The following is a 57,671-nucleotide window of genomic DNA, read 5'->3' as shown; positions in this document are numbered from 1 at the left end:
AGGCCACAGTCGCGGAGTCGGGCTGGCTGTCGGTGTAGGTGAGGACGTTTCCGGCCACGCTGGTGCGCAGCACGTTGTTGGCGTACACGTCATAGCCGGTGACGCCGACGTTGTCCGTCGAGGCGTTCCAGGTCAGCTTGATCTGGCCCGACGCCGGCTGCGTGTAGGCCAGGCCCGCCGGCGCGGTGGGCGCCTGGGTGTCACCCGTCGTCGGTCCGTAGAGCTCGAACTCGGAGAGCTGGGCGGCGGGCCAGGCGGTGTTGGCGGTGATGTTCAACCGCACGTACCGGGTGTTGATCGCGTTGAAGTCGATCGTCACCGTGTTGCCGGCGGACGGATTGAAGACATAACCCTGGGAAGCGGCGATGTCGGTGAAGGACGAGCCGTTGGTGCTGCCCTGGACCGACAGCGTCTGGGTCCTGGTCTCCCACCCGGTCGGCAGCTTCAGCACCAGCTTGTTCACGCCGACCGTGGCGCCCAGGTCGGCCTGGATCCACTGCGGGAAGGCGTTGTTGGCGCTCTCCCAGTAGCTGGCCTGGTTGCTGTCGTTGGCGTTGCCCGCCACGTAGGGGGAGTTGGAGCTGCTCGCCGTGATGGTCTTGGAGATGGCGAGGTTGTCGGTCGGGGCCGCCGCCTCGGAGACCTGCAGTTCGGAGATCTGAGCGGCCGGCTTGGCGGTGTTGGCCGTGACGGCGACCCGGACGAAGCGGCTGTTCGTCGCCGGGAACTTGATCTTCACGGCGTTGCCGGAGCCGGGGGCGAAGACGTACTTGGCGGAGCCGACGATCGTCTCGTAGCTCGTGCCGTCGGCGCTGCCCTGCACTGCGAGCGTCTGGGTACGGCTCGACCAGCCCGCCGGGACCTTCAGGGTGACCTGGTCGATGGTCCTGCTGCGCCCCAGGTCGATCTGGGCCCACTGCGGGAGGGCGCTGCCGCTGCCCTCCCAGTACGTGGACTGGTCGCCGTCGTTGAGGTTTCCGGCCGTTCTGCCGCCGCTGGAGGTGCTGGCCGAGGCCGTCTTGCCCGCCGCCGCGTCGGGGGCGGCTTCGGCCGCCGCGGCCCGGAGAACCGGCCCGCCGAGAAGCATCAGACTGGCCGCGAGCGAGCCCGCGATCAGCTTGGGTATCCGCTTCGATCTCACTGCGTTCCTCTATCTCTCGTCCGGAGTGCCAGGAGTGGGGGCGAGTGAGGCCACGGCCACGGTCTCGCCGTCGAAGTTGCGGAGAACGGTGAGGAATGAACATCACTCTGCAATTAATTTGCATTGAGTTAGCAGAGTGTTACAGACGTGCTACAGCCACGTCTACGCCCCCGCAAGATCGGCTTGTGGGTGTCCGGAACGGAGCGGTCCGGCACTGTTCAGTGGGGGAGTTGAGGGATGATCCTGGGATGGAGTGCCGCACTCCGCACGTTGCGAGCTGCAAGTGGGACTAATTTGCAGGTCTCTTCACATATCTTGCTCATCCTGCGATGTCTATTGCACCCATGTTTCGTCGTGGCTACGATCTGCCGCTGACCGGTCAACGGCGCGCAACCGTGCAGAACGGGAGGAGTCCACATGGGGATCTCACGCCGGGTGTTCATCGGATCGGTGACGGCGGGAGTCGCCCTCGGCGCCCTGCCTGCCACCGGGACGCTCGGGGCGGCGGCCGTTGCCCCGAGCTCTCCCGGAGATGTGGTCGGCAAGATCACCGTCGGCTATCAGGGCTGGTTCGCCGCCCCCGGCGACGGGGCCCCGATCAACGGCTGGTGGCACTGGAGCCAGAACTGGTCACAGCCGCCGTCGCCGTCCAACAACGCGATCAGGGCGTGGCCCGACATGCGGGACTACACGGGCGCGTACCGGACCGGCTACGGGAATCTCGGCAACGGGCAGCCCGCCCGGTCGGCTCCGGCCTGCTGGGACTGGACGAGGACGGAACGGCCTGCTCGGCGGATTACTATCTGCGACTCACGGCCGACGGCGGCAGAATGCTCAAGGGGCAGCTCGCGCTGACCCCGGTCCGCCCGACCGCTCCGACCACCGGCGGCGGCCCCCCGCCCGGCAACGTCAACCTCGCGCTGCACAAGGCGACGTCGGAGAGCAGCCACACGCAGGGCTACGGCTCGGGCAACGCCGTCGACGGTGACGCCAACAGCTACTGGGAGAGCGCCAACAACGCGTTCCCCCAATGGCTCCAGGTCGACCTGGGTTCAACGACCGGGGCCAGACGAGTCGTTCTCAGCGTGCCGCCGGCCACCGCGTGGGGGACACGAACCCAGACGCTCTCCGTCCTGGGCAGCACCAACGGCTCCGACTTCGCCGTGCTGGCCGGTCCGGCCGGCTACACGTTCAACCCGGCCACCGGCAACAGCGCCACCATCATCTTCCCGGCCACCGCCACAGCCCGGTACCTACGGCTCTCCTTCACCGCCAACACCGGGTGGCCGGCCGGGCAGGTCGCCGAATTCCAGGTCTACGCGTCCTGACAGCCGAAGCGGCGGGCCGGTCGGAAGCCGGCCCGCCGGAGTGCGTCGTCAGGCGAAGACTCCGTCGATCCAGTTCTGCCAGGCGGCTTCGGTTCCCTTCACGCCCGGTTCGGTGTCGGCGTCCTGGCCGGTGCCGAACCGGTGCACCACGACGCCGATCGTTCCGCCGAAGGCGTTCCTGCCGAAGAAGCGGTAGAGCGAGTCGGCCGTCCGCAGGCCGATGAAGTACTGGTTCCGATAGTCGATCACCGCGTCGACCGCGTCCGGGCCGGGCAGTCCGACCCGTACCTTCGTGCCCGCCGCCGCGTCGTCGGGCAGCCCCAGCGCTCGGCCGAGCACGGTGAACGCGTCCGGCGCGCCGGATGCCGCCGGGCCTTCGACCGCGGCGTAGGACGGGGTCAGGCCGGGGAAGTGCTCCAGGTACTGGCGCAGTGTGTGCAGGTAGAAGTCGGTGTGCTTGCTCGCGCCGTCGTACTGGTTGTCCCAGTCGTCCACGAGGATGCCGCTGTGCACATAGCGCACCCAGGCGCGGCCGCCCTCACGCGGTTCGATGACATGGTCCACCTGATTGAACGTCTGGTTCTCCGCGCCCTCCGGGCTCTCCACCCGGCCGGTGAGCCGGTGCGGCGGATCCCAGGCGGTCACGGTTCCGCCGAACGGGGCCGCGCCGCCCTCGCGGTGCTCGTACTCCATCGGCCACAGCCAGCCGGCCGTGCCCTCGGTGATCGCTTCCCAGACCTGCTCGGGCGTCGCCTGGACCTCGAACTCCCGGACGATCTCGAATTCCTTCGGCATGGTGTGACTCCTTATGCGGGTTCGTCGGTGGGGGGTTCTGCGGGGGACACGGCCGCGGAGCGCTCCTCCGCGGCCGGCAGTGACTCGGCCGGGCCGGCCACCGGCATCTTGACCGTGGGGTGGACGGCGACGACGACACGGTGGTCCCGGCCGCCCGCCGCCGACGCGTCGTGGTACTTCAGGACCAGCGCGCCGACGCCGGCCGCCAGTTCCTCGATGAACGCCGCCCGGTCGGCGGCGGAGGCGAAGCGCACCTCGCCGTCCAGGGCGAACGTGGCGAGCGGCCGGCCGGCCCTGGCCGCACCGGTGAGCAGCGTGCCGACATCGCGCACCAGGCGCGCGGCGACCGCGAGCAGCCAGCGCGCGGAGAGCTGATCGCGGGAGCGGCTCGGATCGGGCTGCACCGCGGCCAGCGCGAGCGGGGAGATGACGTACGACGCTGCCGTCGCCCGCATCAGCCGCTCCGTCACATTGCCCTTCTTGCGCTCACCGACCAGCTCGACCAGGCCGTGCCGCTCCAACTCCTTGAGGTGGTAGTTCACCTTCTGCCGGGGCAGGCCGACCCGGGCGGCCAGCATCGTCGCCGAGGCGGGCTCCATCAGCTCGGCGAGGAGCCGGGCCCGGATCGGCGCAAGCGAGACCTCGGCGGCTGCCGGGTCCTCGATCACTGTCACGTCCAACATGGATCCACCATCTCACCGACAAATAATTTTGTCCAGACGTATCTTCTTGTCGGCGAGGCCCATAACTCATAGGACTGGATTCCCCGACTGCTAGCGTCGCTGGTTATGGAACTGCGCCAACTGGAATACCTCGTGACGGTCACCGAAGAGGCGAGCTTCACCAAGGCTGCGGCCAAGCTGCATGTGGCGCAGCCCGGGGTGAGCGCCCAGATCCGCCAGCTGGAACGGGAGCTGGGCCAGGACCTGCTGGACCGCTCCGGGCGCACGGTCCGGCCCACCGAGGTGGGCGCCGCGGTGCTGCCGTACGCGCGGGCGGCGCTCGCCGCGGTCGCCGGAGCCCGGCAGGCCGTCGAGGAGCTGACCGGCCTGGTCCGCGGGCATGTCGCCGTCGGCACCGTGACCTCGCTCGGAACCGGCGTCGACCTGGCCGGGCTGCTCGCCGACTTCCACCACAGCCACCCGGCGGTGGAGATAAGCCTGATCGAGGACACCTCGGACAACCTGCTCCAGGCGCTGCTGGCCGGCCGGCTCGATGTGGCGGTCGTCAGCCTGGCGGGAGAGCCCCCGCAGGGAATCGGGGTGCAGGTCGTCGTGGACGAGCCGTTCGTCGTCGCCGTCGCCCCCGGCGATCCGCTGGCGACCCGGACCTCCATCACGCTCGACGCCCTCGCCGGCCGCCCCCTGATGTGCCTGCCACGGGGCACCGGGCTGCGCACCGTCGTCGACCTCGCCTGCGCCGCCGCAGGCTTCCGGCCGCACATCGCCTTCGAGGCCGGGGATCCCACGGTCCTCGCGCAGCTAGCCGCCAGGGGGCTGGGGGCGGCGATCCTGCCCGAGTCCCTCGCCCGTTCCTATCCGGGTGAGCTCCATGCGGTGAACCTCACCCGCCCGAAGCTGCGCGGGCGCCTGGCGCTCGCCTGGCGCACCGAGGGCCCGGCCGGCCCGGCGGCTCGCGCCCTGGTCCGGCAGGCGCGAGCCACGCTGCCGGAGCGGACGGAGAGCGCTCCGGCCTGACTCGGGCTGGGCCCGGCTCGGCGCGCCCGGGTCCCGTCTGAGCCCCGTCGCGCACCGCCCCTGCGGACGCAGAGTGCTCGCGGACCGGAGGCGGCGTGGCCACCCCCGTCTATGCAACTTGTTGCATAATCGGCTCGACTCGTCTAGAACTTGCGCTACGAGTTCGCGCGAGGAGGCCCCCTGATGAGCGACTACCCCCACCTGCTGAGCCCTCTTGACCTGGGCTTCACCACCCTGCCCAACCGGGTGCTGATGGGTTCGATGCACGTCGGTCTGGAGGAGGCGCCCCGCGGCTTCGAGCGGATGGCCGAGTTCTACGCCACCCGCGCCCGTGGCGGAGTCGGGCTCATGGTCACCGGCGGGATCGCCCCGAACGACGCGGGGCGCCCGTACGAGGGCGGCGCGAAGCTGACCACGGAGGCCGAGGCCGAGCAGCACAGGGCGGTCACCGAGGCCGTGCACCGCGAGGGTGCGAAGATCGCGATGCAGATCCTGCACTTCGGCCGCTACGCGCACCACGCCGACCTCGTCGCGCCCAGCGCCCTCCAGGCGCCCATCAGCCGCTTCACCCCGCACGCGCTGACCGAGGACGAGGTCGAGCAGACCGTCGGGGACTTCGTACGGGCGGCCGGGCTGGCGCAGCTCGCCGGGTACGACGGCGTCGAGATCATGGGATCCGAGGGATACCTGATCAACGAGTTCATCGCGGCGCCCACCAACCAGCGGCAGGACCGCTGGGGCGGCGAGTACCGGAACCGGATCCGCTTCCCGGTCGAGATCGTGCGCCGGGTCCGCGAGCGGGTCGGGCCGGACTTCATCCTCATCTACCGGCTGTCGATGCTCGACCTCATACCGGGCGGATCCACCCTGGCGGAAGTGATCACCCTCGCCCAGGAGATCGAAGCGGCCGGCGCGACCATCATCAACACCGGGATCGGCTGGCACGAAGCACGGATCCCGACCATCGCGACCTCCGTACCGCGCGGCGCCTTCACCTGGGTGACGAAGAAGGTCATGGGCTCCGTGGGCATCCCCCTGGTGACCAGCAACCGGATCAACACCCCCGAACTGGCCGAGCAGTTGCTCGCCGAGGGCTGCGCGGACATGGTGTCGCTGGCCCGCCCGCTGCTGGCCGACCCCGACTTCGTCGCCAAGACCCGGCGCGGGCAGTCCGCCACCATCAACACCTGCATCGGGTGCAACCAGGCCTGCCTGGACCACACGTTCAGCGGGAAGATCACGTCCTGCCTGGTCAACCCCCGTGCCTGCAACGAGACCGAGCTGATCCTGCAGCCCACCCGGCGCCGCAAGAGAGTCGGCGTGGTCGGCGCGGGGCCGGCCGGACTCGCCTTCGCGGTGTCGGCGGCCGAGCGCGGGCACGCGGTCACCCTCTTCGACGGCGCGACCGAGATCGGCGGGCAGCTCAACATCGCCCGCAAGGTCCCGGGCAAGGAGGAGTTCAACGAGACGCTGCGCTACTACCGCGAGCAGCTCGAGATCCACGGCGTCGACGTCCGGCTGAAGACCACCGTCACCGTCGACACCCTCACCGCCGAAGGGTTCGACGAGATCGTGCTCGCCACCGGCGTCGTCCCCCGCACACCGGACATCGAGGGGATCGGCCACCCGAGCGTCCTCAGCTATCTGGATGTGCTGCGCGACGGGGCGCACGTGGGACAGTCCGTCGCGATCCTCGGCGCCGGCGGTATCGGCTTCGACGTGGCGGAGTTTCTCAGCGACGGGGGCGACTCGGCGAGCCTCGACCCCGAGGCGTTCTTCCGGCAGTGGGGAATCGACCCCGGCTACGAGTCGCGGGGCGGGGTGCAGAAGCCACAGCGGGGCACCTCGCCGCGCACCCTGCACCTGCTGCAGCGAAAGGAGAGCAAGGTCGGCGCGGGGCTGGGCAAGACGACCGGCTGGATCCACCGCACCGAACTGCGGCACCGCGGCGTCACGATGGTCGCCGGCGCGACCTACCACCGCATCGACGACGCCGGCCTCCATGTGACGGTCGACGGCCGGCGCGAGGTCCTCGGCGTCGACACCGTCGTGCTCTGCACCGGCCAGGAGCCGCGCCGTGACCTGTACGAGGCGCTGCGCGACGCCGGGCACTCGGCGCACCTCATCGGCGGCGCCGACGTCGCAGCCGAACTCGACGCGAAGCGCGCCATCCGCCAGGGCACCGAGCTGGCGGCGGCGCTCTGACGTCGGGGATCTGAGGCCGGGGGGTCTGAGGCCGGGGATCCGAGGCCGGGGCCGCGCGGCCGGTACGGCGCCGGCCCGGCGGCGCCGATCCTAGGATGCCTCCAGTACGTCCATCGTCCGGCCGGGATGCCCCGGCCGGACGACCGGGTCCCAGAGAGGTGCCGTCAGACCATGTCGTTGCCGCACGCCATCCTCACCGCCCTGCTGGAGAAGCCGTCCTCGGGGCTGGAGCTGACGCGCCGGTTCGACCGCTCGATCGGCTTCTTCTGGTCCGCCACCCACCAGCAGATCTACCGCGAGCTGGGAAAACTGGAAAAGGCCGGCCTCATCCACGCGCTGGCCCAGTCACCGTCCCGGGGCCAGAAGCGCGAGTACGAGGTGCTGCCCGCGGGCCGCACGGAGCTGACCGCCTGGGTGGCCACGAGCCAGGACCCCAAGCCGATCCGCGACGCCCTCCTGCTGCGCCTGCGCGCGGCGGCGGTCGTCGGCCGGGACGGCCTCGAACCCGAGTTGGAACGCCATCTCGCAGCCCACCGGCAGCAGTTGGCCGAGTACACGGCGATCGAGGAACGCGACTTCGCCGGCGAGGACCCCGGCGGCGAGGACCGGCTGCGCCATCTCGTGCTGCGGGCCGGGATCGGCCTGGAGACCTTCTGGATCGAGTGGCTGACCGAGTCCCTGGCGGAGTTCCGCCGACCGGACGCCGCGGACGAGGTCGACCCGGGCTGACGCCGCGTCTCAACGATCCGGGCCGGCGCCGCGAGGTCACAGGATCGAGCCGGCGCCGCGACGGGGACCTCGGACAGCGATCTCAAGCGGGGTGGATGTCGCCGAGCTTCCAGCTGTGGTCGAAGTACGGCTCCAGGGGGCCGTAGAAGCGGAAGTAGCAGAACCAGTGGCCGCCCGGCACGGTCTGCACCCAGTTGGATTCCCTGCCGGCCGGCGCCTCGGGACCGAAGTGGAGGTCGACCGATCCGTCGTCGTTGTACTCGACCTCGGGGTCCCGCGATCCGCGGTCGCCGCGCTCCTGCGGATTGTCGATCAGACAACGGGTGCCGGCGGAGTAGACCGTCACCGACCAGAACAGCTTCGCGGGCGGGTCCGCCGGCACGCGCAGGACGTACTGCCGGGCGCCGTCCAGCCAGCGGCCGTTCGCGTCGGTGTAGGCGCCCAGGTAGGCCTGTCCGAGCCCGGGGGTCCGGCTCTTCATCGCCGCCGAGAAGCTGACCGCCTCGTAGAACCAGGCCGTCCGCTCCAGCAGCTGGTCGTAGCCGGATCCGCGCTGGTCGGAGCGGTCGAGCTGGAGGACGAGGTCCCACTGCCGGTCGGGCCAGTAGCGGGAGCCCGGGAACCGTTTGGCGAACGCGTTCGCCTGCGCCATCAACTCGCCGGACGCTGCCGCCTCGGTGAGGATGCGCGTCATGCGCTCGTCCGGGGTGAAGAGCTTCTCCTGCTCGATGCCGAGCTGGCGGAGCATGGCGAGGAAGAAGCGGTCGCGCTCGTCGACGATCTCGGACTGGTAGATCTCGTGCAGCCGCTCCCAGTACTCCAGCCCCTTCGGCTGGGCCCCGGACCACTGCCGGCCGCCGGGCGAGAGCACCCGGGTGGGCGGGGGAGCGTCGCGGTGCGCGTAGGGGTAGAGCTCGACGGCGTCCACCAGCTTCTGGGCCTGGGCCGCGTCGGCTCCCAGTGTGCGGAAGCCGAACATCACGTTCATGCCGGTCGCGGTGAGGACGTGGTAGCCGTCGACGTCGTCCGGTGTCTCGTGCCCCGGGGGGACGATGAGGTAGCGGCCGCCCTCGCCCTTGTCGGGGCCCATCTCACCCATCGCGCCGATCTCGCGCTGCCAGAAGTCGGACACACCGCCGGCCACGGGCCCGGCCGGCACAACCACCACCAGGGGTCCCGTGACACCGAGGTCGACGAAGCCGAGGATGTACGGGGTGGTGGCATTGGCGGTGATCAGGCCCAACCGGTCGCGGTAGCTCTCGTAGTGGACCAGATCGCCGGGACCCGCCCCGAACTCGTCGGTGTGCACCCGCTGCCACTGCGCGTACGAGACCAGGGGCAGCGCCCACAGATACGCCTGGGTGGCCATCTGATAGTCGAGCTCGTCGAAAACGGTCGCGAGATCTTCGCGGCGGGGCAGCTCGCCGTCCATGACCACGGAACCGAGCCGTCCTGGGTGGGCCGCCGGCGTGTCCATGGACCGAGCGTAGGCGCGGGACCCGCAGGTCGCAGCCGGAGCCGGCGCCCGCCCCCGGGCCGCGGGGCCCGGTCCCACAGGGGTGTGACCGGGCCCGGCGGGCCGTCAGAAGCCCGCGGTGCGGGTCGCGGCGGCCTGGAATGCGGTGCCGGGCGATGTGGTGGGTCGGGATGCGGTGCCGCCGGCGGGGGTGGACGGGCAGAATTCCGCCAGGACCGGGGGGACCGGGCTGTCGACCCAGTCGGCGTTGACGTTGGAGGACAGGCTGTGCCGGCCGTCGCGGGTGGTGACGGCGGACGAGGAGGAACCGAAGATCCCGCCGTCATGGCCCCAGACGGTCACCCCGCAGGGCAGCGTTACGGACATCATGGCCAGGCCGTAGCGGAGATCGGGAGTGTCCGGGCCCGTCGACACCGTGGTGAGCATCTCGTCGAGCTGGTGGGCGGGGAGCAGCCGGCCGCGCAGCAGCGCGCTGAAGAAGCGGTTCAGATCAGTGGTGGTGGAGATCATCTCGCCCGCCGACCCGGCGATCGACGGGTTGAACTCGGTGACGTCGTACAGCCGGGTGGGAGTCCCGGCGAAGAGCGTGGAGTAGGCGCGGCCGTGGCGTCCGGGGATCGTGGGCGAGGTGCCGGGCACGCTGGTCGAGCGCAGTCCGAGCGGCCGCAGGATCCGCCGTTCGATCTCCTGCGCGTAGGAATGGCCGGTCACCTTCTGCACCACCATGCCGGCGAGGATGTAGTTGGTGTTGGAGTAGCTCCAGGACGTGCCCGGTGCGAAGTTCGGCGGATGGGCCACCGCGACCGCGACGAGCTGCCGCGGCAGATAGGTGTCGTAGCGGTGCTCGAGGAATCCCTGACCGGCCAGCCTGGCCTGGATCGCGGGGTCTTCCGTGTAGTTGAAGACGCCGCTGGTGTGATTCAGCACCTGGCGGAGCGTGATGTGCCGGCCGTCGTTGCCGTTTCCCTGGACCACGCCCGGCAGCAGATGGTCGATCGTGTCGTCCAGGCTCACCCTCCGCTCGGCCTCCAGTTGCAGCAGCACCGTCGCGACGAACGACTTGGTGATGCTGCCTATCCGGAACTCGTCACCGGGCCGGAACGGACGGCCGGACGCCAGATCCGCGGTGCCCGCCGCCCCGAACCAGGAGTCACGGCCCACCTGCGCCTGGGCCTGTACCCCAGGAGCGCCCGCAGCGACGGTGCCGTCGAGGGCGGCCTGAGTGGCGGAATGGGTGCCGGTACGGGGTGCGGCGGAGGGGGCGGCCGTGGCGGCGGTCGCGGGCCCGGCCAACAACGTCGCGCCCACCGCGAGCGCGGCCGTCAGGCCCAGTACGCCCCGGCCGAGGTGCAGTTTCGACATGGAGTTCCTCTCCATCGGTACGGAATCCCTTGCTGTGCGCGGCTTGTGTGCCGCGTGAGGCAGGACGCCGACCAAGGCTCCAGTCGTTGACACGCGCTGATCGCGACCGGCAGTATTCGGCCAACCGGTTTGGCGGGGACGTTCCGGCGCGCGGTCCGCGGGATTAATGCGTGCCTGCGCCGTGACGTGTATCCGCAGCACGGGTTGCGGGCCAGACGTCGTATTTACGCGCACGGTCTCGCTACCGTTGTTCCACAGGCCCGGCAGGCCGCCACCCCCGTGCGAACCTGCCGGGCCTGCTGCTGTCCCGCGGCGTACCGCCCTCAGTGCGGAACGGGCCCGGATCCCTGCCGGTACCGCCGGATGCCGGCGATCAGACCAGGTGGAGATCGACGAAGCACCAGCTCCAGCTCTCGCCCGGCTCGAAGCTCCGCATCACCGGATGCCCGGTCTCCTCGAAATGGCCCGTGGCGTGCCGGTACGGCGAGGAGTCGCAGCAGCCGACATGGCCGCAGACGAGACACAGCCTGAGCTGCACCGGATGGCTGCCCACAGCCAGGCATTCGGGACATGTGTCGGTCAGCGGAGCCGGCTCGGGGCGCGGCAGGTCGGGAACATGCGGGCACTCGCTCATGATTGCCAGGTTAGATCGGGTGCACGGCAATCGGAGAACGAGAACCAGATGGGAACGGGCCGAAGCTGATGGATGTCATGCCATTGCTGATGTTGATCGCGGGCAGTGCCGCGATCGCGGGCGCGGCCCGCCGCACGCCGGTGCCCGCGCCACTGCTGCTGGTCGCCGCCGGGCTGATCGCGTCGTACGTGCCGGGCATGCCCGACTACACCCTCGACCCGGAGATCGTGCTGCCCCTGCTGCTGCCCCCGCTGCTGCACACCGCCGCCCTCGACAGCTCCTATCTCGACCTGCGGGCCAACGCTCGGCCGGTCGCGCTGCTCTCCGTCGGCTATGTGCTGTTCGCGACGATCGCCGTCGGATACATCGCCTATCTGGTGGTGCCCGACCTGCCGCTGACCGCCGCCCTGGTGCTGGGCGCCGTGATCGCCCCGCCGGACGCGGTCGCCGCCACCGCCATCGCGCGCCGTCTCAAGCTGCCCAACCGGATCACCACGATCCTGCAGGGCGAGTCGCTGGTGAACGACGCGACCGCGATCACCGCGTACAAGGTCGCACTCGCCGCCGTCGTGGGGGAGGGGGCCACCTGGGGCGAGGGCATCAGGGAGTTCGCCGTCGCCGCGGCGGGCGGCGTCGTCGTGGGCCTCATCCTCATGGTGCCGCTGCACTGGCTCCGCACCCACCTGCGGGAACCGCTGCTCCAGAACACCCTGTCGCTGCTCATCCCGTTCGTGGCCTACGCCGCGGCCGAACGCGTCGGGGCGTCCGGCGTGCTCGCCGTCGTGGTCGTCGGGCTCTACCTCGGACACCGTTCCTGGCAGGTCGACTTCGCGACCAGGCTCCAGGAAGCGGCGGTGTGGAAGATGGTCGGCTTCATCCTGGAGTCGACGGTCTTCGCCCTCATCGGGCTGCAGTTGCGCGTGGTGCTCGGCGGACTCGGCGAATACGGGGTGGGTGAGGCCATCTGGTACGCCTTCGCGGTCTTCGTCGTGGTGGTGGCCGCCCGCTTCGCGTGGGTCTTCCCCGCGACCTTCCTGCCCCGCATCTCCTCCCGCATCCGGGAGCGCGAACCCGACACGAACTGGACCGGACCCGCCATCGTCGGCTGGGCCGGTATGCGCGGCGTGGTCTCACTCGCCATCGCCTTCTCGATCCCGCTGACCCTGGACAACGGCGACGCGTTCCCCGCCCGCAACCTGGTGCTCTTCCTGACCTTCACCACGGTGATCGCCACCCTCGTCGTACAGGGCCTCACGCTGCCGCCGCTGATCCGCTGGCTGAAGATCCCGGCCCGCGACGTGCGCGCCGAGACGCTCGCCGAGGCGCAGGCGCAGAGCGAGGCGTCGACCGCCGCGGAACGGCTGCTCACCGAACTCCTCGACGACGGGCGCAACGACCTGCCGCAGCCGCTCGCCGACCGGCTGCGCACCGTCATGGACCGGCGGCGCAACGCCGTGTGGGAGCGGCTGGGGCAGGTCAACGAGACCACCGGGGAGTCCGCGGACGACACCTACCGCAGGCTCGCCCGACGGATGATCGGGGCCGAACGCGAGGTGTTCGTGGAACTGCGCGACGCCCGGCGCATCGACGACGAGATGCTCCGGACGCTGCTGCGCCGACTGGACCTGGAGGAGGCCGCGGCCTACCGCGAGGAGACAGGGTGACGGCGGCGGACGGTCGGCGCCGCGCGGTCAGCGCCGTGCGCGCGAGTCGCCGAAGAAGATCCGGTAGATGATCAGCAGGACCAGCGAACCGCCGATGGCCGCACCCCACGTGGCCAGGTCGAAGAACTGGTGCCCGACGGGCCGGTCGAGGAGGCGGGCGGAGAGCCAGCCACCGACGAACGCCCCCGCGATGCCGATCAGCGTGGTGATGATGATGCCGCCGGGATCACGTCCGGGCAGCAGGACCTTGGCGATGACCCCGGCGATGAGTCCGAGGACGATCCAGGCGAGAATGCCCATGGTGCGTGCCTTCCTTTCGACGTACTCCGTCCGCGGGGCGTGCCCGCGGTCTCTCCCCGCACTGTGAGGGACGCAGCCCCCGTGCGAGGGGTTCCCGGGTGTGTCACCTCGGACAACGTCCCCCTGATGCGTTCCGCCTTCCCCGAACACCGGGCACCATGTTCGGGTGTTCATACGGAGACGGAACCCCATCGCGCAACCCGCGCCCAGCGACCCGGTATTGGCCTATGCCCTCAGGGATTTGGCATGGTATGCGCGCACTCGCGACGACGCCCGCAAATGGCACTGGGTCACGGAACTGAGCGCGCTGCTGGCGGGCGCCGCCACCGTCGTCGCGGCCGGTATCCAGGCGCCCGCCGCCGTCACGGCGACTTTGGCGGGATTCGCCGTCTTCATCGGCGGGTTCCGTCAGGTCTTCAACCACACGGAGCGCTACGTGCTCGCCGCGGAGTCCTGGATGCGCCTGCGCCCGGCCGTCGAGCGGTACCGCTTGCTGCCGGAGGACGAACGGGACGCCGACGCCCGCCGGCTGCTGGTGGAAGCGGTCGAGACGGTCTCCGCCGCGGAGATCCAGAGCTGGGCCGCCGAGCGGCGTGGAACGCGGGCGGGTTCGGATACGGGCCCGGGAATCGTGTGAGGGCGGGCGGCGTGATCCGGCCTGCCAGGGCCGTGGTTGACGTGCGGGAGAGGCGCTGAAAGGCCCTCGTGGGACGGCCTCGCGCCGGTGTTAGAGTCGGCCCCGGCCGATGGGGGCGCAGTGACGGAGGAAGCCGGCGAAAGCCGTGCGGGGGAGCGGGATCCGGCCGGGTTGGCCCGGCTGGTGGCGGGCGCGCAGCGGGGCGACCGGCTGGCGATGGACGAGTTGCTGACCGTCCTCGCCCCGTATGTGGGCCGGATCTGCGGCCCGGTGGCGCTGGAGGACGGGGACGACGCCGCGCAGGAGGCGCTGATCGCGGTCTTCCGCCACATCCGGCAACTGAAGGAGCCCGCGGCGCTCTTCGGCTGGGTGCGGGTGATCGCGGTCCGCGAGGCGGTCCGCCTCGCCAGGCAGCGGCAGCGAACGGTGCCGGCGGAACTGTCCGAGCTGCCCGCGCCGGGCGATCCGGAACTTGCCCAGGACATCGGGGACGTGCTGCGGAACCTCTCGCCGGAGCACCGTGCCGTACTGATGCTCCGTCATGTCGAGGGACTGGACGAGCAGGAGGTGGCGCGGGTGCTCGCGGTCCCGCTGGGGACCGTCAGATCCCGGCTGTTCCGCGCCAGGAAGTCATTCCGCGGCGCCTGGGGCGGCGCCGGGAAGTGACCGCGCGTCGATCCGTTGCTGCAGCCGGGCCATCAGGGCGGCGCCGCGGGCCCGCGCTCCGGGCCGGCGCAGCCACTGGAGGGCGGCGCCGACCGGGGAGCGGTAGGCGCTGAAGAAGGCGAACCGGGTGCCCGTTCCCTCGGGCACCGCGGCCATGCCGCCGGCCAGCAGCCGGCTCTGCATCAGACACCAGCCGGGCCGCAGGACGACCTCGAAACGCTCCCGGTGGCCCAGCAGGCTCACGGCGCGGGCGGAGAGCCGGTCGTCATCGGCCGGCCGGCCCGCGTCCCGTTCGACGGTGAACGAGCGCAGGCCGGGGATGATGTGCGGCAGTTCGGCCTTGAGATCGGCGGCCACCCCCCACACCTGATCCAGTGGGGCGTCGAAGTGGTGCTCGACGTACAGAGCGTGCTTCGACGCCCCCGCGACGACCCTTAGCCGTCGCAGCGGATCGAGACCGGCCTGCGGCCAGTCATCGTCATCGCTCATTGGGCATCGCTCATCGGGCATCGCTCATCGGATCGGCTCCCCTTCGCACTGTCTGCCGGGAGAGCGTCGCATCAACTCGGCTCGCGAACAAACGCCCGGCCGGTCAGCTCGCGAACAGCCGCCTCGCCGCCGCCACGACCAGCTCCGGCCGCTCGTGCTGCGGACAGTGCCCGACGCCCGGCAGCACCTCGACTGCCAGCGCGTCCGCGAAGAGCTCACCGCCCGCCAGGAGCCCTGGCGGGATGACGACATCGCGCTCGCCCGCCAGGATCACGGTCGGGACCGTCAGCCGCAGCGAGTGGAACTCCCTCTTGCGCAGTGCCGCGATGTCGTGCCTCACGAACGCGCGGTGGATGCCCTCACCGGCCGGCGCGCTGTGCGGTTGCCGGGCGGCGGTGGCGAACTCGTCGATCTCGCCCTCGCGCCAGGCCGCGCGGTCGGCCACCGCGCGCCGCAACAGGTACCGGGTGAAAGCCGGCCAGTGCCGCAGGACCTGGCGGCCCAGCGGCGGCCACTCCAGCAGTACGGTGTACCAGAACCGCCAGGCGTGGCGGAGGGTGTTCCGGCGGGTGGGCCAGAGGTGGACCATGTTCAGCGCGAGGAAGTGGCTGAAGCGCTCGGGCCACCGGGCGCACGCGAGGAAGCCCGCCCACGCGCCCCAGTCGTGGGCGAGCAGCCGCACCCGCTCCAGCCCGAGCGCGTCCAGCACCGCGACGAGGTCCGCCGCCCGCCGGTCCGTGCCGTAGCCGCCGGGCGAGGCCTGCGACCAGCCGAAGCCGGGCATGTCCAGGCAGATCAGCCGGTACTCGCCGGCCAGTCCCGGAAGGACGTGCCGCCAGGTGTACCAGTGCTCCGGGAAGCCGTGGACGAGCAGGACGGGCGGAGCGCCTGGGTCGCCGGCCTCGGCGTAGTGCAACTGGACGCCGTCCACCGTCACATGGTGGTGGCGCACCCCCGGCACGGGCGGGTAGGGCCGGGTCGTCTGCTGTGGTGCTTCCGCTGCCCGTGGCGCGCGGTTTCCGGGTGTTCTCTGGACCGGCATGGGACCGCCTTCCGTGTGTGTCCCTTGTCTCTGTGCCGGTAGAGAGGACGGCGGTGCTCCGTGCAATCCCCGGCCCGCCCGGATTTCGGTGTGCGGTGGGTCACATGCGGGCCGAGGGACGTCGCGTCGCTCTTGAGCACCGCGCTGCTGTTGCCGTCGACGACCTCGGCGTAGGCCAGTGCGTTGGCGTGGTGCAGATACCTGTTGGTGAAGCCGGGCGTGGTGACCCGCAGGGACTGGTACTGGCCGACGGGGAGGACGACCGGTGGCGGCGGGTTGAGGGAGGCGTTGATCAGGGCCTGGTTGGCGGCCTTCACCCGGGCCGCGTCGACCTTCACGACCTGGCGGTCGTAGGTGAGCAGGCCGTTGACCTCGTTCTCGACATCGGTGTCCGACGTAGTTGTTAGAGAGCGGCGCCACCCCGGTCGGACCGGAACCGCGAAGGTCCGGTCGGACGGGGGTGGCGCGGACGGGGGTGCCTCTGCCGGGGAGGGGTACGTGGCGGTGCGTCGAGGACATCCGGGGGGTACGCGGTGCGGCCCGGTCAGGTGTACCGCACCGCGTACCGGTCTACGGCCGGCCCAGGTTCCACGTCAGGGCCGGGCGGGCCCGCTCCGCCAGCCCGTGGGCCTGGTCCGCCCACCAGACGCCGGCCGCCGGGTCGGTGATGCCGTACTCCGGATCGGTGGTTCCCGAAGTGCCGCGTGTGCAACTGCCGTCGGACTCCCCGGGGACCTTGATCCACAGAAACGCGTCGAGCAGCGGGACTCCGGTGTCGGCGGTAGGCCGGGTGCCCAGCCCGCGTCCCGGAGGATTGCACCAGGTCTGCGGGTCGCTGTAGTCGGCGGTCGGGGTCCACGGGCCCTGGCCGTTGCGGCTGCTGTCGATCACGAAGTGTGGGAGCACGGCCCCCGCGGGCACATGGCTCGCGTACCAGGCGTCCGCGTCGGCGGCCGGCCAGTACTGGTTCGGGCAGTCGCCGCCCGTCGCGCCGGGAACGTTGCGCAGGTACCAGGTGCACTGCGCGACCTGGGTGCCGTAGCGGATCAGATCCGCGTCGGTCTGGTAGTTGGAGACGTCCAGGAAGAAGCCCTGCGCCTGAGCGACGCCCCCTTCGACCAGCAACTCGGCCATCACGCCGACGTTCTGCCAGGCGCTGTGCCCGGCGTCGAGATAGACGACCGCGCCGGGCTGCCGCTCCAGTCGTTGCACGGCGCCACGGATCTCGGCGATCCGGTCCGCCTGCTGGGCGGCGGTGCCGCCGCAGTAGGCCGGGCTCAGCGCCAGACCGTCCGGCTCCAGGACGACGACAGTGCGGTGGCTGCCGATGCCGCGGGCGAGAGCGTCGATCCACGCTGTGTACTCGGCGGAGTTCGACGCGCCGCCCGCCGAATACTGGGAGCAGTCGCGGCCCGGCACGTTGTAGGCCACCGCCACCGGCACCTGGTGCTGCAACGCGGCTCTGGCCTGGAGCTTCGCCATGTCCGCGGTGGTCTGCTGGGGTGTGCTCGTGCCGTTGAACCACTGCGCGACCGGCCAGGAGGCCAGCTTCGCCATGGACAGGGCCCCGGCGTAGTCGTGCGCCTTGAGGTCGGCCACCGCCTGGTGCGCCGCCTTGCTGTCGAGGTCGGTGTAGAAGCGGGTGGCGGTTGGGAGCGAGTGGTCGGTGGTCGTGGCGCTAGCGCCTGCGGCCGGGGTGGACAGGGCGCAGAGCGCGGTCGCGGTGGCGGCTGCTGTCGCGATGAGGAACGTGGCCCGGTGACGGATATATGGGAGCGCTCCCATATGTGTTCGATTCATCTTGCCCACTTCTCTTCGATTCGCATCAGGAATTTTCGTTCAAGAGATGAACGCGGTTCGGCATCTTGACGCCGTCTGCGGGCGTCGCTTCTATGGCGCGGGGTCATGGTGGTCGTTCGTGGCTATGAAAACTGAAGGAATCGTGCCGCAGATCCCCTCGCCTGGCCAGCCCCTTGACGCGCATTGCGGAGGTGAAGTTCCGAGAAAAGTGGAAGCGCTCCCACGAATGAAGGACCAGAGCCGCACCGCCAGCGCCGCACGACCAGCCCGCACGACCAGCCCGCACCACCAGAGCCGCACCACCAGAGCTGAACCGTCAGAGAGGAACAGGGACGTGCTCCATCTCTTGCGCCGACTTCGCACGGCCGGCACTGCCGTCGCCGTCATGGCCGCGCTGCTCATCCCGCTCGCCGGGACCCAGAGCGCCCAGGCCACCGACAACGCCTCACCCGCCCGTATCCAGTCCGCCACGGCCGCCGTCGGAGCGGGCTACTGGCACACCAGCGGACGGCAGATCCTGGACGCCGACAACCAGCCGGTCCGGATCGCCGGGGTGAACTGGTTCGGGTTCGAGACCGCCAACTACGTCGCCCACGGCCTCTGGTCGCGCGACTACAAGAGCATGATCGACCAGATGAAGACGCTGGGCTACAACACCATCCGGCTGCCCTACAGCGACGACATCTTCAAAGGCACCGTCCCGAGCGGTATCAACACCTCCGGTGGCATGAACGCCGATCTCCCGGGCCTGACCTCGCTCCAGGTGATGGACAAGATCGTCAACTACGCCGGGACGATCGGCCTCAAGGTCATCCTCGACCGGCACCGTCCCGACTCCAGCGCCCAGTCGGCCCTCTGGTACACCGGCGCGGTCCCCGAATCCACTTGGATCGCCGACCTCACCGCCCTGGCGACCCGCTACAAGGGCAACCCCGCAGTCATCGGCATCGACCTGCACAACGAGCCGCACGACCCCGCCTGTTGGGGGTGTGGCGACTCCTCCGTCGACTGGCGGCTGGCGGCCGAGCGCGGCGGCAACGCGGTGCTGGCGGCCAACCCGTCCCTCCTCGTCTTCGTCGAGGGCATCCAGACCTACAACGGCAGTTCGTACTGGTGGGGCGGCAACCTGCAGGGCGCCGGCCAGTACCCGGTCCGGCTGAACGTCGCCAACCGGCTCGTGTACTCCGCGCACGACTACGCGACCAGTGTCGCCTCCCAGCCCTGGTTCACCGACCCCTCGTTCCCCAACAACATGGCGGGCATCTGGAACAAGAACTGGGGCTACCTCTTCCAGCAGAACTCCGCCCCGGTCTGGCTGGGGGAGTTCGGCACCACCCTGCAGGCCTCCGTGGACCAGACGTGGCTCAGGACGCTCGTGCAGTACCTGCGCCCCACCGCCCAGTACGGAGCCGACGCCTTCCAGTGGACGTTCTGGTCCTGGAACCCCAACTCCGGTGACACCGGCGGGATACTCAACGACGACTGGACGACCGTCAACACCGCCAAGGACGCCTATCTGAGCACCATCAAGGCGCCCGCCTTCGGCTCAGGCGGCGGGGGCGGCGACACCCAGCCACCGACCGCGCCCTCGAACGTCTCGGTCACCGGAACCACCAGTACCACCGCCTCCCTGGCCTGGAGCGCCGCCACCGACAACGTGAGCGTCACCGGCTACGACGTCTACCGCGGCGCCGCGCTGACGGGCAGCAGCACCGGGACCACCTTCACCGACACCGGTCTGACCCCGTCGACCGCGTACGCCTACACCGTCAAGGCCCATGACGCGGCGGGCAACGCCTCGCCCGCCTCCGGCGCCGTCACCGCCACCACGGCCTCCGGCGGAGGCGGCGGTTCGGGCTGCGCGGCGGCCTGGCATGTCGACAGCCAGTGGAACCCGGGCTTCAACGCCACCGTCACCGTCACCAACTCCGGGACCGTACCCACCAGATCCTGGACCGTCACCTGGACCTGGCCCAACGGGCAGCATGTGTCGAGCTTCTGGAGCGCGACCGTCCAGCAGTCCGGTGCGGGGGTGAGCGCCGTGAACCTCGCGTACAACGGCGTGATCGCTCCCAGCGCGTCGACCACCTTCGGGATCCAGGGCACCTGGAGTGGCACCAACACCGCACCTGTCCTGACCTGCACCGCGTCCTGACCGGCCCCGTGGGGCGGCGCACCGCCGCCCCACGGCACCGCAGGGGCTCAGCGCAGGTGGGTGAAGTGGAATTCGGTGCGACTGCGGAAGACCGTGCCGGGGCGCAGAACGGTGCTGGGGAAGGAGGGCCGGTTCGGCGAGTCGGGGAAGTGCTGGGTCTCCAGGCAGACGGCGCCGTGCCGCTGATGGCGGTTGCCGTCGGCGTCGGAGAGCGAACCGTCGAGGTGGTTGGACGTGTAGACCTGGAGGCCGGGCTCGGTCGTCAGGACCTTGAGCTCCCGGCCCGATGCGGGGTCGTGCAGCACAGCGGCCGAGCGCAGGCCGTCGGGACCGTCCGGCGGGCGCAGCACCCAGCAGTGGTCGTACCCGTCCGTGGCCTTCAGCTGGGGATCGGGGGCGGCCAGGCCGTCGCCCAGCCGGCGCGGTGAGGTGAAGTCGAAGGGCGTGCCCGCCACTTCCCGGGCCTCCCCGAGCGGGATCGCGTCGGCCGACACCGGCAGGTAGCTGTCCGCGCCGACGCTCAGCCAGTGGTCCAGCACGGCGCCGGGTACGGTCCCCGCCGCCCGCTCGGCCCCCGGTCCCGCGAGGTTGAAGTAGGCGTGATGGGTGAGGTTGACGACGGTCGGCCGGTCGGTGACGGCTTCGAAGGTGACGGAGAGCGTGCCCCGGTCGTCGAGTGCGTAGGTCGCCGTCACCGTCAGCTCGCCGGGGAAGCCCATGTCGCCGTCGGGGCTGCGCAGCGTCAGCCGGACGGCGGCGCTGCCGGGGACAGGTTCCGCCTGCCACACCCGGCGGTTGAAGCCGTCGGGGCCGCCGTGCAGGGCATGCCCGTGCTCGTTGGCCGGTACGTGGTGCTCCTGCCCGTCGAGGGTGAAGCGGCCGCCCGCGATGCGGTTGGCGTAACGCCCCACCAGAGCGCCGACATAGGGGTTGGGCCCGGTGTAGCTCGCCAAATCCGGCAGCGCCAGAACGACGGAACGGCTGTGGCCGGCGCGGTCCGGGACCCTGAGGGCGTGCAGGATGCCCCCGTAGGTGAGGACCTCGGCGGTGACTCCGGCCGTGGACCGCAGCGTCCAGCGGTCCACGGCCCGGCCGTCCGGGGTGACGCCGAAGGGTTCACGGTGCGCTGCAGGTCGGGGCATTGTCAGTCCTCGGGAAGGGTGCGGTGTCGGGACGGGCACGCGGCATGCGATGCCCGGAATGGTGGCCTCGGATCAGCCGGGCCGGCGGGCGGTGGACTCCCTGGCCACCAGCGTGTAGCCGGGCTGGATCCGCTCCGGCACCAGATCGGGGGCGCCCGCGAGGCGGGCCACCACGCGCTCGACCGCGAGCCGGGCGATGGCCTGCTTGTCGGGGGAGACCGTGGTGAGGGCGATGGTCGAGAACCGGCCCTCCTCGATGTCGTCGAAGCCGACCACGGCGACATCGTCCGGCACCCGCAGCCCGCGGTCGGTCAGGGCGCGCATCGCGCCGATCGCGATCAGGTCGTTGTAGGCGAAGACGGCGTCGGGCCGCTCCCCGCGGTCCAGCAGGGCGTTCATGGCGGCGGCGCCGTCGACCCGGCCGTAGCCGTCGGTCGCGGCCACCAGCGAGTCGTCGCAGGGCAGCCCGGCTGCGGTCAGCTCCTCGCGCCAGCCGCGCAGCCGCAGGTGGGCGGGTTGCCGGGCGCTCTCCCTGCGGGCACCGAGGAACGCGACCCGCCGGTGTCCGAGCCCGGTGAGGTGGCGTACGGCGGTACGCGCGGCGGAGACGTTGTCGATCGCGATCTGGTCGTAGGGCGCGTCGTACTCGCGCTCGCCGAGCAGCACCAGCGGGGCGTCGTCGGTCCTACCGAGCAGGTCGGCGGCCTCCAGCTCGATGGGGCTGAGGATGAGGCCGTCGATGACATGGGCGCGGAAGCCCTGGGAGACCAGGATCTCCTTCTGCCGTTCGCCCGCGGTGTGGTCGAGCAGGACGGTGTAGTCGTGCCGGGCGGCGGCGTCGACGACGGCGCCCGCGAGTTCGGCGAAGTACGGGTTGCCGAGCTCGGGGACGGCGAGCGCGATGATCCCGGTGCGGCCCTTGCGCAGATGGCGGGCGGTCAGGTTGGGGCGGTAGCCGAGCTCGTCGATGGCCCGCTGCACCTTCGCGCGCATTCCAGGGGTGACGTGCGGGTAGTTGTTGACCACGTTCGAGACGGTCTTGATGGAAACGCCCGCCAGCTGCGCGACGTCCTTGAGGCTGGCGCCCACGAATGTCCTTCCTTCGGCCGAGCTGTCGAGATCCGGGCTGTTGGGACCCGGCTGTTGAGACCCGGCGGTTTCCGGCCCCAGTGTGCTGCGTCCGGCTCCGCCCGGTCCACGACCGGCGGCGGAGCCCGACGGGTTCAGGTGCTGCGGCGGGCCGTGGACAGGTAGCGCTGGGCGACCACCACGAGGATCAGGAAGCCGCCGCTGACCACCGACTGGTAGGAGGAGTTCAGCGAGCCGATCTGGTTGATCAGATTCTGGATCACCGCCAGCAGCAGCACGCCCCACAGGGTGCCGGAGACCGACCCCGCGCCGCCGACCAGCAGGGTGCCGCCGATCACGACGGCGGCGATGGCGTCGAGTTCCATCCCCACGCCGATGATGGTGACGCCCGAGGAGAGCCGGGCGGCGTTGAGCGCGCCGGCGAGCCCGGCGAGCAGCCCGCTCAGCAGGTACACCAGGACCTTCGTCCTGGCCACCGGCAGACCCATCAAGGTGGCGGCGTCGCTGCTGCCGCCGACCGCGAACAGGGTCTGTCCGAAGGAGGTGCGCTGCAGCACCAGACCGCCGGCCGCGAACAGCGCCAGCGCGATGAACACCGGGTAGGCGAAGCCCCCGAGGCTGCCGCCGCCCAGTTCGGCGAAGGCCGAGCCGCGCGGCACCAGATACGTGGTGGCGCCCTCATGGGTGAGGGCGAGCAGCAGTCCGCGCGCGCCGAGCAGTGAGGCCAGCGTCACGATGAACGGTGCCATGCCGGCCCGCGCGACGAGCAGCCCGTTCACCGCCCCGATCGCCCCGCAGACGGCGAGCGGCACCAGGAGCGCGGGCACCATGCCCCATTGCGAGGCCCAGGCCGCGAGCACTCCGCCGAGCGCGAAGACGGAGCCCACGGAGAGGTCGATACCGCCGGTGATGATCACCAGCGTCATGCCGAGGGCGACGATCGACAGGAAGGACGCCTGAACGGTCACGCCGCGCGCGTTGTCCACGCTCGCGAAGGACGGGAAGACGAACGAGGAGACGAGGACCACCAGCAGCAGGACGGCGAGCACGCCCTGGCGCTGCAGCAGTTCGGCCGCGCGCTGCCGACCGGTGGGCCGGGTGGCGTACGCCGGGGCCGCCTGATGCGGAACGGTGGGCGCGGAGGTGGCTTTCACGAGGGACTTCATCGGGATCGACGCTCCCGGGCGATGTAGACGGCGACGAGGATGATGGCCGCCTGGGCCATCTGGGCGGTGGAGTCGTGCAGGTTGTGGGTGACCAGGGTGGCGTGCAGCAACTGCATCAGCAGGGCGCCCGTCACCGTGCCAAGGACGCGTACCGAGCCGCCGGTCAGCGGGGTGCCGCCGACGACCACGGCGGTGATGGCGGACAGCTCCATCAGGTTGCCGAGCGCGGACGGGTCGCTGGCGGTCAGCCGTGCGGTGGCGAGGACGCCGGCCAGCGCAGCCAGGACTCCGCACAGCACGTACACGCCGATCAGCACGCGCTTGACGGGCAGCCCGGCCAGCGCGGCGGCGGCCCGGTTGCCGCCCACCGCGACCAGCTGCCGCCCGAAGGTGGTGTGCTGGACGAGGAACGCGATGACGACGGCGAGCACCGCGGCGATCAGGACGACCAGCGGGATGCCCAGCAGGCTGTCGGTGCCCAGCCCCAGCAGGTCCGGGTTCTGGATCTGTTTGAGCTGTCCGTCCGCGATGACCAGCGCCAGACCGCGGCCGCCGACGAAGAGCGCGAGGGTGGCGACGATCGGCTGCAGTCCCACGAGCGAGACCAGCGAACCGTTCACCAGACCGACCACGACCCCGGCGAACAGGGCGATCAGCAGCGCCGGGGCCAGGCCGTAGCCGAGGTAGAGCGGCAGCAGCGCGCCGGCGAGCGCCATCGTGGAGCCGACCGACAGGTCGACGCCCTCGGTGCCGATCACCAGCGCCATGCCGAGCGCGACGATGACGACGGGGGAGACCTGGACGAGCTGGGTGCGCAGGTTGTCCACGGTCAGGAAGTGGTCGGTGAAGACCGCGTTGAACACCAGGAGCGCGGCGACGGCGCCGTAGACGCCGTACCGCTGGAGCAGGCCGGTGACCCGGGACCTGTCGAGCCCGCGGGCGGCGAGGGCGATCGGGACGTCGGTCATCGCCGGTCCTCCTTGGGGGCCGCGGGTTCCGTGGGCTCATCGGCTGTCTCATCGGCCAGGACGGCGAGGAGCTCGCTCTCCTCGACCCGGTCGCCGGTCAGTTCGCCCGCCACCGCGCCGCCGCGCAGCACGAGGATGCGGTCGGAGCCCTCGATGAGCTCCTCGATGTCGGAGGAGATCAGCAGTACGGCCAGACCCTCCTGCGCGAGGTCGTCGATCAGCGCCTGCACCTCGGCCTTGGCGCCCACGTCGATGCCCCGGGTGGGCTCGTCGAGCAGCAGGACCTTGGGCTCCAGACAGAGCCAGCGGGCCAGCAGCACCTTCTGCTGGTTGCCGCCGGACAGTTCGCCGACCTTCTGCTCCGGGCTGGAGGCCTTGATCCGCAGCCGCTTCATGAACACCTCGACGATGCGGTCCTGCCGCCCGCGCGAGACGATCCCGGCGCGCGAGAGCCGGGGCAGCGCGGCGAGCACGATGTTCTCCCGGACCGACAGGCCGGGGACGATCCCCTCGGCCTTGCGGTCCTCGGGCAGCAGGCTGATCCCGGCCCTGATCGCTGCGGCGGGGGTGAGACGGCGCAGGGTGTGGCCGCCGATCCGGATCTCGCCGCCGTCCAGCGGCAGCGCCCCGGCGACGGCCTTGGCGGTCTCGCTGCGGCCGGAGCCCAGCAGCCCGCCCAGACCGAGCACTTCGCCCGGATGCAGTTCCAGACCGACATCGCGCAGCACCTGCCCGCTGGTCAGTCCGCTTGCGGTGAGCACCGGTTGGCGCTCCGCCCGGTGCCCTTCGCCGAAGCCGGTGGTGCCGTGCCGGCGGACCTCCGCGATCTCGCGGCCGAGCATCATCGAGACCAGCCGCATCCGGTCGAGGTCGCGCAGCTCGCCGGTGTGCACATGTTTGCCGTCCCGCAGGACGGTGACGCGGTCGCAGATCCGGTAGAGCTCGTCGAGCCGGTGGCTGACGTAGACGATCGCGAGGCCCCGGTCGTGCAGTTCGCCGATCACCCGGAAGAGCGTCTCGACCTCGCGCGGTTCGAGCGAGGACGTGGGCTCGTCCATCACGACCACCCTCGCCCGCACGGAGACCGCCCGCGCCAGGGCCACCATCTGCTGGGTGCCGACGCCGAGCGTGTGCAGCGGCCGGCGCGGATCGGCGCTGATCCCGAAACCGGTCAGCAGCTCGGCGGCCTCGCGGTGCATCCGGGGGAAGTCGATCAGGCCGAACCGGTTCTTGGGCTCGCGCCCGAGGAAGATGTTGCGGGCCACGCTCATCAGCGGGACGAGGTTGACCTCCTGGTAGATGGTCGAGATCCCCGCCTGCTGCGCCTCGTAGGGGCGGGCGAACGAGACCGGGGCGTCGCCGAGCCGCAGCTCTCCGCCGTCCGGGCGGTGGACGCCGGTGAGCAGCTTGATCAGCGTCGACTTGCCGGCGCCGTTCTCGCCGACCAGAGCGTGGATCCCACCGGCTCGCAGGGCGAAGGACACATCGTCGAGCGCCACCACGCCGGGAAAGCGTTTGCTGACGCCGACGGCCTCCAACACGGCGGGAGCGCCGGGTGGTTCCGCGGTGCCGGCCGGCACGGACGCCGCCTCGACGGCTTCGGATGGTGCCATGGTCGTGGCCTTCCGGGGGAGAGCTGGTGGAGGGTCCGGACCGCCCCGCGCCGGTGCGGGGGCGGCCCGTCGCGCGGCCTGCCTGGGCGCCTGAGGTTGGAGCCTGACGCCTGGGGGTGGGACCTACGTCCTGGGGCCTGGGTCAGTAGGCTCCGCCCAGCGATGCCTTGGCGTTGGTGTCGTCGTACGCCCGGTCGGAGATGATCACGTTCTCCGGGATGCCCTCGCCGCCGAAGAACTTCTGGGCGGTCGCGAAGGCCAGCGGCCCGAAGCGCGGGTTGGACTCGATGACGGCGTTGTACTCGCCGTTGACCAGCGCCTGGACGGCGTTGCGGGTGCCGTCGACCGACACGATCTTGATGTCCTTGCCCGGTTTCTTGTTGGCGCCTTTGAGCGCGGTGACCGCGCCGAGGCCCATCTCGTCGTTCTCGGCGTAGACGGCGGTGATGTCCGGCTTGGACTGGATGAGCTGCTCCATCACCTGCTGGCCCTTGTCACGGGCGAACTCGCCGGTCTGCTGGGCGACGATCTCCAGGCCGGGGGCCTGGGCCTTGAGCTGGTCGACGAAGCCCTTGGTGCGGTCGGTGGTGACGTTGTTCCCCGACGCGCCGAGCAGGATCGCCACCTTGCCCTTGCCGCCGGTCGCCTTGATCATCGCGTCGGCCGCGCGCTTGCCCTGCTCGACGAAGTTGGAGCCGAGGAACGCCACGTAGTCCTTGCAGGCGGTCGCGTTGATCTTGCGGTCGATGGTGATGACCGGGACGTGCTTGGCCGCGGCGGCCTGCAGCGCCGGCTCCAGACCGTCGGAGTTGAGTGGCGCCACGATGAGCAGCTGCGCGCCCTGGGCCAGCATGTCCTGGATGTCGCTGATCTGCTTGGGCAGTTGGGACTGCGCGTTGGTGGTGAGCAGCTTCTTCACGCCGAGTTTGGCGGCCTCGTCCTTGATGGACCGGGTCTCCGCGATACGGAAGGGGTTGGCCTCCTTCTCGGACTGGGAGAAGCCGACCACCGCGTTCTTGAGGTCCAGCTTGGTGGCGCCGTAGCTCTGCAGCGTGCAGCCCGCGCCCGCGGCGCCGGTGGTCGGCGCGACGCTCTGCGCTCCCGCGCCGGTGTCGCCCGCGGCCTGGTCGGTCGTCTCCTGCTTCGAGCAGCCGGCGGTCGCCAGGCCGGCCATCACGACGAGGAGGCAGGCGGCGGAGAGGGTGCGGGATCTCTGGGTGATCATGCTCACGACACTCCTTGGGTACGGCGGCGGCGCCGCCGAGCAGTACGTGGTCCGGTCCTGGAGTTCTGCGGGGCGCGCACGCCGACGGACCGCCGCGCGAGGGGAGCGCGGTGCCCAACAGCGATGTGACGTGCGCCGATACCGGTAATCCGGCGGCTGGGGAGGCTCTCCCGCCACTCGGCTTTACAACGTTATATACGCGCTGCGCGGCGCCGACAAGCGTTCGGATCCCGCATTTCCAAAATGTGTCCGGCCTGGAACTCGCCGACCGGCACCCATCGTTGGTGTCCTGGGTGGGCCTTCTTTCCAACGATGCATGCCGAAATGCCGGTAGGACCCCGTCCAGGTGCGGACGAGGTCCTACCGGCGGCCGGCGCCCGCGCGGGCCTACCGGTGGCGGACTACTGGGAGACGCGCACGTAGTCGATCTGCATCTTCTGCGGGAGGACGGTCGTGGCGTCGGGGGGCCCGGGCCAGTCACCGCCGACCGCGTTGTTGAGGATGATGTAGAAGGGGTGGTCGTACACCCACGGACCCCTCGTCGACTCCACCACCGCCTTGTCCGCGGTGAAGAAGGCGTGGCCGTCCACCGAGAACGTCATGTGGGTGGAGTCCCAGTCCACGGCATAGGTGTGGAAGGTCGAGGCGAAGTCGCTGCCCGCGAGGGTGTAGGGCGAGCCGTAGCCGTTTCCGCCGTTGTAGGCCGGGGCGTGCAGCGTGGAGTAGACCGAGTCCGCGACCTTGCCGACATGCTCCATGATGTCGATCTCACCGCAGTTCGGCCACGGCGTGCCGGTCTTGAAGTTGGACCCGAGCATCCAGAACGCGGGCCACAGGCCCTGCGTGCCGCTCACCTTGATCCGCGCTTCGACGTGGCCATAGGTGAAGTTGAAGTGGTCCGAGGTGTTGATCCGGCCAGAGGTGTACTGGCCGTTGGCCTCCTTGCGCGCTTCGATGACGAGGTTGCCCGCGCCGTCCATGGTGGTGTTGTCACCGTTGGTGTAGTACTCCAGCTCGCCGTTCTGGCCGTTGCCGACGTCCTGGGTCCACTTGCCGGTGTCCGGCCTGGTGCCCGCGGCGCCGTTGAACTCGTCGCTCCACACCAGGTGTTCGGGGTTGCCGGGGTTCGGCGGCAGGGCGGGCGGCGCCGTGGGGCTGCCGCCGGTGCCGTAGACGTCGAAGGTCCACAACGAGTAGCCGTAGCTGCTGCTGCGTGCGGTGCCGTACATCCGCACATAGCGGCCGTTGCCGTCGACGGTCAGGGTCTCCTTGAAGCCCTTGCCGGTGGTGGTGGAGTAGATGCTCGCCCAGTTGGCGCCGTCGGGCGAGATTTGGATCTGGTAGGCGGTGGCGTAGGCCGGGTCCCACTGGAGCACCACCTTGGTGATGTGCGCGGTCGCGCCCAGGTCGACGCCGATCCAGCCGGGGTCGACCCAGCCGTTGGTGTCGCTGGTCGCCCACCGGGTGGCCGGGTCCTCGTCGAAGGCCTTGGCCGGGGTGCAGCCGGTGCAGCTGTTGGCGTTCTGGTAGGTCGAGGCGGTGGCCGGCTTGTTGTACGAGAGCAGCACCGGGCCGTCCTGGGGCGGCTGGGTGCTGCCACCGGTGGTGAAGACCTGGAACTCCCAGAGCGAGTACCCGTACACGGTGGCGCGCTGGGTGCCGTACACGCGGATGTAGCGACCGGTGCCGGACAGCGTGATCAACTCGGTGGCGCCGGGGCCCGTGGTGGTGGAGTGGATCGTGGTCCAGTTGGTGCCGTCCGCCGAGGTCTGGATCTGGTACGCCTTGGCGTAGGCGGCCTCCCAGCTCAGCTGCACTCCGCAGACGGTCTGGCTGGTGCCGAGGTCGATACGGAGCCACTGGGGGTCGGCGGCGGCGCTGGACCACCGGGTGCCCGCGTTGCCGTCCACCGCCGCGCCGGCGGGGGTGCCGGCGTTCTCGGTGGAGGACGCGGTCGCGGGCTGGTTCAGCGCGGCGTTGGCGGTACCGCAGGTGGGCGTGGTGGAGCCGGTGGATCCGTAGACCTGGAACTCCCACAGGGAGTATCCGTACGCGGTGTGCCGGACGGTCCCGTTGAGCCGAACGTACCGGCCGCTGCCGGTGACGTTCAGGGTCTCGGTACCGCCCGCGCCGGTGGTCGTCGTGTACACGGTGGTCCAGTTGGCGCCGTCGGGCGACGTCTGGATCTGGTACGCGGAGCCGTACGCGGTTTCCCAGTTCAGCACGACCTTGCTGATCGTGGCCGTCGCACCGAGATCGACCCGCAGCCACTGCGGATCGGCGGCGGCGCTGGACCAACGGGTCCCGGCGTCACCGTCCACGGCCGCGGAAGCGGGAGTTCCGGCATTTTCCGTCGACGACGCCGTCACCGGCTTGCCCTGCGACAGCAACGCGTCGGCGGCCTGCGCCGGCGCCCCGGTCGCGGTCAGGCAGAGGGCTGCCAGCAGTGCGGTGACCAGCGTCAAGGCGAGGGAACGCCAGGGGTGTTGGGCGGGCTTCCGGCGGCGCCGGGTGGTGGGGGGACAGCCTTTCATGACGTCTCCAATCGATGAGAGCGCTCTCTCGGTGGTGCGGTCTCGTGACGCATGGCGAGCGCTGCAGGCGGCATCCCGAACGGGAGAGCGCTCCATCGCATGGCGTGGTGTCCGGCCGGGCCGGACGAATTGAAGAATTCTTCAATTCCGTACATCATGTCCTCATCAAGAGCGTCGGCATGTGGGAGGTGCGATGACGGAGCTGACACCCGAAGCGGTCCGTGGGCAGGTGGCCGAAGCCCGCGCCGCCCTGGCCGCAGCGGTGGACGGAGGCGAGTACGGGGCGATCTCCGTGGCCCTGGACGCGCTGGAGGAATCACTGGGGCTGGCCAGGCTCCACGGTGTGGAGATCCCCGCGATCGCCGACGGGAGCGAGAGGACGTGAGGACCGTGCCGGTTCCGCTGTACCAGGCGAAAGCGGAGCTCTTCCGGATGCTGGGGCACCCGGTCCGCATCCGGGTCCTGGAGCTGCTCCAGGACGGTCCGATGCCGGTCCGCGAGTTGCTGGCCGCGATCGAGGTGGAGCGCTCCAACCTCTCGCAGCAGCTCGCGATCCTGCGCCGGTCGGGCATCGTCACCTCGACCCGTGAGAAGGACACCGTGGTCTACTCCCTGTCTGCCGGAGATGTCGCCGATCTGATGCGGGCCTCTCGTCGCGTCCTGACCGGACTGGTCGGTGAAGTGGCCGCGGGCCACGTCCCAGGCCCTAGGCTCAGCTCGTGACGACAACCGGCGATGAAGAACTCGACAGCCAGCAGTTCGGCCCGCGATGGCAGGACGCGACACCGCGGGAGCGGCTCGCCCTGATCCGCGACTTCCGTCATCAGCCGCTGACGCCCCGCCAGGCGCGTCGGATCCGTATCGTCGTCGCCGCGTTCTTCATGGCCGTCGCGGCGGCCGTGCTGGTGGTGCGGCTCGGCGACCAGCCGTCGGTCCTGGTCGTAGGCGTGTACGGGGCGGCGCTGATCGTGTGCGGCGTGGTCATCGAGCTGAGCCGAAAGGGCCGGACCCGGGTCGCCATGTGGCTGCTGGGCGCCGGTCTCATCGCGGTCGCCGGTGCGGAACAACTGCTGCGGACCCTCTGAGCACCTGCTGAGGAGCACAGGGGGAGAGCGCTCTCCTTCTGCTGTGGCACGAGGCGGCCCGATCACGGGCCGCCTCTGCCCCTTTCTCACGCCGTCAGCGGGTTACGGGTACGACGTCACCGTGGACGGCACGGTCGAGGTACCCGACGTCGGCGACCCGATGTCGTTGATGACGTGGGCGTACTGGCCCATGCCGCCGAGTGACACGACCAGCAGGTCGTGGAACTTCACGCCCGGCTTGTTCGGTGCCTCGAACCCGTGGTCCTGCACGATCGTCGGATCCGCCGTGAAGTTGCAGTAACTGCCGAGGCCCCAGCCCTCATGGGTGGTGACGTTGTCGTCGACCTTGTAGGCGGCGAAGCCTCTGATGCTGCCGTTCTGGATGGCGGCCTGGTTCGGCGGGTCGTAAGCGATCTCGTTCTGGAAGAAGATCGTCCTGCCGTTCTCGCCGCTCCACTCCACGTCGTACTTCTTGAAGTGCTCGACGAAGAGTCCGGTCGCCAGCACGTTGGCGCCGTTGACCTTCAACCCGTAGTCCGACGGGTTGGTGTTCCAGCCGACGCCCGCGCCGTGGTCCGCGCGCCACAGCCAGGTGTGGTCGATGATCGTGTCATTGCTGTTCACCTCGACCGCGGTGGTCGCCTGGCCGGGGCCAGCGCCTCCGATCCGCACGAACACGTCCTGCATCGACGTGGGGTTGGCGGAGTGGCCGGCCGAGGATCCGGCCGGGCCGATCTGCAGCAGCACCGGCGAGTTGACCGTACCGGCGTCGATGAGGAAGCCGGCCAGCTTGACGCCGTCGATGTCGGCGACCTTGACCGCTGCCACCCCGTTGTCCGGAACGATGGTGGCCAGGCCGAGACCGAGAACGACGGTGTTGGCGCGGGTCACGTTGATCGCCTGGTCGACGTGGTAGACGCCAGGGGTGAAGAGCAGGTTGAGACCCTGGGCGAGTGCCGCGTTGATGGTCGCCGCGGAGACCCCCGGCTTCGCCACGTAGAACTGGCTCAGCGGAAGCGAGGTGCCCGGCGTGTTCGGCCAGGACGTGCCGACCGCGTTGACGCGCTTGGACGGGACGAAGACCTTGTAGTCGTTGCCGTCCAGGTACATGTACGGCTTCTCGCGCGACACCGGGGTGGTGGCGAGCGTCGTGTAGACGGGGTTCGGGAAGCCCTGCGCCGGAGCGCCCTGGACACCCGAGAACACCATGTTCCACACGCCGTTGGTCCAGCCGCCGACCGAACTGTCGCGGGTGTACCACTGCTGCTGCGAGTACGGTCCGACGGTGCCGTCGATCTTGCTGTCGGCGATGTAGCCGCCGCTCGCCCAGCCGTAGCTCGCGGGCGCCAGGTTCAGACCGCCCTTGACGTGGATCCGGCGGAAGGGCGCGGCCTGCGCGACCGCCCACCGGTCGGTGCCGTTGGACGGGGTGATCGCCAGGTTCTCCGCGGAGCGCCAGAAGTTCTGCGTGGCGTTGCCGGCCATCCAGCCGGCGTCGACGGTGATGTCACCGTTGATCTGGGTGTCGTCGGGGTTGAGGCCGAGTCCCGAGATCGAGGTGTAGAAGCCGATCTGCGCGTTCAGTCCGCTGTACGTGCCCGGCTTGAAGAAGAGCTGGTAGCGGCCGGTGCCGAACTGCGCCGTCTCCTGCTGCGAGAAGATCTGGTCCAGGGTCCCCTGGATGTTCGGGGTGGACGGGTCGAAGACCTTCACGTTGGGACCGAGGTCGCCGCCGCCCTGGATCGGGCCGCCGGGGTCGGTGCTGCCCGGTGTGCCGTAGACCTGGAACTCCCAGAGCGAGTACCCGTATACGGTCGCGCGGACGGTGCCGTACACCCGGACGTAGCGCCCGGTGCCGGTCACAGCGAGCGTCTGGTTGCCACCGGTGCCCGTGCTGGTGGAGTAGACATCGGTCCACGTCGACGCGTTGTCGGACGTCTGGATCTTGAAGGATTTGGCGTATGCCGCTTCCCAGTTGAGGGTGACGGAGCTGATGGTGGCGGTGGCGCCGAGGTCGACCTGGAGCCACTGCGGGTCGGCGGCGGCGCTGGACCAGCGGGTGCCGGTGTTCCCGTCGACCGCTGCCGCGGCGGGCGTGCCCGCGTTCTCGGTGGAGGACGCGGTCGCGGTCTTGCCCTGCGACAGCAGCGTGCCCCCGGTGGGCGGCGTGCTGCCGCCCACTGTGCCGTAGACCTGGAACTCCCAGAGCGAGTATCCGTAGCCGGTGGCGCGGACGGTGCCGTACATGCGGACATACCGACCGGAAGCGGTGACGTCCAGCGTCTGGGCACCGCCGGGGCCCGTCGTGGTCGCGTAGGCGTCGGTCCAGGTCGTGCCGTTGTCGGAGACCTGGATGGTGAACGCCTTGGCCGACGCCGTCTCCCAGTTGAGGACGACCTGGCTGATGGTGGCGGTGGCGCCGAGGTCGACCTGGAGCCACTGCGGGTCGGCGGCGGCGCTGGACCAGCGGGTGCCGGTGTTGCCGTCGACCGCTGCCGCGGCGGGCGTGCCGCCGTTCTCGGTGGACGACGCCGTCGCGGTCTTGCCCTGCGACAGGAGGGTGCCGGCCGCGTGCGCGGAGTGGGAGGGGATGAAGAGGAGCAGCGAGGCGATCAGCGCCGTGATGACCGCCACTGCCGTGTTGCGCAGGTTCCCCGGCGCCGTCGGTCTTGGCGCCGGTGGACCGGTGGGGGGTGCGAGCATGAGCAACTCTCCTGTTTCCGCGTGCGGGGGCAGGGCTCGGCAACCGTCCGGCCGTGCGGTGGCAGGACGACGAGATGCTGAGCGGCGATGTACGGGTGAGCCGGATGAGAGAGCGCTCTCCCGATACACGGCGATGGTTCTCCCTGTGTTTCATGCATGTCAAGAGTTGTGCACGCAGTGCAAACGGGGACCGGGAGAAGCTCCGCCAATAACAGTAAATGGCCGGGAAATTTCGACAGAGGTTGAACCGCGGTGGTGACCAGCAGGTATCCCGGAAAGTAGGCGGCTTCGGGTTGTGAACGCGGGCGGGAGCGTGACGGGGGCCCGCGGACGCCATGAGCGGCGCCCCTGCTTCTTGATCGCCTGACTGTCCCGGGCCGGGAGAACGGGCAACCGTTCAGCCGTCCGTCCGCAGTACAGCTCCTCGGCCGACGCCGGAAAGATCTCGATCTCCCCTGAGCTCCATTGTTGCCCCGCGCGATAACCGCACGGTTATCAATGGCCGCGCGGAGTCTCCATTGATCATCAAGCGACGCCGAGAGAGGGTGGGGCTCGTTCAGAAGTGCCCTGGCAAGGCCCCCAGGGGCAACTGGCAGAAGCCGAAGGGTTCTCATATGCCCGCAGGGGTCACGTTTCTTCGTCGCCGGGGGTCATAGGAGTAGATCCGCCGGCGCTGGGACCGGACTGCCACCACCACGGGACGGACCGAAGCAGGAGATGTGGCCGATGAACAAGAACAGGGCCGGGACCCGGCGCGTCCATCGTGACGGGGCGCCAGGACCCGCCGGAAGTCGCGTGATGAACAGGGTGCTCAGGGCGCCGGCCCCCGCACGGCTGGCGGCGCGGTGGTCGCGCCGCGCACCGTCGGACCCCTTGTCGACGCTGTTCGGAAAGATTGCCGCCCACACATTCGTGGTACTCGTCGTCACCGGCATCCTGCTGGCCGTGTTCTACCGGCCGGGCATGGCGCGGAGCCCTTATGAGGGTTCCTACCGCCCGCTGAACGGGGTGGTCGTGAGCCAGGCCTACGCCTCGACCCTTCACCTCAGCTTCGAGGTGCGCGGCGGGCTCTTGCTGCGGCAGGTGCACCACTGGGCCACCCTGATATTCGTCGCCGCGATCTGCCTGAAGTTGGCGCGCATGTTCTTCACCGGCGCGTTCCGCAGGCCGCGCCTGCCGCTCTGGTCGGTCTGGGTCATGCTGCTCGTGCTGGCCATGGCAACCGGGTTGACCGGAACGATCCTGCCGGACGACATGCTGTCCGGCGGCAGCCTCGGTCTCCTCCAGGGCGTGCTCCAGTCGATCCCGCTGATCGGAACCCGCCTGACCTTCTGGCTCTTCGGCGGCGACTTCCCGGGCGAGGCGATCGTCCCCCGCTTCTACTGGCTGCACATCGCTGTGCTGCCCATTGCGATCATCGGTCTGTTCGTCCTGCGGCAGAGGCTGGTGCGGCGGCACGGTCGCCCCGGGCTGTCCGCGGCAGCCGGCCGGCGCTCCCAGTGGCTGCGCACGCTCCCGGTGACCGCCGGGCCGGCGCTGTTCTTCGGGACCTGCGGGGTCTTGGTGCTGCTCGGCGCAGTGGCCCAGATCAACCCGGTCTGGCTGCTCGGACCCTACCGTCCAGGAGAGATCACGGCGGGGGCGGTTCCGGACTGGTACATGGGCTTCCTGGACGGCGCGGTACGGCTCATGCCGGGCTGGGAGTTCGCCGTGGCGGGCCGAACCCTCACCCTCGCGGTGCTGGTGCCCGCGCTGGTCGTCCCCGGCGCGTTCTTCATGTTCCTGGCCGTATACCCGCTGATCGAGCGTCGCGTGACCGGCGACAGGGAACCGCACGACCTGCTGGACCGCCCACGCGACGCGGCGAACCGGACGGCGGTCGGAGCGGGGACGGTCGCCTTCTACGGACTGCTGTGGGCGGCAGCCGCCAACGACCAGATGGCCGTCCGCTTCCACCTGTCCGTCAACGACGTCACCGAGTTCTTCCGGGTGGCCGTCCTGGCCGGTCCCCTGTTCGCCTTCATTCTCACTCGCTGGTTCTGCCTCGGCCTGCTGGAGCGGGAAAGCGACGAGGCCGAGCACGGCCACGAGACCGGACGGATCGTCAGAACACCGGAGGGCGGCTACTTCGAGATCACTGAACCCGCACACCCGGAACAACCCAAGCCCGCATCCATCGACCAGCCCGGCGCAGGCGGTACGCCTCCAGCAGGTTCCCGCCCGAGGGCCGGGCTTCAATAGGGGCCGGGGAGGCGCTTGGGCAGCATGAGTCCTGAAAGACACTGGTGAAAGCTGACTGGGTATGCGAGTCGTTCGTACCATGTTCAAGTCCAACATCCACCGTCTGGACATAAGCGCAGGTCACAGCGATGCTGTGTGGCCCAGGTCAGCGAGCAGTCAGCGTGGGGCCGACCTGTGTCCGGCCCCACGCTGACCTCTGGGTACAACAACGGGGGCCGGCTCAGCGCTCCCCGCCCACCTCCGGAGGCTTGACGCCGACGGACACGTACCGGATCGGGGTCAATGCCTGTCGAAGGCGCCACACTGTGAGCCATCACGAAATTCCCCACGCCCGTGCGCTGCGGCTTCACACGGGCGGGCACGGAGTACGAAAGCCACAGGTGCCGCTGGGGTTCTCGCCGACTACTGGCCCCCGGCGCATGAGGTCAAGGCTGTAAACGCTTCGCCGAGCGCTGATGGGCCGAAGAGCTGGGTTGCTGTGACGTGTCCTGGTCTGAACAGGACGTAGTGCATCGACAGGTAGGAGAGGCCGTCCCAGGGCTCGAGGGTGTAGGAGCCGAACTCCCCGTGGACACGGACGAGGAGCTCGCCTCCGAGCTACAGCGGCAGCTACGGGATCTGGACCTCATCGCACGCTACTCAAAGGATCTTCGCCACTCCGGCTTGGGACTGCCCATCGACACGTCCATCCGACTCCGCGTCGAACTACGCGCGCCTCTCTCCAGCCGGGAGTGAGCTCCAAAGAAGCCACCGCCTCCGGGGTGACGGGCTCGCCGCAGGTCACAGTCCTACCCACGACCAGATCATTTGAGACTAGGCACCAGGGCTCGGTCCCCTCGGGGCGGACTGGGCTGACTGGGTCGGGACAGGGCGTGGCGGACGGGTCGATTAGGTGGTGGCGGTCGGGGCCCGGAACAGCCAGTTCATGCGGGGTTCAACCAGGGGGCGGAGCAGCCGGCGAACGGGTGTGGTGCACAGGGTCAGAGCCAGGGCGATGGAGCCGGCGGTCAGGACGGCTTGGCCGGGGGAGTGATGCCAGAAGGGGTTGTCGTACATGCCGCCGTAGGCCAAGGCGTGGTGGATGAAGGCGTGCAGAAGGAAGGCATACATGGTGCCTGCGCCGAGTCGCGTGAACCAGGTGCGGCGGCGCGGCACCAGTGCCAGGAACGCTGCGGTCAGGACCAGGCCGGCCAGGAAGATCGCGGTGGACTGGGCGAGCCAGTGGGCGTAGGACACATGGAGTTCGGGCGCGCTGCCACTGCGGTATGCCCACTGCAGAGGGGTGCGGGGCACGAGCCAGTAGGCCAGTACCCCGGCCAGGATGAACAGCGGGGCGGCGGCGAGGCGCAACCAGGTGGCTTGTCGCAGGCGTTGGAAGTGTTCGGGTTTGAGGACTAGGCCGATAACGAAGAACGGCAGGAACTGCAGGGTCCGGGTAATGGACAGCTGGGCGCCCAGGGAGAAAGCGCCGCTGGCGAGGAAGACCACGATGGCGATGGCGACCGGGGCCCGCAGGATGGACCAGAACGGGGCGGTGAGCCGCCACAGGAACAGGGAGATCAGGAACCAGGTGATCCAGACCGGCGTGAGCGGCAGCAGCGCCGCGTACTTACCGGAGACGAGGTTCGTGAACAGGGCCAGCAGGGTGCTCCACACCAGATAGGGGACGAGGACCCCGGTGAGCAGGCGTCGCAACTGGGGCGGCCGGCCCGTGTAACTGCGGGAGAAGTACCCGGAGATCAGGATGAAAGCCGGCATGTGGAAGGCGTAGACGAGCAGGTACAGCGCCCGCAGTCCACGTTCGCCCGGGTGCGTGATGAGGGGTTCCCACAGGTGGCCGCAGACGACCAGGACCAGCGCGAGGAGCTTGGCGTTGTCCAGGAACGGGTCACGTTCCGCAGCAGGTTGAGCGGTCTGTGCCGCTCTTGGATGCTCCGCGGGCGGTGACGTGGTGAGCTGGACGGGGAGCACGGCAGGAACCTCATGACTCGCGGCGGGTTGGAGCGCGCTGCGACAGAGGTTGCGTCAGTGCCAGGCGTCCGGACGGGACCGATTCTACGATCATCGGACCACGTAGATGCATGTGGCCTATTTCACATTTGTGCGTACAACCATGTCCGTTTGACCCCGCTTAAGGGGCCCGCCAGGGCAAGAATATGCAGGTCAGAGCGTCATCATCTCCGTGACGGTGCATTGACAGAACGTGTCCCGGGCCGTTCACTCACCCTTCAAGTTCTGTGTGTTTCGTGTGGGGTGGGGGAGTAGTCGTGGGGAACGCGGGTAGGGGTGGGCGCCCGGCACGCACATGGCTGGCGGCTTTGGCCGCGGTCGGTGTGTTGGTGGGCCTGCCGGACGCTGCGGGGGGCGTGCCTCAAGCTGCGGCCGCGGATACGGTTCCGCCGACCCAGGCCGGTACCGATACGGGCGGCAACGCACCGCTGGATACGCCGGAGAGTCTGGCCGTCGCTGCGGCGAAGCGTACGAACAAGCCGGTCGATGTTGCGACGCTGACCACCGAGACGAGCGACGTCCAGGCGCAACCGGACGGCACGCTGGTCTCCACTACGCACATTGTGCCGATCCGCACCCGCCAGAACGGCAAGTGGGTGCCGATCGACACGGCGCTCCGCGTCAGGTCGGACGGAACCGTGGCCCCGAAGGCCACGCTGCCGGATCTGGTGTTCTCCGGCGGCGGCACCCAGCCCCTGGTGCGCATGTCACGGGCCGGCAAGGAACTGGCCCTGACCTGGCCCAGGCCGCTGCCCAAGCCGGTTGTCAAGGAGAACACCGCCGAGTACCAGTCGGTGCTGCCGGATGTGGACCTGCGTCTGACCGCCACTGATTCGGGCTTCACGCAGTTGCTGGTCGTCAAGACCGCGCAGGCCGCTCGGAACCCGGAACTCAACCAGCTCAAGCTCGGCCTGGCCGGCCAGGGGCTGACAGTACGCGAGCGCAGCGACGGCTCGCTGGCTGCGGTAGACACCGCTGGCGGCGGAACGGTTTTCGAAGCACCCCAGCCCGTGATGTACGACTCCTCGGCAGTCGCCAAGGACGGCGCCCCCGGCCCCGTGGCACCCACCCCCGCCACCTCGGCGGCCAAATCGTCCCGTGTCACCGCCCGCGCTGACACTGCGACCCCCACGGGCCCCCCGGCGGCTACGCCCACCAGCACCCCGCCGACGACGCCTTCGAGCACTGCGCCAAGTACGCCTACCAGCACACCGCCTACGAGCACTGCCCCGACCAGTACTCCGCCCGCCACGCCCGGTACGCCGTCGGGTGTGGACGGTGCCACGCATGCCGCACCGGTGGATGTCCAGCTTCCGGCGGGCCAGCAGTTGATGGTCCTGACGCCGGACCAGGCGTTGCTGGATGCGCCGACGACGGTGTTCCCGGTGATGATCGACCCGGTGTGGAGCGATGCGTGGAGGACTGCCTGGACGGGTGTGTCCCAGTACTGGAATGCCCATCCGTATTGGCACTTCGGGGCGACGGACAACGATGACTTTGGTGTCGGTTTCTGTGGTGACACCGTTCACTGCGCGCCGTTGGACCGCAAGCGGGTGATGTACGAACTGCCGTCATCGCAGTTCACTGGCAAGCACATCCTGTCGGCCACCTTCTCTGTCTACGAGTCGCACTCGTACAGCTGCACGAAGAAGAACGTCCAGTTGTGGCTTACCAACCGCATCAATTCCAGCACCAACTGGGACAACTCCCAAGGCTCGTTCTGGAACAAGCGCCTGCAGACCAAGTCATCGGCACTCGGTTCCACCTGCGAGGCGGCCAGTAATGTGGAGTTCGGTGGAGACGACAACGGCGTCAAGAACCAAGTGCAGACGGCGGCGACCGGCGGATGGACGACCATCACCTTCGGCCTGAGGGCTGAGGACGAGAACGACAAGTACGCCTGGAAGCGCTTCACAGCCGCGGCGAACCTGCACGTGCTGTACAACCTTCCGCCCCGGCAGGCGCCGATGAAGGATCTGTCGATGTCGCCGGGCTCGCAGTGCCTGTCCACGGGCGTGCAGATCAACAAGATGCCGCAGATCACCGCGAAGGTCTCCGACCCGGACGGCGAGAAGATCGGTATCCAGTTCGGTGTCGCCTGGGACACCGGCGACGGCAAGGGCGTCATTCGGCGCTGGTGGTCCACCAGCTCCGAAGGCACCGCTCCGGCCGCGAATACCTTCAAAGCGTCCGGATCCCTCTTCTCTGTCACCTTGACCTCTGCGATTCCTACGAACAAGTGGTTCGGCTGGGAGGTCCGTGCATGGGACGGCGCTGAGTGGGGGCCGTGGAGCTCGACAGGCGACCCGACGGACTGTTATGTCATGGTCGACACATCGACCCCCGAAGGACCGGTCATCACCTCCAGCTCCTACCCCGGCTCCACCGACGCGCAGGCCGCACTCCCCTGGACCGACGGCGTGGGCCGCTATGGAGCTTTCACGGTCGATTCAGTCGCGACCGATGTGACGAAGTACCAATGGGGCCTGGACACTTCCCCTTCGGCGGCCAATCAGGTGAGTACTACAGCTGGCGCTCCCCAGACGCTGAACGTGCTGCCGACGACCGTGGGCTCGCACTTGCTGTCGGTCAGGGCCTTGGACGGGGCCGGGAACGCCTCCCAGCCGCAGACGTACTACTTCAACGTCTCCGCCGGACAACCACAGCGGGCCGGCTGGTCCATGGACGAAACCAGCGGAACCCAGCTGACCGGCTCCGGCGGAGCGTTCGAGGCTGCTCCAGCATCTGGTGCCACCTTGGGTGCCACCGGTCACACAGGCACGGCTCTGGCACTGGACGGGTCCGTCAACGGTTATGCGGCCACACCGGGCGCGGTCCTCGATACCGCCAGCAGTTTTACGGTCTCGGCCTGGGTCAACGTGGCTGACACCACGATCAGCCGCTCGGCGATCAGCCAGGACGGCACGCTTACCGGTGGGTTCACCTTGGGTCTGTATGAGGGCAAATGGGCCTTCAAGACCACAACCCAAGGCGCGACTGGAGCGCCGTGGCAAAGCGCGTACTCCACCGCGCCCGTGGTTGCCGGACAGTGGACGCATCTGAGCGGTGTCTACGACGCGACAGCAAAGACGATCACTGTTTACGTGAACGGCGCCTCCGCGGTATCAGCTCCAGCGCTGGCCGCGTGGGCTGCTCGGGGACCGCTGAACTTCGGACGTCTGTACTGGAACGGGAACTACACCGATCCGTGGAAGGGCTCCCTGGACGACATCCACCTGTGGGACCGCGCACTTTCAGCAACCCAAGCTGCCAACGTCGCCGCCGACACGGCGCTGACTACCGGTACACCCGCCAAGGCCGTCTGGCCACTGGACGACACTGTGATCGCGATCGGCCGGTCGGAGCCCACCGACGCGGCCCTGTTCGGCGGCGCGACCCCGGGCGCTCCGGGCATCGCGGGCAAGGCGGTGCATTTTGACGGGATCAACGGCTACGCCCGCACCGCCCGTCCGCAGATCGACGGAACACGCAGCTTCTCCGTTTCGGCCTGGGTGAAGCTCCCCACGATCAAGCCCGGGGACTACGCGACCCGTATGGCACTTACCCAAGGCGGCCTGCACAACAGCGAGTTCGCCCTGTACTACGCCCCGGACACCAAGAAATGGGTCTTCGGCCGGTACAAGGACGACATCACCGCCGACACCCTGGTCCGCGCCCTGCAACCCACATGCACCACGACTGTGGGCGGCATCCCGTGCTTCGGCGCGAATGATGGGCAGTGGACCCATCTGCTCGGGGTCTCGGATGCTACCGCCGGCAAGATCCGCCTCTACATCAACGGGTACCTGGTCGGCGAAAGCGCCTATGCCCAGACCAAACCGTGGTCAACACCAGGCGTCCTGCAGATCGGAGCCGGCTCCCGCGAGGGCGTAGCCGGCGAGTTCTTCGGCGGCGACATCGACGACGTGCGCCTGTTCGACCGGGTCGTCACGGACCCTGAGGCCCGTGACATGGTGCAGCAGCGCCCACAGCTGGCGGGCCGCTGGAAACTCAATACCGCCACGGGATCGCCGCTGTCCTCGCCGGACGACATCGCTGTTGCGAGCAGCACCCGCCCCGCCCATCCCGTAGTGCTGTACGGCACGGCACAGATTCACGAGGGAAGCGGACCGGCGAACACCGGCAGCCTGACCTTGGACGGAAGTGGAACCGGAACGTATGCCGCAACCACCCCCACCGACCAGGCCCCGCTGAACACGGGCGGAAGTTTCACCCTTGCCAGTTGGGTCCAGCTGCCCGGAGCCCCCAACCATGACGTGACAGTTCTGTCGCTGGGATCGGCTACGGGCAGCGCGCTGACCTTGCGATGGCAGTTTCTGAGGACTGACACCGAAGATGTGACCAACACGGTCACGAACATCGGCCAGTGGCAGGCAGTGGTAACCGACAGCGGAACCTCCCCGGCGGTGACCACCAGTGTCGCCAACTCCCTCGCGGCCACGAGCACTGCAGGCGATTGGGTCCACCTCACAGTGGTGTATGACGCCTTCACCGATCAACTGACGTTGTATGTCAACGGAGCGACCCAGTCCCAACTCTGCCTTGATGACGCACCCGCAGGCTGTACCGATCATGTGTCCTGGGCCACCGCTAGGCAGCCGTTCATCGCAACGTCGGGGCTCCAACTGGGCCGCAACAGGGTGGGATCGGTGTGGACTGAACCGTTCTCCGGCGACATCGACGACGTCTGGGCCTACGAAGGGGCACTGAGCCCCGCACAGATCAACGGCCTGGCCAGCTCCTCGATCGAATTGCCCAGCAACACCGTGTGGTAGGTCACCCGAACCCGTGGGGCCAGGCGCAATACCTGGCCCCAGGGCGGGCGCCCTGAGATCTCTTCGTTCGATCACTCACTTTCCGGACCGCCGCTCGGCACGTCGCGCGGTCCATACGATCCGCCGCACCCTCCGGGAGGAGCCGCGGCAAGGGGACACACGATGCGCAGGACACAGGCCCAGCGACACCGAACGTCAAGCAGGATCGCCGTCGTCATGGCGGGGATTCTGGCCGGATCGCTGCTCCAGGCAGTTCCGGCCGCGTTGACCGTCGCGAACGCTGCATCCAACCGACCTGCCCTGCAGTCCTCGGAAAAGCCGGTCAAGGGCAGCGACGGCAAGGTCAAGCCCCGCAAGACCGGTGGCACCCCACAGCCGAAGAATCCCGTGATCGCATGGCCCACCCCGGGCAGCGCGACCGTCACGGTCCCTACTGCTCCGGCCGCAGGGGCCAAGGGCGTCAAGGCTGCCGGTCTGCCGGTCACTCTCGCGCCGGTGTCCGGCGGTGCCAGGTTGGCGAAGGCCCAGGCAGCGCCGACCGGTGCAGCGCCTGCACGCACCGCAAAGGTGCAGGTCCTGGACCGGGCCGCAGCAACCCGTGCCGGGATCGACGGACCGCTGCTGACAATCTCGGGTACGGGCGCGGCCGCGCCGGCAGGACAAGCTCAGGTCTCCTTCGACTACAGCAGCTTCGCCCGTGCGGCCGGCGCGAACTACGGCTCCCGGCTACACCTGGTACGGCTGCCCGCGTGCGCGCTCACCACGCCGGAGAAGCCCGCGTGCCGCACCGCCACGCCGCTGGCCGGCGCCAACAATCCCGAGACGCAGACCGTGACCGCCGACACGGTCCCCGTCCCCGCAACGGCGGCTGCCGCCCCATTCGCCGCCCAGTCTGCTCCCAGCGCCGCCCCCCGAGCACTGGCCGCGAACAGCACGACGGTACTGGGGCTGACTTCCTCGGGCTCCGGGCCTTCTGGTGACTACAAGGCGTCTCCGCTCGCCGCAGCCTCCACCTGGAACACCGGGCTGAACAGTGGATCGTTTTCCTGGTCCTACAACATGCCCGTTCCATCGGTCCCAGGAAACCTGGCACCGTCCGTCGGTCTTTCCTACTCGTCCGGTGCGCTGGACGGACGGACGTCCAACAGCAACAACCAGTCATCCTGGGCAGGCGACGGGTTCGACATGTCTCCAGGCTTCGTGGAGCGCAGCTACAAACCGTGCGGCGATGACGGGATCAAGACCGACGGAGTCGAGCCCGGAGACCTGTGCTGGGCGTATGACCACGCCACCATCAGCTTTGCGGGCCATGCCGGCGAGTTGATCCCGGTCGGTGCGGACGAGTGGCGGATCAAGGGCGACGACGGCACCAAGGTCACCCGGGTACGGGACGCCGGCCGCGGCAATGGCGACAACGACGGAGAGTACTTCCAGGCCGTCACCACTGAGGGCACCCGCTATTTCTTCGGCTACAACCGGCTTACCAACTGGAGCGCGGGCCAGCCGGAGACCAAGTCGGTCTTCACTGTGCCGGTCTTCGGTGACGATGCCACCGAGCCGTGCCATGCCGCGACGTTCGCCGCCTCCTGGTGCCAGCAGGGCTGGCGCTGGAACCTCGACCAGGTGATCGACGCCAAGGGCAACGACATCACCTACTGGTACATCCCCGAGACCAACAACTACGGCCGTAACCTCAAGGCCACCGACCGGACCCCCTACGTACGCGGCGGCACACTGCAGCACATCGACTACGGCCAGCAGCAGAGCGACATCTACTCCGCCACCGTCAAGCCCATGGCGCAAGTCACCTTCGCCACCGGTGAGCGGTGCCTGCCCGCGGCTGGTGTCACGTGCGACCCAGCCAAGATCGACGACGAGAAGCAGTACTGGTACGACACGCCCTGGGACATGAACTGCAAGACCGGCACCGACTGCGACACCAGCTCACCCACGTTCTTCACCCGCACCCGCCTCACCGGTGTCACCACGCAGACGTTGCAGGCCGACGGCAGCTACAAGCCCATTGACACGTGGGCGCTGCATCACAAGTGGGGCACAGCGGACGCTGACTACCAACTGCTCCTGGACTCCATTCAGCACACCGGTCTGGCCGGCACCACCCCCGTGACGTTGCCGCCCACCACACTTGGCTACGACCAGCGCGCCAACCGGCTCGACAAGACGGGTGACGGCCGCGCCCCGTTCATCAAGGAACGTCTGGGCACCATCGACGACGAGACCGGTGGTCAGCTCGACGTCAACTACTCCGCTGCCGCATGCGACTGGGACCACCTGCCCACCCCGCAGAGCAACACCACACGCTGCTTCCCGCAGATGTACCAGCCCAACAACGACACCCCGGTGACGACCGAGTGGTTCAACAAGTACGTGGTCGACGCAGTCATCGCCACCGACCGCACCGGCGGCGCCCCGGACGCCGTGACCCACTACACCTACCTGGACGATGCCGCCTGGCACTTCGACGACGACGACGGCCTCACCAAGGACAAGCTCAAGACCTGGTCCCAATGGCGTGGCTACGCTCACGCGCGAGCGGAGACCGGCGGTACCTCGGGGATGTCGACACAGGCCGATCACTACTTCCTGCGCGGCATGGACGGCGACCGCACTGACCCTGTTGACAAGACCAAAACCCGAACGGTGACCGTGCCGGATGGTCAGGGCACCACGCTCACCGATGACCAGGCCTGGGCCGGATACGAGTACCGCACCGAGACCTACGACGCACCCGGCGGGAAGATTCTCTCCAAGGCGGTCAATACGCCGTGGAAGAAGGAGACTGCCAAGCGGGTCCGGGACTGGGGCACCACCACCGCGAACCGCACCGGCAGCGCGGTCGCCCGCGCCTTCACCTCGTTGGACGCCGGAGCCGGAGCTTCCTGGCGAGAGACCCGTACGAACACGTCCTTCGACACGTACGCCCGCGCCGCCACGGTCGAGAACCTCGGCGACATCGGTGTTGCGACTGATGACCAGTGCACCCGAACTACCTACGCGGACAACACCGCCGCTTGGATCTTCACCGGCGCCATTCATACGGAAACCGTCGCCGCAACGTGCGCCGCGACCCCTGACCGTGACACCCAGGCCGATGGAACGTCGGCGGTACTGTCCGATGTGCGGGTCCGTTTTGACGGCCAAGCGTATGGTGCAGCGCCGACCAGAGGGCTCGGCACGCTGACGGAGACCCTCAAGTCCCGGGTCGGTAAGACCGCCACTTACCTGGACAACGCAGCCTCCTTCGACACCTACGGGCGCGGCCTGACGACCACCGGGCTGGCGTCCACGAGTGTCTTCGACCCCACCAATGACGCGGTCGCCCCGGTCACCACACCCAGCGCCAATCCGACGGTTACCACCACTGCCTACACTCCCGCTACCGGGCGCCCCACCAAGACCGTCGTCACCATGCCTCCCGCCACCGTAGGTGTCGCGAGCAGCGCACAGACCACCACGACGTACGCGGATCTGCTGCGCGGTCTGCCCATCATCAGTGTCGACACCAACAGTCTGCGCACCGACCTGAGCTACGACGCCCTCGGTCGCAATGCGAAGGTCTGGCTGCCCGACCGTTCCAAGGTCGGCGGGGATACCCCCAACTACGAGTTCGCCTACAGCATCGCCGACGGCGCGATCACGTCGGTCAAGACGAAGACGGTCAACAACGACGGCTCCCAGGACGCCTCCTACTCCCTGTTCGACGGGTTGAACCGTCTGCGCCAAACGCAGGCTCCCGGCGACAACGGCGGCCGCATACTCACGGACGCCTTCTACGACGAGCGCGGTCAGGCAGCCCTGTCCTACGCCCCGTACTACGCCACCGCCAACGCGAGCGGCACGCTGTTCAAGGTGGAGGACGCCACCGGCGTCGACTCCCAAATCGCTACGCAGTACGACGGCCTCGGCCGCGCGGTGAAGACCACCCTGCTCGCAGGCAACGGTGTAGGCACACCGCTGTCCACGACGACCAGCGTCTACGGCGGCGACCGCGTCACCGTCACCCCGCCCAAGGGCGCCACCCCCACTACCGTGATCACCGACGCCGGCGGAAAGGCGACGGAGCTACGCCAGTACAAATCGGCCACGGCCAGCGGTGCCTACGACGCCACCACCTACCGCTACGACACGGCAGGCCACCTGGCCCAGCTCTCGGATCCGTCCAACACCACATGGACGTGGACCTACGACCAGTTGGGGCGCAAGGTCAAGGCCGTCGACCCCGATGCCGGCACGACGAGCAGCGCTTACAACGACCGCGGCGAGCTGGTGACCAGCACCGACGGGCGCGGCAAGGTCATCGCCCACACCTACGACAACCTGTCACGGCAACTCGCCACCCACGAAGGCTCCGGTACCGGGCCGCTCCTCACCTCGCAGACCTGGGATCCAGCCAACAACAAGGGCCAAGCCGATACCACCATCCGCTACATGACCGTCGGTGCCGTGACGTATCAGTACAAGGTCACCGTCAACACCTACGACAAGCTGTACCGCCCCACCAAGAGCACTGTCGTCGTCCCGGCCGTCCCCGGACAGGACGCGCTCCAGGGCAGCTACGTCTCCGGTTCCGACTACAACGCCGACGGCACCGTTCGCTCCACCTCGTACCCCGCTGCCGGCAACTTGGCCGCTGAGGCTGTCGCCTTCACCTACGACAAGCTCCACCGTCCGTCGACGATCGGCAGCAACCTGTCCGGGTATCTCACTGGACAGAACTACAGCCTGACGAACAAGCCCCTGCAATCCACGCTCAACGCCGGTGGCAAGAGCACCTGGGTCACCAACGCCTATGAGGCGGGCACCCAGCGACTGGCGAGCAGCCGCACCGACCAGGAGGGCGGTACGGGCGCGGCCCGCGCCGCCGCATACACGTACGACGAGGCCGGCAACATAACCACCTTGTCCGATGTCTCCCGATACGGCACCGATCGCCAGTGCTTCCGCTACGACTATCTCGCCCGCCTCGCCGAATCCTTCACGCCGGCGAGTGCAGCGTGCCCGACGGCTTCGGACACTCTTGAGGGCACCGCACTCGGCGGCCCAGCCCCGTACTGGACCAGCTACACCTACAACCTCGACGGCACCCGTAAGACCGAAACCCAGCACGACCCGGCAGGCAACCCTGCCAAGGACACGGCCCGCACCTATACCTACCCGGCCTCTGGTGCCGCCCACCCGCACTCGTTGACCTCCACCGCCGCGACCACCGGCGGCACCGGGACCCCGGTGACGGAGTCGTACGCCTACGACGCGGCGGGAAACACCCTGGAGCGCCACCTCAAGCCCAACGCGAACCTTGCGAACGACCAAACGCTGACCTGGGACAGCGAGGGCCATCTCAACAAGGTCCTGGACAGCGTCAAGACCAAAACCGGCTCCACCACCGTCACAACCACGAAGACCACGGACTACGTCTACGGGCCAGACGGCTCCCGCCTGACCGCCCACACGGTCGACACCGCGAACCCCGCTGCCGAGAACACCACGCTCTACCTCGGCGGAACCGAACTGAACCTCGTCAAGGGAGCGGCCAAGCCGAAGGCCACCCGCTATTACCCCGTCGGCGCGGCGACCGCGGTACGCACTGACGACAACAAGGTCGCCTTCCAAGTCACCGACAACCACGGCACCGCCGAACTCAACATCGACGCCGCCACCGGCTCCCTCACCCAGCGCCGCTCCACCCCCTTCGGCGCCGAGCGCGGCACCGCCCCGACCAGCTGGGCCGGCACCAAGGGATTCGTCGGCGGAACCAAAGACACGGACACCGGCCTGACCCATCTCGGGGCCCGCGAATACGACCCCGCGTCCGGCCGATTTATCAGCGTCGACCCTCTCTTCGAGGCAAATAAGCCGCAATCGCTGAACGGTTACGGCTATGCCGAGAACAATCCTGTCACCCAATCCGACCCGCTCGGACTCTCATCCGGAGGAAATTGTTCGGACGATCATTCGGCTTCCTGCAATGGCAGCTTCGATGAGGGCCCCGGCAGCGGAACCGAGCCGACCCATGAACATTGGGATAATTCCGACGGTGGGGGAGGTTCAACGCTCGACAGGGTGTTGCACGGGTTCACGGGTGCTGCAACAGGTACAGGAAACGGAATCAAGCATCTCGTCATTGACCACGCTTCTCATATCGTCGACTGTGTGGGCGGTAGCTGGAACGGCTGCGAGAGCGTTGCCTCTACTTACTGGCAGTACTCTCCGCTGAACCCCGGTTTCTATGTTGGCGCATATCACGGCTTCGCCGATCCAGCCGCAGAGATCTACGGAGACTTCCAAAACGGCCACGCGCCCGAAGCGGCAGGAAAGATTGCGTTCTTCCTATTCGCTACGGAAGCGACCGATGGCGCAGTCAAGGGTCCCAAGGGCGCCAAGGTCCCGAAGAGCCTGGACGGGCTGGACGGCGCCAAGGGACCGAAGGAGCAGCCCGTTGCTTGCCCAGCACGCGGCGGCCGCTTTAGCTTCCCCGCTGGCACTCTTGTCGTTCTTGCCGACGGAACGACGAAACCCATCGAAAAGCTCGCTGTTGGCGATGACGTCATGGCTGCCGACCCGGAGACTTCTGAGTCTGGATCGGCGCAAGTCGATGCCACAATCGCCACCCCCGACGACATCAATTTCACCACTCTCACGATCGAAACGGATGCGGGTCCGAGTACCGTCACAGCGACGGACAACCACCCCTTCTGGTCGCCGAGCCAGACGGGCTGGATAGCAGCTGGTGACCTGAAGCCAGGCATGACCGTGGTGTCGCAGGCGAACTCAGCGCTCCGCGTCACGGCCGCACGCCATTTCCACAGGCTTCAGGCGGCGTACAACCTGACAGTGCGCGGCCTCCACACGTACTATGTGCTGGCCGGGTCGACGCCAGTATTGGTCCACAATGACGGCGGTTCTGATCCGACTACCTTCTCGAACTTGTACCCGGAGGATACTGGTGGATGGACTAAGGTCTTCACGCCAGGCACCGTGGCACAACGTACTGGAAACTATCAGTATGTGGTTCTGACTGACGGGACTCTCATGATCGGTAAGGGCGATGGTCATATCGCACTTACTCGCGGCGCGGATGTGCGGGCCGCTGGTGAGGTTCGATTCAAGAGCGGGAGGATGACGGAAGTTAATAACCTCTCTGGTCACTACAAGCCCTCCGGGGCAAATGCTGAATCGGCAGCTGTTGAGGCCTTCAATAATGCTGGACTCGATGCGACGGGAAAGTATGTTGAGTACAAGTTCCCCAGCTGCTAGCGGCGGTGGGTGCGGTCCCATCCTCGACAAGATCAACTTTCTACTGAAGGTGCAGCAGCTTGCTGATGGGGTGGATCAGATCGAGCCACTGTTGGAAGACTTGGCTGATCAAATCAGAGGCAGAGAGGGCTGCAGGCAGAAGGTTTCCGAACGGTTTTTCATGCTCATGCAGGATATTGATCCCTGGAGCCTGGAGATCCTGCAATACTGCATGCACGACCTGCGGTGGCCGGAGATCTCTGATCGCGCAGAGGTACTTCTTCGACAAGAGGATAGGGTGGGAAAGCATCGCCTGTATGAGCGCCTCCTCGAGTCGTTTGATGACAGCTGGCCAGAGCGGGAATTCTTTCGCCGCTACTCGGGCTGAGCCTGTCTAGATGGTGCTAATTAGATAGCCGAGCCTTCGTCGCTGTGCGCAATCCCCGAGCTGGATAGATGCAGTTCCGTAATTTCAATGCGTGACCGAGTCCGGAAGCCCCGCCGAGATTATTCGGCGGGGCTTCCGGGCGTCTTGACGGCAACGGTTGACGGCAACGTCAGCGGACGGGTTCTGCACAAAGTGGCGGATCGTCGCTGTCGTCGGGCGCGGCGGTGGCGTCTGCGGGGTGGCGGAGGACGTTGTTGAGGGTGTCGATGGCTTGGCGCTGGAGGCGGAGCCGGACGTGGGCGTAGACGGTGGCGGTGACGCCGATGTGAGCGTGGCCGAGGAGTTCCTTGATGACGACGAGTTCGACTCTCTGTTCCAGGAGGAGGGTCGCCGCCGAGTGGCGGAGGTCGTGGAAGCGGATGCGGCGGAGCCTGGCCCTGTGGAGCAGGGCGGTGAAGTGTCGGGTGAGAGTGGCTCCCTCGATCGGGGCACCGTTGGGCCGGGTGAAGACGTAGCCGCTGTCCCTCCAGCCTGCACCTGCGGCTTCGCGCTCCTGGCGCTGCTGGTCGCGGTGCTGTGTGAGGGAACGTAGGCATGGCGTGGGCAGGGCGATGCGCCTTTCGGAGCTCTGGGTCTTGGTGGGCAGGGCGGTCAGGCCGCTGGAGTTGGTGCGCTGGAGGGTGCGGCGGATGCTGGCGGTGCCGCCTGCGAGGTCGAGGTCTTCCCAGCGCAGGCCGAGGAGTTCGCCCTTGCGGAGCCCGGTGCGCAGGGCGAGTTCGAACAGCGCGTGCAGGCGGTGGCCGTGGGTAGCGGCCAGGAACTGACGTGCCTCGTCGGCGGTAAGCGGTTCGAATCGGCGGGGTCGGGGCGTGCCCATGCGGACGTTGCGGGCGACATTGCGAGGGATTTCCTCCTCGCGGACGGCGTGCTCCAGAGCGGACTTGAGCACGGAGTGGACGTAGGCCAGGGTTAGCGGGGAGAGCCGCTTGCCGCAGCACTTCCCGATCGCGCAGCAACGTGGCCGACTGGCCGCCTCCGGGGCGTCCGGGTCGCGGGCGGCGTCGAGGCCGCGTGCGCAGCACTGGCAGCGGGTGCGGAGCTGGTCGAGCCAGGTGCGGACGTCCTTGGCGGTGAGCTTGGCGAGCTTCTTCCGGCCGAGGCCGGGTATCAGGTAGAGCCGGACGCAGGCGGTGTAGCGGGTGTGGGTGTTCTCGCGGAGGCGGTGGACGGCGACGGTCTCCAGCCAGTACGTGAGGTACGCGCCGACGGTGCCCTGTGCGGAGGGGGCGGGGACGCCGCGGTTGCTGGTGGCGATCTTCTCGGTGAGTTTGGCGGCGGCTTCGGCGCGGGTGGTGCCGTAGACGTGGATGCGCTTGCGGGTGTTGCCGGGGGCGAGGACGTAGCCGGCGGCTTCCCAGCGGCCGTCCTTGCGCTGGTAGATGGTGCCGTCGCCGTTGGCTCGGGTCTTGCGGGTGGTGGGGCGGGGCGTGGTCATCAGGCTGCCTCTTCGAGGTGGTGGTGAACGAGGGCGGTCAGGGCGTGGGCGGGAATGCGCCGGGCCCGGCCGATGGTGATGGAGGCGAGCTGCCGAGTGCGGATGAGGTCGTAGACGGTGGAGCGGCTGATCTTGAGGCAGGCCATGACCTCTGGGAGCGTTGCCGACGCAGGCGGTGCTGATGGTGGAGTTCGGGGCCTCCAGCTTGTCCGTGCAGAAGGCCATGGCCCTGCTGAAGCGGGACGGTTACGCGATCTCCCGTCCCGGTAAGGGCGCCTTCGTCGCCCAGCCCGACGTGGACACCGACACCGACGAAGACCCCGGCAGCCCGGACGCGGGGAACGCGCCCGTTGGCGGGATGGTGGCCCGCGTCGAGGCGCTGGAGCTGGCACTGGCCCGGACGCTCGAACAGCTCACTAGCCTGCAGGCCCGCGTCGAAGCGCTGGAGGAGGGCGTCACCACGTGAGGCTGCTGACCCTCAGCCCCTGGACGGCCCGGGGCCGAGAGGGTGCGTCCAGATTTTCTCTACGAGGTTCAAGGCGGGCTCCGCCCGTTGGAGCTGGCCCGACGTCGCCGACCGACCCAGCCCGGACCAGCACCCGAGGCCCTCGCGGATGCCGGAGGTCAGCGGTCTGCCGGGTCGTGGGCGGGTTCGACCGGTGCCCGATGGGAGCAAGTTGTGCGGTAAGCGCTGCTTACCCCAGCACCGACCAGGTCGGAGCAAGTTATGGGGTAAGGACTCCTTGCGCCTTGCGGAGCAAGTTGTCGCCTGCGACCGTCCTACGGTCGGATCGCGGGCATAGGGTCGGCCAGGGGTCCGACCCTCCGTTTCCACCGCCGGGCCCGGCCGTGGGCAGTGTCCGACGCCGCCCCGGCTCCGCAGCGCAGGCTCCCGCCGACCCACCGATCGTTTCCGTGCCGTGCGACCAGAGCGTGCGCAAGCCCGCCGAGTGCCGAGACGCCCGCAAGCAGCAGTCCGAACTCGCCCCCGCCCGATCGGGACGGTCAGGACGCCAGCAGCTCGGCGACTTCGGGAACGTCACGGAACGCTCGCAGCCGGTCCAGCACGATCCGTGCGCGCTCGGTGGTGCGTTCGCTGCCGCTCTGCCCCAGGGAGAGCATCCGGCCAGCGGTCCCGGCTGCGGCCTCGGGCTCGTTCGCGTCGGCGTAGGCCACGGCCAGCCAGGAAAGGTACAGTGCCAACTCTCTCGCGTGACTGGCGTCGTAACGACTCAGGACGTCCGTCAGCAGCGGTACGGCACGCAGTGGCCGGTGCAGCTCGGTGTAGACGCGGGCCTCCATGACCTGGAGTTCCCCGGCGTCCATCCAGTACAGGTACGACGGTGACTCGGTGCCGGCGGAGTCCTGGGCCAAGGCCTCGCTGGCTTCCCCGAGGGCATTCATCGCAGGGCGGTCCTGGCCGGCGCGGGTGTGCGCCCAGGCCACCCGGTCCAGGTACAGCGCGCGGGCCTTCGCCGGAGCATCGGGACCAGCCTCCTCCACTGCGGCGGTAGCCAGGTCCACCGCGTCGCGGGGGCGTCCGGTGTTGCTCCACTGGTAGGCCAGCGAACCCGCCTCCCCGACAGCACCCCGTCCCCGGCGGCACGGGCGGCGCTGATCCCGAGCCGGTAGATCCGCTCCGCCTCGGCGTGCTCGCCCGCGTCGGAGGCCACCCACCCGGCGATCTGAGACAACTCACCGATGACCCGAAGCAGTTCGCTTCCCACCTCCTCGGTGTGGGTGCCCTCCCGGTAGAGCTTCACCGCCGCCCGCAGCTCCCGCAGGGCGGGGCCGATCAGGTCCTTGCCGTACACCACGTCGTCGGCCAGCCGCAGGCCGTGCACCCGCTGAGCCAAGTCGGCCACCTGCCCAGCTCCGATCCGACGGCCCGTACGGGCGCTCAGCAGGGACAGCGGGTCGCCCTCTGGCAGGAAGTCGGCCACGGTCAGCACACACGCGGCGCGGGCTCGGCCAGTGGGACGGTCTTGGCCGCCTCCATCAGCTCGCGCGGCACCTCCAGCACCAGGGCGAGGAAGGGCAGCCACTCGCGCGGGGACCGCATGCCGATCTCCCAGCGGGACACGTCGTTGCGCGTCGGAGGAACGCGCCCAGGAGCAGCCTCGGCCAGCGCCTCGGCCAGCCGCCGCTGACTCCAACCGCGCGCCAGGCGCAGCCGCCTGACCAGTTCCCCGACCGTCTCCCGCACCAAGCCAGCTTGGCAGACACGGAGGCAGACACGCTGGCTACTCCGCAAGGTTCGCGCCAAAGGGGACCCTGATCAACAGCCACAGCGGAGCCGACCACGGGCGGGCACGATGAACCAGAACAGCAGCCAAGCGGAACGCCTGCCTCATCGGAGTGCGGAGTCCGCAGGGGAGGGGCCTCGGTTGCTCCCTTGGACCACCCCGGACGGGAACCCCTGCTACCTGAGCACCGACGGCAGGGGCTACCTCTCGACCCTCGCCGACGACATCGAAACGGTGCAGATCGGCATGGGCGAGGAACTGTTGGAGTACGCCCGATGCGTCCTGGCACCTGGAACGCTCGCGCGGCCAGCCGTCGAATACCGCTGGCTGGCCTGTCGGCTGACCGAGGCCCTGTCGGATGCCCTCAGAATCGCGGACTCACGCGGGCAGCGCATCCCCGCCCCGCAGGAGGCGACCGAGGATGCCCGACCTGACAAGCACAACTGACGGCCAAGTCCGCGACACCACCACGGCGGTAGACCTTCGAGACCCGATGACGCGACAGAGGCAAAGGACCACACTGATGGGGACGACCACCCGCTACCGGTTCCGCGAGTACAACGTGACCACCGACCCGGACCCCTTGGCGCTGCCGACCTTCGAGGCGCTCTGCGTCACCGGCGAAGAACAGGACTGCGCTGCCGCGTCCGGCGAGCTGCACACCCCCGATGACCTGACGCGCTGGATCGCCGGACACTGCGCGCAGACCGGCCACCAGTCCTATCGGCAGACCACCCACACCATCGTCCGTGCCGAGCCCGGAGCGTGGCAGTAGGATCACGCGCGCAGCCGATGACAGCACAACTGGTCTACACCTCTGACGGCAGTAGCGACGGCAACAACCACGGACTTCGGCGCACATCCACGGACACCAACGGACCGTCAAACCACCGTTGACCTGCGAAAAGGCAGGTGGAGAGGGGTCGCGTAGCACACGTACTATGTGCTCGCAGGGGATACCCCGGTCCTTGTACACAATACGACTCCTCCAACTCCTGCAGGTGTCATATACCTGCGAACTGATTTGATTACCGGAGAGGAGTATGTCGGTCAGGCAAAGAATTGGAATCGGTATTTGAAGCGTCAGCGAGAGCATGCAAGGGACTACCCCAATAAGTCGTTCACCTTTGAAGTGCTCGGCAGGGCAAACCCGGGGCAAGATCTTGACGTCCTCGAAGAAAGCTGGATGCGTGCTGGCGGCGGGAAGAAGACAGTTCCCGGAAGCGCTCTCGAGAACGGTCGAGTGCAGATGAACGATGACCGCTACAAGGCTGCTGGAGGGACCGTATGCTAGGGAAATATGGGAATGGTGATGTGCTCGCCATTCCAGTAACCGACGAGAAGATTTCTTTTGCTCAGGTCGTCGAGAAGCTGCGCGGGAACGTCCTGCTGGCAGTGTTCTCTGAACTTTTGGATGTCGACGACTCCCATGACGTCGAGTCACTCGAGCTCGATGAGCCAATCTTCCTTTTGGAGACTATGGATCTTCGTATTAAGGATGGCATCTGGTTGGTTGTTGGGAATCGGGAGGTGTCTAAGAGGATTGCAATTCCTCAATACAAGGTTTGGGTTGATCCGCCTGGAGAGTATCGGATTCAGGATATGCATGGAAACTTGGGCGTCTCGATTCCTCCAGAACGCGCGAGTGAGATGAGGCTCCATGAATCATTCTCTCCCGCTGTCGTCGAAGCGGCGCTCCGTGGATTTCATGGACTTGGCCCATGGCGCCCTGCCTTTGATGAGCTGACGTTCTGATTCGCAGGTCGTGAATTTTGGCGGCTGGAGTTGTGTGAACTCGCTGCTACGTAGCCCTGCCACACGCGTCTGGCAGGGCTACAGCGGTGCTTGACGGCAGCGGTGACGGCAACGTCAGTGGACAACGACTGCGGCGGGTGGACCGTCGGGGTCGTCGCTGCCCGCGCCGAGCGCATGGCAGTCGAGTGTCGGAGGTCTGGAAGCAGACGCGGGAAGCACTGCAGGACTGAGGGCTTCGGGACACTGGAGGAACCGGCCTCGACCCCTTCCTACGCGTCGTCACCGACCACGCGTAGGCCAGTCGCACCTGACCCGCCCTGGCGAACTGCGCACCCAACCTCAGACCCACGGCATCACCAACAGCCACGGCGTACCGCTGAGAGCGGCATGCGTCCAAGCTTGCTGTGACGTAGTAATAGTCGGTGTCCTGGGTGTGGGGAAGACGCGGCTCACTGGTCAGTTGGGTGACCGAGCGCGGCCGGTCCGCCGTGGCAACGGCTCAGCAGAATCACTGGGCAGAAGAGCGTTGGGCCTCTCGGTTGCAGAATTGAAGACCCTGGGGAGCTACCTGATGCGTCGTCAATTATGTCAGCATCTGATCAGCATCAGTCCCTGAACTTTGCGGGAAAGTCTTTATGGACAGGGATCTGGCCGGGGTTCGGTCCAGTCCGCTTTGCGGGAAAACGCAGGTAGGAAGCTTCCTCGTCAGAGCGAAGAGATGTTCCTTGGAATCTTCGAGCCCGAGGCGTGCCAGTGTAGAGTGAAGAACGCCCTTGACCTGCATGACAGGCAGGGAGCCGACAAATCGGGAGTTTCTCCGTGTTTCGTACCATGTTCAAGTCCAAGATCCACCGTGCCCGGGTGACCGAGGCGAACCTGCACTACGTGGGCTCGGTGACGATCGATGCCGACCTCATGGAGGCGGCCGACCTCCTGCCGGGTGAGCTGGTCCACATCGTCGACATCGACAACGGCGCCCGGCTGGAGACGTACGTCATCGAGGGCGAGCGCGGCTCGGGCGTGATCGGCATCAACGGTGCCGCGGCGCATCTCGTGCACCCAGGTGACCTGGTCATCCTGATCAGCTACGCGCAGGTCGACGACGCCGAGGCGCGCGCCCTGAAACCGAAGATCGTGCACGTCGGCGAGGGCAACAAGATCGTCGCGCTGGGCGCGGACCCGTCCGAGCCGGTCCCCGGCAGCGCGACCGCACGCGGCCCGCACGCCGTGAGCGCCACCGCGTAGTCGAGCGGGCGGCACGGGTCCGTAAGTGGTGGCAGTCCGCGGGGGCCCTACGCATCACGCTACGTATCGGCTGTGTGACATAACCGGATTTCCTGGGATCGGCGCTCCGACTCCGGCTAGTGTGCCCGATCATGACCGAACGTCCGTTTGAGGCCCTGGGGTTGAGCGCCGATGCGGACCGGGCCTACCGGTTGCTGGTGGCCACGCGCGGTGTTGCGGCGGCCGGGCTGGCCCGGGACCTCGGGGTGCCGGTGACGCGGGCCGAGGCCGTCTGCGCGGAGCTCGGAGCGCGGGGGCTGGCCCGCTCCGGCGGTGACGGGCGCTGGTATCCGGCGCCACCGCGGGTCGGACTGCTCCCGCTCGTGGCCCGGACCCAGGAACAGCTGCGGCAGGGGCGGGAGTTACTGGACCGGCTGGCGGTGGAGTACCAGCGGGTGCACGAGGGGTACCGGTCCGAGGAGATCGTCCAGGTCGTCGAGGGGTACGGCGCAGCCGGGCTGTGGGCCGAGCAGCTGCGGCGCTCCGCGCGGACCGAGGTCGCCTCGTTCGTCCGTGGTCCCTTTCCCGCGGAAAGCGAGTGGCACGACCCGCTGGA

The 57,671-nt window shown here is 68.7% G+C and carries 46 protein-coding genes and 1 pseudogene (2 of these 47 running past the window's edge); 21 read left to right on the top strand and 26 right to left on the bottom strand.

The window, feature by feature from the left end; all coding sequences use genetic code 11:
• Positions 1-1,087, bottom strand: partial view of a discoidin domain-containing protein gene (locus AC07DC_RS03560; RefSeq protein ID WP_478912589.1) — the 5' portion only. 2,873 nt of this gene lie to the left of the window's left edge; 1,087 of the gene's 3,960 nt are visible here — the first part of the coding sequence; its start codon is at positions 1,085-1,087; its stop codon lies beyond the left edge, outside the window.
• 471 nt (positions 1,088-1,558) lie between these two features.
• Here AC07DC_RS03560 and AC07DC_RS03555 point away from each other — a divergent pair, with 471 nt between their 5' ends.
• On the top strand, positions 1,559-1,996 hold the full coding sequence (locus tag AC07DC_RS03555) for a hypothetical protein (protein ID WP_478911426.1): 438 nt from the start codon (positions 1,559-1,561) through the stop codon (positions 1,994-1,996).
• On the top strand, positions 1,972-2,469 hold the full coding sequence (locus AC07DC_RS03550; RefSeq protein ID WP_478911424.1) for a discoidin domain-containing protein: 498 nt from the start codon (positions 1,972-1,974) through the stop codon (positions 2,467-2,469). The genes AC07DC_RS03555 and AC07DC_RS03550 overlap by 25 nt, the downstream gene beginning before the upstream one ends.
• 48 nt (positions 2,470-2,517) lie before the next feature.
• Here AC07DC_RS03550 and AC07DC_RS03545 read toward each other — a convergent pair whose 3' ends face one another.
• The gene (locus AC07DC_RS03545; RefSeq protein WP_478911423.1) at positions 2,518-3,264 is read right to left on the bottom strand and encodes an SRPBCC family protein; all 747 of its coding nucleotides are present in this window, start codon (positions 3,262-3,264) and stop codon (positions 2,518-2,520) included.
• 11 nt (positions 3,265-3,275) lie between these two features.
• Entirely contained in the window at positions 3,276-3,947 is a 672-nt protein-coding gene (locus AC07DC_RS03540) for an ArsR/SmtB family transcription factor (protein WP_478911421.1), read from the bottom strand.
• Between the two features lie 105 nt (positions 3,948-4,052).
• Here AC07DC_RS03540 and AC07DC_RS03535 point away from each other — a divergent pair, with 105 nt between their 5' ends.
• The 3 genes from AC07DC_RS03535 (at position 4,053) to AC07DC_RS03525 (ending at position 7,895) form a co-directional block, all read left to right on the top strand.
• Positions 4,053-4,961: a LysR family transcriptional regulator gene (locus tag AC07DC_RS03535; RefSeq protein ID WP_478911419.1), complete on the top strand. Its 909-nt coding sequence runs from the start codon at positions 4,053-4,055 to the stop codon at positions 4,959-4,961.
• Positions 4,962-5,144: 183 nt separating this feature from the next.
• Positions 5,145-7,166, top strand: a complete 2,022-nt coding sequence (locus AC07DC_RS03530; RefSeq protein ID WP_478911417.1) for an oxidoreductase — start codon at positions 5,145-5,147, stop codon at positions 7,164-7,166.
• A gap of 171 nt (positions 7,167-7,337) precedes the next feature.
• On the top strand, positions 7,338-7,895 hold the full coding sequence (locus AC07DC_RS03525) for a PadR family transcriptional regulator (protein WP_478911415.1): 558 nt from the start codon (positions 7,338-7,340) through the stop codon (positions 7,893-7,895).
• An 82-nt stretch (positions 7,896-7,977) separates the two neighbouring features.
• Here the strand turns inward: AC07DC_RS03525 and AC07DC_RS03520 are convergent, their stop codons facing one another.
• From AC07DC_RS03520 to AC07DC_RS03510, 3 genes are all read right to left on the bottom strand, one after another.
• Positions 7,978-9,372, bottom strand: a complete 1,395-nt coding sequence (locus AC07DC_RS03520; protein ID WP_478911413.1) for a DUF1254 domain-containing protein — start codon at positions 9,370-9,372, stop codon at positions 7,978-7,980.
• Positions 9,373-9,477: 105 nt separating this feature from the next.
• Positions 9,478-10,734, bottom strand: coding sequence for a serine hydrolase domain-containing protein (locus tag AC07DC_RS03515; protein WP_478911411.1), 1,257 nt, complete (start codon positions 10,732-10,734; stop codon positions 9,478-9,480).
• Between the two features lie 373 nt (positions 10,735-11,107).
• A complete protein-coding gene (locus tag AC07DC_RS03510) occupies positions 11,108-11,368 on the bottom strand; it encodes a UBP-type zinc finger domain-containing protein (RefSeq protein ID WP_478911409.1) in 261 nt (86 codons plus the stop codon).
• Positions 11,369-11,436: 68 nt separating this feature from the next.
• Here AC07DC_RS03510 and AC07DC_RS03505 point away from each other — a divergent pair, with 68 nt between their 5' ends.
• Positions 11,437-13,032: a Na+/H+ antiporter gene (locus AC07DC_RS03505; RefSeq protein ID WP_478911407.1), complete on the top strand. Its 1,596-nt coding sequence runs from the start codon at positions 11,437-11,439 to the stop codon at positions 13,030-13,032.
• A 27-nt stretch (positions 13,033-13,059) separates the two neighbouring features.
• On the opposite strand, the gene AC07DC_RS03500 is transcribed toward AC07DC_RS03505, so the two are convergent.
• Complete coding sequence (locus AC07DC_RS03500) at positions 13,060-13,332, bottom strand: GlsB/YeaQ/YmgE family stress response membrane protein (RefSeq protein ID WP_478911405.1); 273 nt, start codon at positions 13,330-13,332, stop codon at positions 13,060-13,062.
• Positions 13,333-13,498: 166 nt separating this feature from the next.
• Here AC07DC_RS03500 and AC07DC_RS03495 point away from each other — a divergent pair, with 166 nt between their 5' ends.
• Positions 13,499-13,969 (top strand): SLATT domain-containing protein, encoded by a 471-nt coding sequence (locus AC07DC_RS03495; RefSeq protein ID WP_478911403.1) that lies wholly within the window; start codon positions 13,499-13,501, stop codon positions 13,967-13,969.
• Positions 13,970-14,089: 120 nt separating this feature from the next.
• Positions 14,090-14,635, top strand: coding sequence for an RNA polymerase sigma factor (locus AC07DC_RS03490; protein ID WP_478911401.1), 546 nt, complete (start codon positions 14,090-14,092; stop codon positions 14,633-14,635).
• On the opposite strand, the gene AC07DC_RS03485 is transcribed toward AC07DC_RS03490, so the two are convergent.
• From AC07DC_RS03485 to AC07DC_RS03470, 4 genes and pseudogenes are all read right to left on the bottom strand, one after another.
• Entirely contained in the window at positions 14,600-15,124 is a 525-nt protein-coding gene (locus tag AC07DC_RS03485; RefSeq protein ID WP_478911399.1) for a hypothetical protein, read from the bottom strand. The two genes, AC07DC_RS03490 and AC07DC_RS03485, sit on opposite strands and share 36 nt — an antisense overlap.
• A gap of 103 nt (positions 15,125-15,227) precedes the next feature.
• Entirely contained in the window at positions 15,228-16,055 is an 828-nt protein-coding gene (locus AC07DC_RS03480; RefSeq protein WP_478911397.1) for an alpha/beta fold hydrolase, read from the bottom strand.
• 230 nt (positions 16,056-16,285) lie between these two features.
• Positions 16,286-16,564, bottom strand: a pseudogene (locus tag AC07DC_RS03475) (glycoside hydrolase family 2); the annotation flags it as partial.
• Positions 16,565-16,736: 172 nt separating this feature from the next.
• Positions 16,737-17,966 carry a glycoside hydrolase family 6 protein gene (locus AC07DC_RS03470; protein WP_478911395.1) on the bottom strand — a complete coding sequence of 410 codons (1,230 nt, stop codon included), beginning with the start codon at positions 17,964-17,966 and terminating at the stop codon, positions 16,737-16,739.
• Positions 17,967-18,351: 385 nt separating this feature from the next.
• On the opposite strand from AC07DC_RS03470, the gene AC07DC_RS03465 reads away from it, so the two are divergent.
• On the top strand, positions 18,352-20,121 hold the full coding sequence (locus AC07DC_RS03465) for a cellulase family glycosylhydrolase (protein WP_478912587.1): 1,770 nt from the start codon (positions 18,352-18,354) through the stop codon (positions 20,119-20,121).
• Between the two features lie 47 nt (positions 20,122-20,168).
• Here the strand turns inward: AC07DC_RS03465 and AC07DC_RS03460 are convergent, their stop codons facing one another.
• From AC07DC_RS03460 to AC07DC_RS03430, 7 genes are all read right to left on the bottom strand, one after another.
• Positions 20,169-21,263 carry an aldose epimerase family protein gene (locus tag AC07DC_RS03460; protein ID WP_478911393.1) on the bottom strand — a complete coding sequence of 365 codons (1,095 nt, stop codon included), beginning with the start codon at positions 21,261-21,263 and terminating at the stop codon, positions 20,169-20,171.
• A gap of 72 nt (positions 21,264-21,335) precedes the next feature.
• On the bottom strand, positions 21,336-22,352 hold the full coding sequence (locus AC07DC_RS03455; RefSeq protein ID WP_478911391.1) for a LacI family DNA-binding transcriptional regulator: 1,017 nt from the start codon (positions 22,350-22,352) through the stop codon (positions 21,336-21,338).
• 134 nt (positions 22,353-22,486) lie between these two features.
• Entirely contained in the window at positions 22,487-23,518 is a 1,032-nt protein-coding gene (locus AC07DC_RS03450) for an ABC transporter permease (RefSeq protein WP_478911389.1), read from the bottom strand.
• On the bottom strand, positions 23,515-24,486 hold the full coding sequence (locus tag AC07DC_RS03445) for an ABC transporter permease (RefSeq protein WP_478911387.1): 972 nt from the start codon (positions 24,484-24,486) through the stop codon (positions 23,515-23,517). The genes AC07DC_RS03450 and AC07DC_RS03445 overlap by 4 nt, the downstream gene beginning before the upstream one ends.
• On the bottom strand, positions 24,483-26,099 hold the full coding sequence (locus tag AC07DC_RS03440) for a sugar ABC transporter ATP-binding protein (RefSeq protein ID WP_478911385.1): 1,617 nt from the start codon (positions 26,097-26,099) through the stop codon (positions 24,483-24,485). The genes AC07DC_RS03445 and AC07DC_RS03440 overlap by 4 nt, the downstream gene beginning before the upstream one ends.
• Positions 26,100-26,241: 142 nt before the next feature.
• Entirely contained in the window at positions 26,242-27,324 is a 1,083-nt protein-coding gene (locus tag AC07DC_RS03435) for an ABC transporter substrate-binding protein (RefSeq protein WP_478911383.1), read from the bottom strand.
• A gap of 401 nt (positions 27,325-27,725) precedes the next feature.
• Positions 27,726-29,858 (bottom strand): discoidin domain-containing protein, encoded by a 2,133-nt coding sequence (locus AC07DC_RS03430; protein ID WP_478911382.1) that lies wholly within the window; start codon positions 29,856-29,858, stop codon positions 27,726-27,728.
• 193 nt (positions 29,859-30,051) lie between these two features.
• On the opposite strand from AC07DC_RS03430, the gene AC07DC_RS03425 reads away from it, so the two are divergent.
• Genes AC07DC_RS03425 through AC07DC_RS03415 form a run of 3 tightly spaced genes read left to right on the top strand, consistent with a single transcriptional unit; the run spans position 30,052 to position 30,943 of the window.
• On the top strand, positions 30,052-30,243 hold the full coding sequence (locus tag AC07DC_RS03425; RefSeq protein WP_478911380.1) for a hypothetical protein: 192 nt from the start codon (positions 30,052-30,054) through the stop codon (positions 30,241-30,243).
• Between the two features lie 5 nt (positions 30,244-30,248).
• Complete coding sequence (locus tag AC07DC_RS03420) at positions 30,249-30,581, top strand: ArsR/SmtB family transcription factor (RefSeq protein WP_478911379.1); 333 nt, start codon at positions 30,249-30,251, stop codon at positions 30,579-30,581.
• Positions 30,578-30,943 (top strand): hypothetical protein, encoded by a 366-nt coding sequence (locus tag AC07DC_RS03415; RefSeq protein ID WP_478911377.1) that lies wholly within the window; start codon positions 30,578-30,580, stop codon positions 30,941-30,943. The genes AC07DC_RS03420 and AC07DC_RS03415 overlap by 4 nt, the downstream gene beginning before the upstream one ends.
• A gap of 102 nt (positions 30,944-31,045) precedes the next feature.
• Here AC07DC_RS03415 and AC07DC_RS03410 read toward each other — a convergent pair whose 3' ends face one another.
• Positions 31,046-33,646 carry a discoidin domain-containing protein gene (locus AC07DC_RS03410; RefSeq protein ID WP_478911375.1) on the bottom strand — a complete coding sequence of 867 codons (2,601 nt, stop codon included), beginning with the start codon at positions 33,644-33,646 and terminating at the stop codon, positions 31,046-31,048.
• Positions 33,647-34,363: 717 nt separating this feature from the next.
• On the opposite strand from AC07DC_RS03410, the gene qcrB reads away from it, so the two are divergent.
• Entirely contained in the window at positions 34,364-35,887 is a 1,524-nt protein-coding gene (qcrB, locus tag AC07DC_RS03405; RefSeq protein ID WP_478911373.1) for a cytochrome bc1 complex cytochrome b subunit, read from the top strand.
• Positions 35,888-36,775: 888 nt separating this feature from the next.
• On the opposite strand, the gene AC07DC_RS03400 is transcribed toward qcrB, so the two are convergent.
• Complete coding sequence (locus tag AC07DC_RS03400) at positions 36,776-37,858, bottom strand: acyltransferase family protein (RefSeq protein ID WP_478911371.1); 1,083 nt, start codon at positions 37,856-37,858, stop codon at positions 36,776-36,778.
• 368 nt (positions 37,859-38,226) lie between these two features.
• On the opposite strand from AC07DC_RS03400, the gene AC07DC_RS03395 reads away from it, so the two are divergent.
• A complete protein-coding gene (locus AC07DC_RS03395) occupies positions 38,227-42,693 on the top strand; it encodes a LamG domain-containing protein (RefSeq protein WP_478911369.1) in 4,467 nt (1,488 codons plus the stop codon).
• A 216-nt stretch (positions 42,694-42,909) separates the two neighbouring features.
• Positions 42,910-49,968, top strand: a complete 7,059-nt coding sequence (locus tag AC07DC_RS03390) for an RHS repeat-associated core domain-containing protein (protein ID WP_478911367.1) — start codon at positions 42,910-42,912, stop codon at positions 49,966-49,968.
• A 40-nt stretch (positions 49,969-50,008) separates the two neighbouring features.
• On the opposite strand, the gene AC07DC_RS03385 is transcribed toward AC07DC_RS03390, so the two are convergent.
• The 3 genes from AC07DC_RS03385 to AC07DC_RS03375 form a co-directional block, all read right to left on the bottom strand.
• Positions 50,009-50,236, bottom strand: a complete 228-nt coding sequence (locus AC07DC_RS03385) for a hypothetical protein (RefSeq protein WP_478911366.1) — start codon at positions 50,234-50,236, stop codon at positions 50,009-50,011.
• 268 nt (positions 50,237-50,504) lie between these two features.
• Entirely contained in the window at positions 50,505-51,830 is a 1,326-nt protein-coding gene (locus AC07DC_RS03380) for a tyrosine-type recombinase/integrase (protein WP_478911364.1), read from the bottom strand.
• Entirely contained in the window at positions 51,830-51,976 is a 147-nt protein-coding gene (locus AC07DC_RS03375; RefSeq protein WP_478911362.1) for a helix-turn-helix domain-containing protein, read from the bottom strand. Before AC07DC_RS03375 ends, AC07DC_RS03380 begins: the two co-directional genes overlap by 1 nt.
• A 14-nt stretch (positions 51,977-51,990) precedes the next feature.
• Between AC07DC_RS03375 and AC07DC_RS03370 the strand changes: the two genes are divergently transcribed.
• Positions 51,991-52,296 carry a GntR family transcriptional regulator gene (locus AC07DC_RS03370; RefSeq protein WP_478911360.1) on the top strand — a complete coding sequence of 102 codons (306 nt, stop codon included), beginning with the start codon at positions 51,991-51,993 and terminating at the stop codon, positions 52,294-52,296.
• A gap of 539 nt (positions 52,297-52,835) precedes the next feature.
• On the opposite strand, the gene AC07DC_RS03365 is transcribed toward AC07DC_RS03370, so the two are convergent.
• Genes AC07DC_RS03365 through AC07DC_RS03355 form a run of 3 tightly spaced genes read right to left on the bottom strand, consistent with a single transcriptional unit; the run spans position 52,836 to position 54,036 of the window.
• A complete protein-coding gene (locus AC07DC_RS03365) occupies positions 52,836-53,234 on the bottom strand; it encodes a hypothetical protein (protein ID WP_478911359.1) in 399 nt (132 codons plus the stop codon).
• Positions 53,231-53,773 (bottom strand): hypothetical protein, encoded by a 543-nt coding sequence (locus tag AC07DC_RS03360; RefSeq protein WP_478911357.1) that lies wholly within the window; start codon positions 53,771-53,773, stop codon positions 53,231-53,233. Before AC07DC_RS03360 ends, AC07DC_RS03365 begins: the two co-directional genes overlap by 4 nt.
• 2 nt (positions 53,774-53,775) lie before the next feature.
• Positions 53,776-54,036, bottom strand: coding sequence for a hypothetical protein (locus tag AC07DC_RS03355; protein ID WP_478911355.1), 261 nt, complete (start codon positions 54,034-54,036; stop codon positions 53,776-53,778).
• A gap of 181 nt (positions 54,037-54,217) precedes the next feature.
• Between AC07DC_RS03355 and AC07DC_RS03350 the strand changes: the two genes are divergently transcribed.
• From AC07DC_RS03350 to AC07DC_RS03330, 5 genes are all read left to right on the top strand, one after another.
• Positions 54,218-54,523 carry a hypothetical protein gene (locus tag AC07DC_RS03350; protein ID WP_478911353.1) on the top strand — a complete coding sequence of 102 codons (306 nt, stop codon included), beginning with the start codon at positions 54,218-54,220 and terminating at the stop codon, positions 54,521-54,523.
• A 76-nt stretch (positions 54,524-54,599) separates the two neighbouring features.
• On the top strand, positions 54,600-54,851 hold the full coding sequence (locus tag AC07DC_RS03345) for a DUF7848 domain-containing protein (protein WP_471740744.1): 252 nt from the start codon (positions 54,600-54,602) through the stop codon (positions 54,849-54,851).
• 512 nt (positions 54,852-55,363) lie between these two features.
• On the top strand, positions 55,364-55,831 hold the full coding sequence (locus AC07DC_RS03340; protein ID WP_478911351.1) for an Imm26 family immunity protein: 468 nt from the start codon (positions 55,364-55,366) through the stop codon (positions 55,829-55,831).
• An 819-nt stretch (positions 55,832-56,650) separates the two neighbouring features.
• On the top strand, positions 56,651-57,076 hold the full coding sequence (gene panD / locus AC07DC_RS03335) for an aspartate 1-decarboxylase (protein ID WP_478911350.1): 426 nt from the start codon (positions 56,651-56,653) through the stop codon (positions 57,074-57,076).
• Positions 57,077-57,207: 131 nt separating this feature from the next.
• Positions 57,208-57,671, top strand: partial view of a helix-turn-helix transcriptional regulator gene (locus AC07DC_RS03330; protein ID WP_478911348.1) — the 5' end (the start) only. 592 nt of this gene lie beyond the right edge of the window; 464 of the gene's 1,056 nt are visible here — the first part of the coding sequence; it begins with the start codon at positions 57,208-57,210; its stop codon lies off the right edge, out of view.

Source organism: Streptomyces sp. NPDC045021, from assembly GCF_056432645.1.
This window is presented reverse-complemented; position numbering and strand designations above follow the sequence as displayed.

Excerpts from the sequence above, each read along its gene's own strand:
- AC07DC_RS03505 (WP_478911407.1), top strand. The coding sequence starts at position 11,437 with ATGGATGTCATGCCATTGCTGATGTTGATCGCGGGCAGTGCCGCGATC.
- AC07DC_RS03525 (WP_478911415.1), top strand. The coding sequence starts at position 7,338 with ATGTCGTTGCCGCACGCCATCCTCACCGCCCTGCTGGAGAAGCCGTCC.
- AC07DC_RS03530 (WP_478911417.1), top strand. The coding sequence starts at position 5,145 with ATGAGCGACTACCCCCACCTGCTGAGCCCTCTTGACCTGGGCTTCACC.
- AC07DC_RS03460 (WP_478911393.1), bottom strand. The coding sequence starts at position 21,263 with ATGCCCCGACCTGCAGCGCACCGTGAACCCTTCGGCGTCACCCCGGAC.
- AC07DC_RS03450 (WP_478911389.1), bottom strand. The coding sequence starts at position 23,518 with ATGAAGTCCCTCGTGAAAGCCACCTCCGCGCCCACCGTTCCGCATCAG.
- AC07DC_RS03440 (WP_478911385.1), bottom strand. The coding sequence starts at position 26,099 with ATGGCACCATCCGAAGCCGTCGAGGCGGCGTCCGTGCCGGCCGGCACC.
- AC07DC_RS03515 (WP_478911411.1), bottom strand. The coding sequence starts at position 10,734 with ATGTCGAAACTGCACCTCGGCCGGGGCGTACTGGGCCTGACGGCCGCG.
- AC07DC_RS03410 (WP_478911375.1), bottom strand. The coding sequence starts at position 33,646 with ATGCTCGCACCCCCCACCGGTCCACCGGCGCCAAGACCGACGGCGCCG.
- AC07DC_RS03540 (WP_478911421.1), bottom strand. The coding sequence starts at position 3,947 with ATGTTGGACGTGACAGTGATCGAGGACCCGGCAGCCGCCGAGGTCTCG.
- AC07DC_RS03545 (WP_478911423.1), bottom strand. The coding sequence starts at position 3,264 with ATGCCGAAGGAATTCGAGATCGTCCGGGAGTTCGAGGTCCAGGCGACG.
- AC07DC_RS03535 (WP_478911419.1), top strand. The coding sequence starts at position 4,053 with ATGGAACTGCGCCAACTGGAATACCTCGTGACGGTCACCGAAGAGGCG.
- qcrB (WP_478911373.1), top strand. The coding sequence starts at position 34,364 with ATGTGGCCGATGAACAAGAACAGGGCCGGGACCCGGCGCGTCCATCGT.
- AC07DC_RS03430 (WP_478911382.1), bottom strand. The coding sequence starts at position 29,858 with ATGAAAGGCTGTCCCCCCACCACCCGGCGCCGCCGGAAGCCCGCCCAA.
- AC07DC_RS03465 (WP_478912587.1), top strand. The coding sequence starts at position 18,352 with ATGGCCGCGCTGCTCATCCCGCTCGCCGGGACCCAGAGCGCCCAGGCC.
- AC07DC_RS03345 (WP_471740744.1), top strand. The coding sequence starts at position 54,600 with ATGGGGACGACCACCCGCTACCGGTTCCGCGAGTACAACGTGACCACC.
- AC07DC_RS03500 (WP_478911405.1), bottom strand. The coding sequence starts at position 13,332 with ATGGGCATTCTCGCCTGGATCGTCCTCGGACTCATCGCCGGGGTCATC.
- AC07DC_RS03550 (WP_478911424.1), top strand. The coding sequence starts at position 1,972 with ATGCTCAAGGGGCAGCTCGCGCTGACCCCGGTCCGCCCGACCGCTCCG.
- AC07DC_RS03470 (WP_478911395.1), bottom strand. The coding sequence starts at position 17,966 with ATGAATCGAACACATATGGGAGCGCTCCCATATATCCGTCACCGGGCC.
- AC07DC_RS03380 (WP_478911364.1), bottom strand. The coding sequence starts at position 51,830 with ATGACCACGCCCCGCCCCACCACCCGCAAGACCCGAGCCAACGGCGAC.
- AC07DC_RS03445 (WP_478911387.1), bottom strand. The coding sequence starts at position 24,486 with ATGACCGACGTCCCGATCGCCCTCGCCGCCCGCGGGCTCGACAGGTCC.
- AC07DC_RS03520 (WP_478911413.1), bottom strand. The coding sequence starts at position 9,372 with ATGGACACGCCGGCGGCCCACCCAGGACGGCTCGGTTCCGTGGTCATG.
- AC07DC_RS03435 (WP_478911383.1), bottom strand. The coding sequence starts at position 27,324 with ATGATCACCCAGAGATCCCGCACCCTCTCCGCCGCCTGCCTCCTCGTC.
- AC07DC_RS03485 (WP_478911399.1), bottom strand. The coding sequence starts at position 15,124 with ATGAGCGATGACGATGACTGGCCGCAGGCCGGTCTCGATCCGCTGCGA.
- AC07DC_RS03390 (WP_478911367.1), top strand. The coding sequence starts at position 42,910 with ATGGCGGGGATTCTGGCCGGATCGCTGCTCCAGGCAGTTCCGGCCGCG.
- AC07DC_RS03510 (WP_478911409.1), bottom strand. The coding sequence starts at position 11,368 with ATGAGCGAGTGCCCGCATGTTCCCGACCTGCCGCGCCCCGAGCCGGCT.
- AC07DC_RS03555 (WP_478911426.1), top strand. The coding sequence starts at position 1,559 with ATGGGGATCTCACGCCGGGTGTTCATCGGATCGGTGACGGCGGGAGTC.
- AC07DC_RS03425 (WP_478911380.1), top strand. The coding sequence starts at position 30,052 with ATGACGGAGCTGACACCCGAAGCGGTCCGTGGGCAGGTGGCCGAAGCC.
- AC07DC_RS03375 (WP_478911362.1), bottom strand. The coding sequence starts at position 51,976 with ATGGCCTGCCTCAAGATCAGCCGCTCCACCGTCTACGACCTCATCCGC.
- AC07DC_RS03365 (WP_478911359.1), bottom strand. The coding sequence starts at position 53,234 with ATGAATGCCCTCGGGGAAGCCAGCGAGGCCTTGGCCCAGGACTCCGCC.
- AC07DC_RS03340 (WP_478911351.1), top strand. The coding sequence starts at position 55,364 with ATGCTAGGGAAATATGGGAATGGTGATGTGCTCGCCATTCCAGTAACC.